Origin of the sequence: Mycobacteroides immunogenum (assembly GCF_001605725.1) — a bacterium.
Classification (GTDB): Bacteria; Actinomycetota; Actinomycetes; order Mycobacteriales; family Mycobacteriaceae; genus Mycobacterium; species Mycobacterium immunogenum.
In genome coordinates this window covers 1144823-1201802 of sequence record NZ_CP011530.1, presented here as the reverse complement: position 1 = coordinate 1201802, position 56980 = coordinate 1144823, and the positions used below count along the sequence as shown (strand labels likewise).

The 56980-nt window shown below is 63.4% G+C and carries 57 protein-coding genes, 1 tRNA gene and 1 other annotated feature (2 of these 59 cut by a window edge); of the genes, 26 read left to right on the top strand and 32 right to left on the bottom strand.

Annotated elements, in window-relative coordinates; translation table 11 throughout:
• Positions 1-817, bottom strand: partial view of a resuscitation-promoting factor gene (locus tag ABG82_RS05980; RefSeq protein WP_043080176.1) — the 5' portion only. It extends 311 nt beyond the left edge of the window; 817 of the gene's 1128 nt are visible here — the first part of the coding sequence; its start codon is at positions 815-817; the stop codon falls past the left edge of the window.
• Between the two features lie 83 nt (positions 818-900).
• On the bottom strand, positions 901-1776 hold the full coding sequence (locus ABG82_RS05975) for a TatD family hydrolase (RefSeq protein WP_043080175.1): 876 nt from the start codon (positions 1774-1776) through the stop codon (positions 901-903).
• Positions 1777-1807: 31 nt separating this feature from the next.
• Here ABG82_RS05975 and metG point away from each other — a divergent pair, with 31 nt between their 5' ends.
• From metG to ABG82_RS05950, 5 genes are all read left to right on the top strand, one after another.
• Positions 1808-3379 (top strand): methionine--tRNA ligase, encoded by a 1572-nt coding sequence (gene metG, locus ABG82_RS05970; RefSeq protein WP_043080174.1) that lies wholly within the window; start codon positions 1808-1810, stop codon positions 3377-3379.
• Between the two features lie 90 nt (positions 3380-3469).
• Positions 3470-4627, top strand: a complete 1158-nt coding sequence (locus ABG82_RS05965) for an NAD(P)/FAD-dependent oxidoreductase (protein WP_043080173.1) — start codon at positions 3470-3472, stop codon at positions 4625-4627.
• Positions 4628-4629: 2 nt separating this feature from the next.
• A complete protein-coding gene (locus ABG82_RS05960; RefSeq protein ID WP_043080172.1) occupies positions 4630-5535 on the top strand; it encodes an RNA polymerase sigma-70 factor in 906 nt (301 codons plus the stop codon).
• A 40-nt stretch (positions 5536-5575) separates the two neighbouring features.
• The gene (locus ABG82_RS05955; protein ID WP_043080171.1) at positions 5576-6394 is read left to right on the top strand and encodes a GNAT family N-acetyltransferase; all 819 of its coding nucleotides are present in this window, start codon (positions 5576-5578) and stop codon (positions 6392-6394) included.
• A gap of 4 nt (positions 6395-6398) precedes the next feature.
• Entirely contained in the window at positions 6399-7664 is a 1266-nt protein-coding gene (locus ABG82_RS05950; protein WP_043080170.1) for an aminodeoxychorismate synthase component I, read from the top strand.
• On the opposite strand, the gene rsmI is transcribed toward ABG82_RS05950, so the two are convergent.
• The gene (gene rsmI / locus ABG82_RS05945) at positions 7648-8484 is read right to left on the bottom strand and encodes a 16S rRNA (cytidine(1402)-2'-O)-methyltransferase (protein ID WP_043080169.1); all 837 of its coding nucleotides are present in this window, start codon (positions 8482-8484) and stop codon (positions 7648-7650) included. The genes ABG82_RS05950 and rsmI overlap by 17 nt on opposite strands.
• Positions 8485-8568: 84 nt before the next feature.
• On the opposite strand from rsmI, the gene ABG82_RS05940 reads away from it, so the two are divergent.
• Positions 8569-10110 (top strand): dolichyl-phosphate-mannose--protein mannosyltransferase, encoded by a 1542-nt coding sequence (locus tag ABG82_RS05940; protein ID WP_043080168.1) that lies wholly within the window; start codon positions 8569-8571, stop codon positions 10108-10110.
• Here the strand turns inward: ABG82_RS05940 and arcA are convergent.
• The gene (arcA, locus tag ABG82_RS05935) at positions 10107-11321 is read right to left on the bottom strand and encodes an arginine deiminase (protein WP_043080167.1); all 1215 of its coding nucleotides are present in this window, start codon (positions 11319-11321) and stop codon (positions 10107-10109) included. The genes ABG82_RS05940 and arcA overlap by 4 nt on opposite strands.
• Positions 11322-11374: 53 nt before the next feature.
• Here arcA and ABG82_RS05930 point away from each other — a divergent pair, with 53 nt between their 5' ends.
• Positions 11375-11977 (top strand): alpha-ketoglutarate-dependent dioxygenase AlkB family protein, encoded by a 603-nt coding sequence (locus ABG82_RS05930; RefSeq protein WP_043080166.1) that lies wholly within the window; start codon positions 11375-11377, stop codon positions 11975-11977.
• On the opposite strand, the gene ABG82_RS05925 is transcribed toward ABG82_RS05930, so the two are convergent.
• Positions 11974-12669, bottom strand: a complete 696-nt coding sequence (locus ABG82_RS05925) for a DUF5642 family protein (protein ID WP_043080165.1) — start codon at positions 12667-12669, stop codon at positions 11974-11976. The two genes, ABG82_RS05930 and ABG82_RS05925, sit on opposite strands and share 4 nt — an antisense overlap.
• Positions 12670-12765: 96 nt before the next feature.
• Between ABG82_RS05925 and ABG82_RS05920 the strand changes: the two genes are divergently transcribed.
• A complete protein-coding gene (locus tag ABG82_RS05920; RefSeq protein ID WP_043080164.1) occupies positions 12766-13089 on the top strand; it encodes a hypothetical protein in 324 nt (107 codons plus the stop codon).
• A 270-nt stretch (positions 13090-13359) separates the two neighbouring features.
• Positions 13360-13671, top strand: coding sequence for a hypothetical protein (locus tag ABG82_RS05915; protein WP_043080163.1), 312 nt, complete (start codon positions 13360-13362; stop codon positions 13669-13671).
• Positions 13672-13747: 76 nt separating this feature from the next.
• Here the strand turns inward: ABG82_RS05915 and ABG82_RS05910 are convergent, their stop codons facing one another.
• Positions 13748-14263 (bottom strand): helix-turn-helix domain-containing protein, encoded by a 516-nt coding sequence (locus tag ABG82_RS05910; protein WP_043080162.1) that lies wholly within the window; start codon positions 14261-14263, stop codon positions 13748-13750.
• A 56-nt stretch (positions 14264-14319) separates the two neighbouring features.
• Here ABG82_RS05910 and ABG82_RS05905 point away from each other — a divergent pair, with 56 nt between their 5' ends.
• Positions 14320-15516, top strand: coding sequence for a benzoate/H(+) symporter BenE family transporter (locus ABG82_RS05905; RefSeq protein ID WP_043080161.1), 1197 nt, complete (start codon positions 14320-14322; stop codon positions 15514-15516).
• A 40-nt stretch (positions 15517-15556) separates the two neighbouring features.
• Here ABG82_RS05905 and ABG82_RS05900 read toward each other — a convergent pair whose 3' ends face one another.
• Complete coding sequence (locus tag ABG82_RS05900; RefSeq protein ID WP_043080189.1) at positions 15557-16168, bottom strand: sensor domain-containing protein; 612 nt, start codon at positions 16166-16168, stop codon at positions 15557-15559.
• A gap of 74 nt (positions 16169-16242) precedes the next feature.
• Positions 16243-16962 carry an MBL fold metallo-hydrolase gene (locus ABG82_RS05895; RefSeq protein ID WP_043080160.1) on the bottom strand — a complete coding sequence of 240 codons (720 nt, stop codon included), beginning with the start codon at positions 16960-16962 and terminating at the stop codon, positions 16243-16245.
• 106 nt (positions 16963-17068) lie between these two features.
• On the opposite strand from ABG82_RS05895, the gene ABG82_RS05890 reads away from it, so the two are divergent.
• Complete coding sequence (locus tag ABG82_RS05890) at positions 17069-17458, top strand: PPOX class F420-dependent oxidoreductase (protein WP_043080159.1); 390 nt, start codon at positions 17069-17071, stop codon at positions 17456-17458.
• Between the two features lie 6 nt (positions 17459-17464).
• Here ABG82_RS05890 and ABG82_RS05885 read toward each other — a convergent pair whose 3' ends face one another.
• Positions 17465-18154, bottom strand: coding sequence for a type 1 glutamine amidotransferase domain-containing protein (locus tag ABG82_RS05885; protein WP_043080158.1), 690 nt, complete (start codon positions 18152-18154; stop codon positions 17465-17467).
• A gap of 112 nt (positions 18155-18266) precedes the next feature.
• On the opposite strand from ABG82_RS05885, the gene ABG82_RS05880 reads away from it, so the two are divergent.
• On the top strand, positions 18267-19259 hold the full coding sequence (locus tag ABG82_RS05880) for an NAD(P)H-quinone oxidoreductase (protein WP_043080157.1): 993 nt from the start codon (positions 18267-18269) through the stop codon (positions 19257-19259).
• On the opposite strand, the gene ABG82_RS05875 is transcribed toward ABG82_RS05880, so the two are convergent.
• On the bottom strand, positions 19240-20034 hold the full coding sequence (locus ABG82_RS05875) for a sulfite exporter TauE/SafE family protein (RefSeq protein ID WP_043080188.1): 795 nt from the start codon (positions 20032-20034) through the stop codon (positions 19240-19242). The two genes, ABG82_RS05880 and ABG82_RS05875, sit on opposite strands and share 20 nt — an antisense overlap.
• An 88-nt stretch (positions 20035-20122) precedes the next feature.
• Between ABG82_RS05875 and ABG82_RS05870 the strand changes: the two genes are divergently transcribed.
• Together ABG82_RS05870 and ABG82_RS05865 are read left to right on the top strand one after the other, a co-directional pair.
• A complete protein-coding gene (locus ABG82_RS05870; protein ID WP_043080156.1) occupies positions 20123-20878 on the top strand; it encodes an AraC family transcriptional regulator in 756 nt (251 codons plus the stop codon).
• 32 nt (positions 20879-20910) lie between these two features.
• Positions 20911-21135, top strand: a complete 225-nt coding sequence (locus ABG82_RS05865) for a hypothetical protein (RefSeq protein ID WP_043080155.1) — start codon at positions 20911-20913, stop codon at positions 21133-21135.
• A gap of 583 nt (positions 21136-21718) precedes the next feature.
• Here ABG82_RS05865 and ABG82_RS05855 read toward each other — a convergent pair.
• Positions 21719-23071, bottom strand: coding sequence for an SMODS domain-containing nucleotidyltransferase (locus ABG82_RS05855; RefSeq protein ID WP_052511131.1), 1353 nt, complete (start codon positions 23069-23071; stop codon positions 21719-21721).
• Positions 23068-24075, bottom strand: coding sequence for a CBASS cGAMP-activated phospholipase (locus tag ABG82_RS05850; protein WP_043080153.1), 1008 nt, complete (start codon positions 24073-24075; stop codon positions 23068-23070). The genes ABG82_RS05855 and ABG82_RS05850 overlap by 4 nt, the downstream gene beginning before the upstream one ends.
• A 610-nt stretch (positions 24076-24685) precedes the next feature.
• On the opposite strand from ABG82_RS05850, the gene ABG82_RS05845 reads away from it, so the two are divergent.
• A complete protein-coding gene (locus ABG82_RS05845) occupies positions 24686-25300 on the top strand; it encodes a hypothetical protein (RefSeq protein WP_052511129.1) in 615 nt (204 codons plus the stop codon).
• Between the two features lie 718 nt (positions 25301-26018).
• Here ABG82_RS05845 and ABG82_RS27535 read toward each other — a convergent pair.
• The gene (locus ABG82_RS27535) at positions 26019-28196 is read right to left on the bottom strand and encodes a hypothetical protein (protein WP_078343510.1); all 2178 of its coding nucleotides are present in this window, start codon (positions 28194-28196) and stop codon (positions 26019-26021) included.
• A gap of 321 nt (positions 28197-28517) precedes the next feature.
• Here ABG82_RS27535 and ABG82_RS05835 point away from each other — a divergent pair.
• Positions 28518-29782, top strand: a protein-coding gene (locus ABG82_RS05835; RefSeq protein WP_234708113.1) for an IS3 family transposase whose coding sequence is annotated in 2 segments (ribosomal slippage) — positions 28518-28830 and positions 28830-29782 — 1266 coding nt in all. Because the reading frame shifts where the segments join, the coding sequence is not laid out codon by codon here.
• Positions 28820-28951, top strand: a sequence feature (AL1L pseudoknot). It overlaps the preceding gene by 132 nt.
• 505 nt (positions 29783-30287) lie before the next feature.
• On the opposite strand, the gene ABG82_RS05830 is transcribed toward ABG82_RS05835, so the two are convergent.
• The 5 genes from ABG82_RS05830 to ABG82_RS28880 all read right to left on the bottom strand — a co-directional run bounded on the left by ABG82_RS05830 (position 30288) and on the right by ABG82_RS28880 (position 34654).
• Positions 30288-30551: a hypothetical protein gene (locus ABG82_RS05830; protein WP_043080152.1), complete on the bottom strand. Its 264-nt coding sequence runs from the start codon at positions 30549-30551 to the stop codon at positions 30288-30290.
• On the bottom strand, positions 30548-32548 hold the full coding sequence (locus tag ABG82_RS28885) for a hypothetical protein (RefSeq protein ID WP_052511128.1): 2001 nt from the start codon (positions 32546-32548) through the stop codon (positions 30548-30550). The genes ABG82_RS05830 and ABG82_RS28885 overlap by 4 nt, the downstream gene beginning before the upstream one ends.
• A 5-nt stretch (positions 32549-32553) precedes the next feature.
• Positions 32554-32865, bottom strand: a complete 312-nt coding sequence (locus tag ABG82_RS05820; RefSeq protein WP_043080151.1) for a WXG100 family type VII secretion target — start codon at positions 32863-32865, stop codon at positions 32554-32556.
• A 77-nt stretch (positions 32866-32942) separates the two neighbouring features.
• Positions 32943-33443 (bottom strand): hypothetical protein, encoded by a 501-nt coding sequence (locus ABG82_RS05815; RefSeq protein ID WP_043080150.1) that lies wholly within the window; start codon positions 33441-33443, stop codon positions 32943-32945.
• A complete protein-coding gene (locus tag ABG82_RS28880; RefSeq protein ID WP_054492155.1) occupies positions 33428-34654 on the bottom strand; it encodes a hypothetical protein in 1227 nt (408 codons plus the stop codon). Before ABG82_RS28880 ends, ABG82_RS05815 begins: the two co-directional genes overlap by 16 nt.
• A gap of 302 nt (positions 34655-34956) precedes the next feature.
• Here ABG82_RS28880 and ABG82_RS05805 point away from each other — a divergent pair, with 302 nt between their 5' ends.
• Positions 34957-35706, top strand: coding sequence for a tyrosine-type recombinase/integrase (locus ABG82_RS05805; protein WP_234714710.1), 750 nt, complete (start codon positions 34957-34959; stop codon positions 35704-35706).
• A gap of 36 nt (positions 35707-35742) precedes the next feature.
• Here ABG82_RS05805 and ABG82_RS05800 read toward each other — a convergent pair.
• Both ABG82_RS05800 and sepX read right to left on the bottom strand, forming a co-directional pair.
• Positions 35743-35818 (bottom strand) — tRNA-Ala (locus ABG82_RS05800).
• A gap of 49 nt (positions 35819-35867) precedes the next feature.
• A complete protein-coding gene (gene sepX / locus ABG82_RS05795; RefSeq protein WP_043078740.1) occupies positions 35868-36881 on the bottom strand; it encodes a divisome protein SepX/GlpR in 1014 nt (337 codons plus the stop codon).
• Positions 36882-37150: 269 nt separating this feature from the next.
• Between sepX and ABG82_RS05790 the strand changes: the two genes are divergently transcribed.
• Complete coding sequence (locus ABG82_RS05790) at positions 37151-38056, top strand: DUF559 domain-containing protein (protein WP_043078741.1); 906 nt, start codon at positions 37151-37153, stop codon at positions 38054-38056.
• Positions 38057-38078: 22 nt separating this feature from the next.
• Here ABG82_RS05790 and ABG82_RS05785 read toward each other — a convergent pair whose 3' ends face one another.
• Genes ABG82_RS05785 through ABG82_RS05775 form a run of 3 tightly spaced genes read right to left on the bottom strand, consistent with a single transcriptional unit; the run spans position 38079 to position 40977 of the window.
• Entirely contained in the window at positions 38079-38732 is a 654-nt protein-coding gene (locus ABG82_RS05785) for a GNAT family N-acetyltransferase (protein ID WP_043078742.1), read from the bottom strand.
• Positions 38729-40036, bottom strand: a complete 1308-nt coding sequence (glp, locus tag ABG82_RS05780; RefSeq protein ID WP_043078743.1) for a molybdotransferase-like divisome protein Glp — start codon at positions 40034-40036, stop codon at positions 38729-38731. The genes ABG82_RS05785 and glp overlap by 4 nt, the downstream gene beginning before the upstream one ends.
• Before the next feature lie 11 nt (positions 40037-40047).
• Positions 40048-40977, bottom strand: a complete 930-nt coding sequence (locus ABG82_RS05775; protein WP_043078744.1) for a UTP--glucose-1-phosphate uridylyltransferase — start codon at positions 40975-40977, stop codon at positions 40048-40050.
• 59 nt (positions 40978-41036) lie between these two features.
• Between ABG82_RS05775 and ABG82_RS05770 the strand changes: the two genes are divergently transcribed.
• From ABG82_RS05770 to mscL, 4 genes are all read left to right on the top strand, one after another.
• Positions 41037-41642: a 5-formyltetrahydrofolate cyclo-ligase gene (locus tag ABG82_RS05770; protein ID WP_179948712.1), complete on the top strand. Its 606-nt coding sequence runs from the start codon at positions 41037-41039 to the stop codon at positions 41640-41642.
• Between the two features lie 59 nt (positions 41643-41701).
• Positions 41702-42034 (top strand): FmdB family zinc ribbon protein, encoded by a 333-nt coding sequence (locus ABG82_RS05765; RefSeq protein WP_043078746.1) that lies wholly within the window; start codon positions 41702-41704, stop codon positions 42032-42034.
• A 64-nt stretch (positions 42035-42098) separates the two neighbouring features.
• Positions 42099-42773: an SAF domain-containing protein gene (locus ABG82_RS05760; RefSeq protein ID WP_043078747.1), complete on the top strand. Its 675-nt coding sequence runs from the start codon at positions 42099-42101 to the stop codon at positions 42771-42773.
• A 9-nt stretch (positions 42774-42782) separates the two neighbouring features.
• On the top strand, positions 42783-43178 hold the full coding sequence (gene mscL, locus ABG82_RS05755) for a large-conductance mechanosensitive channel protein MscL (RefSeq protein ID WP_043078748.1): 396 nt from the start codon (positions 42783-42785) through the stop codon (positions 43176-43178).
• 24 nt (positions 43179-43202) lie between these two features.
• On the opposite strand, the gene ABG82_RS05750 is transcribed toward mscL, so the two are convergent.
• The 9 genes from ABG82_RS05750 to rpmF form a co-directional block, all read right to left on the bottom strand.
• Entirely contained in the window at positions 43203-43871 is a 669-nt protein-coding gene (locus ABG82_RS05750; protein ID WP_054173098.1) for an MspA family porin, read from the bottom strand.
• Between the two features lie 199 nt (positions 43872-44070).
• The gene (locus tag ABG82_RS05745; protein ID WP_407661876.1) at positions 44071-44676 is read right to left on the bottom strand and encodes an MspA family porin; all 606 of its coding nucleotides are present in this window, start codon (positions 44674-44676) and stop codon (positions 44071-44073) included.
• A 162-nt stretch (positions 44677-44838) separates the two neighbouring features.
• Complete coding sequence (locus ABG82_RS05740; RefSeq protein ID WP_054173100.1) at positions 44839-45510, bottom strand: MspA family porin; 672 nt, start codon at positions 45508-45510, stop codon at positions 44839-44841.
• A 304-nt stretch (positions 45511-45814) separates the two neighbouring features.
• Positions 45815-46018 (bottom strand): hypothetical protein, encoded by a 204-nt coding sequence (locus ABG82_RS29210; protein ID WP_078343512.1) that lies wholly within the window; start codon positions 46016-46018, stop codon positions 45815-45817.
• 4 nt (positions 46019-46022) lie between these two features.
• Positions 46023-46520, bottom strand: a complete 498-nt coding sequence (locus ABG82_RS05735) for a MogA/MoaB family molybdenum cofactor biosynthesis protein (RefSeq protein ID WP_162269188.1) — start codon at positions 46518-46520, stop codon at positions 46023-46025.
• Positions 46521-46555: 35 nt separating this feature from the next.
• Positions 46556-47872 (bottom strand): S1C family serine protease, encoded by a 1317-nt coding sequence (locus tag ABG82_RS05730; protein WP_043078752.1) that lies wholly within the window; start codon positions 47870-47872, stop codon positions 46556-46558.
• 41 nt (positions 47873-47913) lie between these two features.
• A complete protein-coding gene (locus tag ABG82_RS05725) occupies positions 47914-49449 on the bottom strand; it encodes a HAMP domain-containing sensor histidine kinase (RefSeq protein WP_043078753.1) in 1536 nt (511 codons plus the stop codon).
• A gap of 32 nt (positions 49450-49481) precedes the next feature.
• On the bottom strand, positions 49482-50168 hold the full coding sequence (locus tag ABG82_RS05720; protein WP_043078754.1) for a response regulator transcription factor: 687 nt from the start codon (positions 50166-50168) through the stop codon (positions 49482-49484).
• Positions 50169-50235: 67 nt separating this feature from the next.
• Entirely contained in the window at positions 50236-50409 is a 174-nt protein-coding gene (gene rpmF / locus ABG82_RS05715) for a 50S ribosomal protein L32 (RefSeq protein WP_005063395.1), read from the bottom strand.
• Between the two features lie 312 nt (positions 50410-50721).
• Between rpmF and ABG82_RS05710 the strand changes: the two genes are divergently transcribed.
• The 4 genes in view from ABG82_RS05710 to ABG82_RS05695 are tightly spaced (at most 13 nt apart) and all read left to right on the top strand, a layout consistent with a single transcriptional unit that may run on beyond the window.
• The gene (locus ABG82_RS05710; RefSeq protein ID WP_043078755.1) at positions 50722-52428 is read left to right on the top strand and encodes an acyclic terpene utilization AtuA family protein; all 1707 of its coding nucleotides are present in this window, start codon (positions 50722-50724) and stop codon (positions 52426-52428) included.
• Between the two features lie 5 nt (positions 52429-52433).
• Positions 52434-53582 carry an acyl-CoA dehydrogenase family protein gene (locus ABG82_RS05705; RefSeq protein ID WP_043078756.1) on the top strand — a complete coding sequence of 383 codons (1149 nt, stop codon included), beginning with the start codon at positions 52434-52436 and terminating at the stop codon, positions 53580-53582.
• Positions 53579-55174, top strand: a complete 1596-nt coding sequence (locus ABG82_RS05700; protein ID WP_043078757.1) for an acyl-CoA carboxylase subunit beta — start codon at positions 53579-53581, stop codon at positions 55172-55174. The genes ABG82_RS05705 and ABG82_RS05700 overlap by 4 nt, the downstream gene beginning before the upstream one ends.
• 13 nt (positions 55175-55187) lie before the next feature.
• Positions 55188-56980, top strand: partial view of an acetyl/propionyl/methylcrotonyl-CoA carboxylase subunit alpha gene (locus tag ABG82_RS05695; RefSeq protein WP_043078758.1) — the 5' portion only. 229 nt of this gene lie beyond the right edge of the window; 1793 of the gene's 2022 nt are visible here — the first part of the coding sequence; the start codon lies at positions 55188-55190; its stop codon lies beyond the right edge, outside the window.

Sequence of the window (56980 nt, the reverse complement as noted above, 5' to 3'; positions counted from 1 at the left end):
GGGTGAGGACGTTGTTGGACACCGGCATGCGGCCGGTCTCGCGGCCGTTGACCGAGAGCACCGAGTACACGATGTCCTGAGTGCCGGGGGCGCCCGGATCCTGGACCACCGAGCGGCTCATGTTCATCTCGGGGTCTTCGATCTTCTGCGGGGTCGGCGCGAGCGGAGCCTGCTCGGTCACCCGGCTGACGCGGATACGCGTCACGGTGATCGGCATATCCGCGGTCACCGGAGTGCTCGGTGCGGGATCGACCGTGTCGAACTGCTGCAGCGGGTTACCCGTGGCTTCCAGTAGCGCGCCCACCGTGGGGGCGGCGATGCGTGGGGTGCTGATGGCTCCACCGTCGTTGAGTTGGACGGTCTTGGCGCTCACCACGGCCAGCGACATGCCTTCCAGCGGGAGGCGGCTGCCGCGGGTGGCGGCGGTCGGCGCGGTGTCGGTCATCGACAACTGCGACAGCGCATCGTTCACGGTGCTGGCAGTGGTCCACACCTGCTGGGTGCCCTGCCCGTCCACCGAGATGTCCAGCGGACGCGAACGCTTCAACATGATGGTGTCGCCGTCGCGCACCGAATCGTGCTTGGCGGGGGCGACATCATCGCGATCGGACAATGCGTATCCGTAGTCGGCGAGAACCTCGGACACCTGGGACTTGACGGTCGTGACCGTCATGGCGTTTCCGTCGACGTTGAGAGTCAGAGTCTTGTGCGCAGCGATGGCGTAGCCGCCGCCCGCGCCGATCACCACCAGCAGGGCGGCCACAAGGGCGCGTAGCAAGGGCGATCGCGTTGCGTTGAGCTTCGTCAGTGCATTCACGAGTAGGGGTTTCCTGCGTTCGTTTCGGAGCCTCGATACCGGATTTCGGACAACGAAATTCGGCTGATAATCATCCTCATTGATCACGACACGGTAACGAAAGCATCGCGTGGGGGCAACTCATCAACGATCTTGAACACCGTGATCGCGGTCGCAGATGAGGCCCTCGCTAACCTGTCGGCTGTTCGCCCAGTTATTTCTGCCAGGGCCCGGACGGTGTACGGCAGGCAGTACGGCTCATTGGGCGCACCACGGTATGGATGCGGCGTCAGATAGGGCGCATCGGTCTCTACCAGCAGTTGTTCGTCGGGAATGAGCGCGGCGGCCTCCTGTAGAGCGCGGGCGTTCTTGAAGCTGACCGTCCCCGACAAACTCAGGATCCAGCCCTCAGCGACGCATTTTTTCGCCATCTCGGCATCCGACGAGAAGCAATGGAAGATAACCGAGGCCGGCGCGCCCTCCGCCTTGAGTACGTCGAGCACTTCGGCGTCGGCATCACGGTTGTGAATCATCAGCGGTTTGCCCGTCCGCTTCGCGAGCTCGATATGCCAAGCAAACGCCTCACGCTGAACCGATGGCTCCGCGCAGCCCTCCAAACGGCCCGGCCAGTAGAGGTCCAACCCGGTCTCCCCAATGGCCACCACCCGGGGATGTGCGGCTAGCTTCTCCAATTCGGCACGCGCATCCTGCGTGAGGTCGCCCGCGCGAGTGGGGTGCAGCGCCACCGCGGCATAGACGCGCGGGTCGGCGTCCGCGGCCGATACCGCCCAGCGGGCCGAATCCAGGTCGTCGGCGACCGTGACCACTCGTCCGACACCGACGGACTCCGCGTGATCGACCATGGCGCGCACATCCGCTGCCGTGACGGCGCCGCAGGCATCCAGATGGGTGTGGGCGTCGATGAGGGGCGTCAACGGCTCGGGGTCGGGCGGGGCTTGCCTCTTATTGCCGGGCGTCATCAGAACACCAGTCTATAAAGTTGCTCCCACCATGCCTGAATCATTGGATCCGTTCTACATCACCACCGCCATCGCGTACCCGAACGGCGAACCGCACATCGGACACGCATATGAGTACGTCGCGACCGATTCCGTCGCCCGGTTCAAACGACTGGACGGCTTCGACGTGCGCTATCTCACGGGCACCGACGAGCACGGCCTGAAGGTGGCGCAGACGGCCGCCGCGGCCGGAATCCCGACGGCAGAGCTCGCCCGACGCAACTCCGATGTGTTCGAGGCACTGCAGCGCACGCTCAACATCTCGTTCGACCGATTCATCCGCACCACCGATCCGGATCATTACGAGGCCTCGAAGGCGATCTGGCGCAGGATGGCCGACAACGGCGACATCTACCTGGACACCTACTCCGGCTGGTACTCGGTGCGCGACGAGGCGTATTACACCGACGCGGAGACCACGGTCGCCCCCGATGGCACCCGCACCGCCACCGCGACGGGCACGCCGGTCGACTGGACCGAGGAGCATTCCTACTTCTTCAGGCTCTCGGCGTACCAGGACAAGCTGCTGGCGCACTACGCGGCACATCCCGAATTCATCGGTCCCGATGTGCGGCGCAACGAGGTGGTCAGCTTCGTCTCCGGCGGGCTGCGCGACCTATCCATCTCGCGCACCACCTTCGACTGGGGTGTGCCGGTACCCGATAACCCCGAACACGTCATGTACGTGTGGGTGGACGCGCTCACCAACTACCTGACCGGAGTCGGCTACCCCGATACCGATTCGGAGCTGTTCGGGCGCTACTGGCCGGCCCACGTCCACATGATCGGCAAGGACATCATCCGGTTCCACACCGTGTACTGGCCCGCCTTCCTGATGTCGGCCGGAATTGAACTGCCCAAGCGGGTTTTCGCGCACGGCTTCCTGACCAACAAGGGCGAGAAGATGAGCAAGTCGATCGGCAATGTCGTCGACCCCATCAACCTGGTCAATACCTTTGGTCTGGACCAGGTGCGCTACTTCCTGTTGCGCGAGGTGCCGTTCGGCCAAGACGGCAGCTACACCGAAGAAGGACTAATCAACCGGATCAACGCCGACCTGGCCAACGAATTGGGCAACCTGGCGCAGCGCTCACTGTCGATGGTGGCCAAGAATCTCGGCGGAGTCGTGCCGCAACCGGGCGAATTCGCCGCGGAAGACCTGGAGCTGCTGGACGCTGCCGACAAGCTCTTGGAGCAGGCCCGCGAGCATTTCGAGGTGCCCGCCATGCATCTGGCGCTGGAGGCGATCTGGCAGGTGCTGGGCGCCAGTAACCGGTATTTCTCCGCGCAGGAGCCGTGGGTGTTGGCCAAGAGCCTCCAGGCGGACGGCGCCGCAGCCGATCAGCAGCGATTCGGCACCGTGCTGTACACCACGCTTGAGGTGGTCCGGATTGTCGCGCTGTTGGTGCAGCCGGTGATGCCCGAGTCGGCCGCCAAGCTCCTCGATCTGCTGGGCCAGTCCGAAGACCAGCGGGACTTCGCCGCCATCGGGACACGGCTGAAGCCCGGCGTCAGCCTGCCCGCACCGACGGGCGTGTTCCCGAAGTATCAGGTGCCCAAGTAGGCCACCGAGTGTGAGCCCGGTCACGGTCTGTCACAGATTTCGTCGCCCCGGTGTCTTAAGGGCATCAGCGACTGAAAGGAAGTCACCGAAATGACCGAGAACACGCACGTGATCGTGATCGGCGGGGGTTACGCGGGAACCCTGGCGGCCAACCAATTGCTCGCCAACGAGAACCTGACCGTGACCCTCGTGAACCCGCGGCCGCACTTCGTGGAGCGCATCCGCCTGCATCAGCTGGTGGCCGGGAACGCACCCGCGACCGCCGAGTACAAGAAGCTGCTCAACCCCTCCATCCGGCTCGTCGTCGACACGGTCACCCACATCGACGCCGGCGCCCAGAAGCTGGAACTGGCCTCGGGCGCGGTGCTGCCCTACGACTATCTCGTCTACGCCGTGGGCAGCACCACAACAACCCCCGACATCCCCGGCGTGGCCGAACACGCGCTGTCCATCAACGAATTCGAACACGCCCAGCAGGTACGTGCCCGGTACGAGCAGCTGACGCCGCAGGCGCCCATCGTGATCGTGGGTGCGGGGCTGACCGGTGTGGAGCTGGCCGGGGAACTCGCCGAAGCCGGGCGCACCGTCAGCCTGGTGTGCGGCGCACAGCTGCTGCCCTCCCTCGGCGAGCCGGCCCAGCGGGCGGCGGCCAAGCAACTGGCCAAGCTCGGCGTCGAGGTGCTGGCTCCGGCCACCGTGGTTCGGGTCGATGAGGACACGGTGACGCTGTCCGACGGCCGGGTGCTGAACAGCGCACTGACGGTGTGGACGGCGGGGTTCGGCGTGCCGCGGCTGGCCGCCGAGAGCGGGCTGAGCACGGACGCGCTGGGCCGGTTACTCACCGACGAGACCCTGGTGAGCGTCGATAGCCCGCGCATCATCGCCGCGGGCGACGCCGCCAGCCCGTCGGGGGTTCCGCTGCGGATGAGCTGCCAAGCTGCCGGGCCGCTGGCCGCCCGGGCCGTCAAGACGGTGCTCGCGCTGGTCCAGGGCCTGCAACCCGAGGCGCGCACGCAGATCTTCACCGGACAGAACGTGAGCATCGGCAGGCGCGCCGCCGTCATCCAGGTGGGCCACACCGACGACACCCCCCGCAAGTTGTACGTGGGTGGACGCACGGGCGCGGCCATCAAGGAGATGGTCTGCAACGGAACGCTTTCCATCCTGGCCACCGCGGCCAAGCACCCCAGCTGGTACTACTGGCCGCAGGGCGGCAAGCGCGCCGAGGCCCTCGCGGCGCGGGCATAGCGGTGTCCGGTACCGCTCACGCCGAGCTGTTCACCCACCTGCGCCCGCTGCTGTTCACCATCGCGTACGAAATGCTGGGTTCCGCAACGGAAGCCGACGACGTACTGCAGGAGAGCTATCTGCGGTGGGCGCAGGTGGATTTGGCCACGGTGACCGACATCAAGGCCTATCTGGCGCAGATCGTCAGCCGGCAAGCACTGAATACCCTGCGCGCCAATAGCCGTCGCCGTGAGGAGTACGTGGGGCCATGGTTGCCCGAGCCGGTGCGCATTGCCTACGACGACGGCGAGAAGGACGCCTCGACCGACGTGGTGCTGGCCGAATCGGTCTCCATGGCCATGCTCGTGGTGCTGGAAACCCTGGCACCGGACGAGCGGGCGGTGTTTGTCATGCGCGAGGTCTTCGGCTTCGAGTACGGCGAAATCGCTTCCACAGTAGGCAAGTCCGAGGCGGCGGTGCGCCAGATGGCGCACCGCGCCCGCGAACATGTGCAATCGCGGCGGCGCCGGTTCACACCCACCGACCAACAGGCCGAAGAACTCACCACCAAGTTCCTGCTCGCGGCGGCCGGTGGCGATGTCGAGGCGCTGGTGGAGATGCTCGCCCCCGACGCGGTGTGGACATCCGACGGCGGCGGCAAGGTCAGCGCGGCACGACGACCGGTGTACGGCGCCGACAGGGTGGCCCGGGTGGCCATCGGGCTATCGCGGGCCGCCGCCGAGTTCCCGGATGTGCGGATGGAATTCAGCACCTTCAACAGCACACCGGCATTGCTGATCTACACCGAAGGGCGCCTCGATGTCGTGCTCGCGGTCTCCATCGCGGACGGCAAGGTGGCACACATCTTTGCCATCCGGAACCCCGACAAACTGGCCACCGCCGAAATCACGCGCCACATCAGCAGATAACCAGTAGCGGCCCCTCGGGTTATCGGACACAATCACGCCCGTGTTCTGCGATATCGACACGGCCGCGCGCATCGAGCGCGCCGAAGCCGACACCATGGCCGCCGGCACCGCGCGATCCGGCGACGGTCTGGTGATCCCACTGGCAGGAGGTGTCGCGTCATACGCCGGGCCCGGCTCCCCCATGAACAAGATCGCGGGACTCGGGTTCGGCGGTATCCCAAGCGAATCCGAGCTCGACGCGGTCGAGGGCGAATTCGCCGCCCGCGACACCCCAGTGCAGGCCGAGGTCGCCAGCCTGGCCGATCCGGCACTCTGCGAGCTGCTGACCGCGCGGGGCTATCTGCTGGTGTCGTTCGAGGACGTGCTCGGACTCGCGCTGGTAGGCGTTTCCGCCCCCGTCGTCGCGGATGGCATCTCGGTTCGTCACAGCGGGGTAGACGAGCTGGCGACATGGCTTGACGTGGTGGTCGACGGGTTCGCGGTACCGGACGACCAGGGGGTGCCATCCCATGAATCGTTTCCGCGGGAGGTGCTTTCCCAGGCGATCGGCGCACTGTCGACCGTGCCGGGCGAACGGCGGTACATCGCGCTGCGCGACGGCGCCGTCGCCGGTGGCGCGAGCATGCGTCTGCTCGACGGAGTGGCCCAGCTCAACGGCGCGGCGACCGCGGCACCGCATCGCCGCCATGGCATCCAGACGGCCCTGCTGACCACGCGCCTGCACGAAGCCGCCCGGGACGGTGCGGATCTGGCGGTGGTCACCACCCAGCCCGGTTCGAAATCTCAGCAGAACACCCAGCGTCAAGGCTTCTCACTGCTGTACACCCGCGCGATTCTGGTGAAGGGTCTGCGAAACTAGATCAATGCGTGTTCAGCAGCTCGGCGATCTCGGCGACCCGCCAGCCGTGCTGCGATCGCTGGCCGTCACCGCGCGTGAGATGGGGCGGCCGGCCCCCGCCGCGCTCACCGGTTCGTGGTACGGCTCACGCGCGATCATCGCACCGTCGCTGCCCACCCGCCCAGTCCTGCCGCGACAAGCGTTCAACGACAAGCTCTCTCAGGTCGGCCCCGTTCCTCCCGGCGCTGTGGGCGGTGGATGGATCGGTTATCTGGGGTATCCGGACCGCGCCGCTGCCGGCCGATCTCAACGCCTTCCGGCCGCGGCAGGCGGTTGGACCAATATGGTGCTGCGCCTCGATGAAGACGAATGCTGGTGGTACGAAAGCCTTTCAGATCAAGAATGTCCAGAGTGGATTCTGCATGCCGTCGTCCATACACGTGATCCCGAGCCATGGTTCATCGACTGGACGCCCCCTGATCGCGCACACCACCGCGGTGCCGTCGGCCGCTGCCTGGAAGCCATCGCCGCGGGTGAGGTGTACCAGGCTTGCGTGTGCACGCAGTTCCGCGGCGCCCTGACGGGCGAATCACTGGACTTCTTCGCCGATGCCGTGACCCGAACCTCGCCGGCTCGCGCCGCCTACCTATCCGGCATGTGGGGTGCGATCGCCTCATTGTCTCCCGAATTATTCTTGCGGCGCAACGGAACCGACGTCTACTCCAGTCCCATCAAAGGAACTATCGCGGCGACCGAGGATCCCGCCGCGCTGTTGACCTCCATCAAGGACGTCGCCGAGAACGTGATGATCACCGACCTGGTGCGCAACGACCTGGGACGCATCGCCGATACCGGAACGGTCACCGTCCCCGAGCTGCTGGCAGTTCATCCGGCGCCGGGCGTCTGGCACCTGGTGTCGACCGTTGCCGCCAAGGTGCCCGCGGAAGCCACCGCCCGCGACCTGCTGGCCGCCACCTTCCCACCGGCGTCGGTGACCGGGACACCGAAAACCCGTGCACGCCAACTTCTCCGACAGTGGGAATCGGATCACCGCGGGGTGTACTGCGGCACCGTCGGGATGCTGTCCCCCGCGGCCGGTCTGGAACTCAACGTCGCGATTCGCACCGTTGAGATCGCACCGGATCGCGGTGTGGTGCTGGGAGTCGGTGGCGGCATCACCGCCGACTCCGACGCCGACGCCGAATGGCAGGAGTGCCTACACAAGGCCGCCGCCACCGTCGATCTCACCGCGATCGCTCCACTCCGCCGCGGGCTCAAGCCCGCGCTTTGACCACCGCGTCATAGAGGTCGCGCCGTGACAGCGTCGCACCGGACTCGCCGATGGCCGTCGCACACGACTCACGCAGCCCCATGCCGTCGTCCATCAGCTCCTCGACCCGGGCCACCAAGGTTTCGATCTCGGGGACGGCAGGGCGGCCGCCGTCGAGTACCACGGTGATCTCGCCGAGCACCTCATTGCTCTCGGCCCAGGCCACCAACTCGCGCAGCGTGCCCCGCAGCACCTCCTCGTGAGTCTTGGTCAGCTCACGACAGACCGCGGCGCGACGCTCCGGACCCAGCACCTGAACCGCGTCGACCAGCGTCTCGGCGAGCCGCCGCGGCGATTCGAAGAACACACACGTACGGGGCTCAGCCACCAGCTCGGCGAGCCATCGGCGCCGCGGGCCCTGCTTGCGCGGCGCGAACCCCTCGAAACAGAAGCGATCCACCGGCAGCCCCGAAACAGCCAGCGCCGTCGTCACCGCCGACGGCCCGGGCAAGCATTTGACCGGTATCCCCTGTTTCACGCACGCGGCCACCAGGCGGTAGCCCGGATCACTGATCGACGGCATCCCCGCATCAGTCACCACCAGCACGTCGTAGCCGGCCTCCAGATCGGCCAGCAGCGGCTCGATACGGCTGGCCTCGTTCTGGTCGTAAAAACTGATGATCTGGCCGCTGATCTGCACGTCCAGCGACTTCGCGAGAGCCCGGACTCGCCGGGTGTCCTCGGCCGCCACCACCGATGTCTTAGCCAGCGCCTCCCGCAATCGGGGCGAGGCATCGCCGGGTTCTCCGAGCGGTGTGGCCGCCAGCAGCAAGTACCCCATCCCGCAAGACTAAATCCCCCGTCGCTGCCGCTGCCGCCCGCCGCACCACGCTGCCGGTCGCGGGCCTCCCCTACGATCGTGCGTGTGACCGCGCCCGCAACCCTGCCGACCCCGGCAGCCGAGTCGGATCTCCAGTCCCCCGGGCCCCGGATACCGCCCGCGGACTTCGGGCCGACCGACCGCCTCCGGGGCTGGGTGATGACCGCCGTCATCACGGTGATTGCGGCACTGACCCGGTTCATCAATCTCGGTGCCCTGACCGATCGCGGCACCCCCGTGTTCGACGAGAAGCACTACGTGCCGCAGGGCTGGCAGGTCGTCACCAACAACGGCGTCGAGGACAACCCCGGCTACGGGCTCGTGGTCCATCCACCCGTCGGCAAACAGATGATCGCCCTCGGCGAATGGCTCTTCGGATACGACCCCTTCGGCTGGCGGTTCGCCGCCGCGCTCTCCGGCACCATCCTGGTGTTGCTGGTCGCCCGGATCGCCCGCCGGATCAGCCGGTCCACCATGGTGGGCGCCATCGCCGGCGTGCTGTTGATCGCGGACGGGGTCAGCTTCGTCACTGCCCGCACCGCGCTGCTGGACGTGTACCAGGTGCTTTTCGTGGTCGCCGCCTTCGGTGCGCTCATCGTCGATAGGGACCAAGTTCGGGAACGGCTCTACCACGCGTATCTCGAGGGCCGCATCGGTGACACCCCGTGGGGTCCGCGCCTGGGCATCCGGTGGTGGCGCTTCGGTGCCGGCATCCTGCTCGGATTGGCTTGCGGCACTAAATGGTCGGGTCTGTACTTCATCGCATTCTTCGGTGTGCTGTGCATTGCCTTCGACATCGCGGCGCGTCGTGCCTACGGCGTGCAGCGCCCCTGGGCCGGTACCGCGGTGCGCGATCTGGGGCCCGCCTTGTATGCGCTGCTGGTCATTCCGTTCTTCATTTACCTGGCCTCGTACTGGTCCTGGTTCGCCTCCGAGACGGGCATCAATCGGCATGCTGAGGGCCGGCAGATCGGCGTCGGCGGATGGATGCCCGATGCCCTGCGCTCGCTCTGGTACTACACCCACAGCGTGTACACGTTCCATTCGACGCTGACCAATTCCAACGGAAATCACCATCCCTGGGAATCAAAACCGTGGACCTGGCCGATGTCGCTGCGGCCGCTGCTCTACGCCATCGAGGACAAGAACATCCCCGGATGCGGCGCCAATTCCTGTGTGCGCGCGGTGTTGTTGGTAGGTACACCGGCCATCTGGTGGCTGGCGGTGCCGGTGCTGCTGTGGGCCACGTGGGCGACGGTGGTACGGCGTGACTGGCGGTACGCGGCGGCACTGGTCGGTTACTGCTCGGGGTGGCTGCCCTGGTTCATCAACATCGACCGGCAGATGTACTTCTTCTATGCCGCGCCGATGGTGCCGTTCCTGGTGATGATGATCGCGTTCATCATCGGCGACTTCCTGCGCAGACCGACGGCCAACCCCGAGCGAAAGACGTTGCGCATGTTCCTCGCGACGTTCTATGTGGCGCTGGTGGTCACCAACTTCGCCTGGCTGTACCCGATCCTCACCGGAGCCGCGATCTCGCCGTTCATGTGGAACATGGAGATGTGGCTGCCCAGCTGGCGCTAGAGCAGATCGCGCGACACCGGGCAGGACATACACCGGGGCCCGCCCCGGCCGGTACCCAGTTCCGAGGCCGAGATCGCGAGCACCTCTACACCCGAAGCTTCCAGGCGCGCATTGGTTTCCACGTTGCGCTCGTAGGCGACGACGACACCGGGCGCCACCGCCAGCGTGTTGTTGCCGTCGTCCCACTGCTCTCGCTCGGCGGTCACCGGGTCCAGCCCGGTATCGATGACACGTAGCTTCCCGATGCCCATCGCGTCCGCCGCGGCCTCGACGAACGGCTCGGAACCCGAAATGCTGACGCCGCCGTCGGTGCGCCGGATGGTGAACGCCGACAGCGAATCTTGGATCGCCGGATACATCACGACGGCGTCGGTGTCGACCATGGTGCAGACGGTGTCCAGATGCATCGACGCGCGCTCCTGCGCGATGGGCACCGCGAGCACGGTGTGGGCCAGGCCGTCGTCGAATAGACTGCGCGCCAGGGCTTCCGCACCGGCAGGAGTGGTGCGCTCCCCTACCCCAACGGCCACCACACCGGGGCCCAGCAGCAGCACGTCGCCACCCTCCACCGGTGCCGAATGCGACTCATAGGCGCGCCGCACCCCAAGGAATCTCGGATGATGCGCGTAGATCAGGTCGGTCAACGACGTCTCGCGCACCCGCGCCGGCAGCGCCAGCGAGGTGATCGCGAACTTGCACCCGATCCAGAACGACGAGTCGCGGGTGAACAGCAGGTTCGGCAGCGGCTCGATGACGAAGTCCGACCCGTGATGCATGGTCCGCACCAGCGACGGCTGGGCCACCGTGCCACCCACCGGCAGCTCGTCGAACGTCATGCCACACATCAGCACGTATGCCAGATCGGCAGCGTCCAGTGACCGCAAGTATTCCGAAAGATCCTGTGCCAGTGCATAACCGAGCCTGCGCGCGTTGACAGCCGCCGAGATACCCTGCACCCGGGCCGCGCCGCTGGCGAGGGCCTCGCGCAACAAATCAGAGAGCAGCAGCACTTCGACACCACGTGAACGCAGCACCTCAGCAAAGGCGTCGTGCTCCTCTTGGGCGCGCGCCACCCAGGGCAGGCCGTCGAACAGCAGCTGATCGTTGTTGCGCGGAGTCAACCGCTTGAGCTCGTCGCCGGGCCGGTGCAACACGACCACCCGCAGCCGCCCCACCTCCGAATTCGCACCCAGTACCGGGACATCCGTCATGAGAAGACGTTAGCTTGCCATGCAATCGAACATGTGTGCGATACCATGGGGGTGTGACACACGCGGTTCAAGCATCATTGTTCGGCGCACCGCAGGTCCCGCGCCGCGAGTTGGCCGGCGGCGCTTGGCTTGAGGTGCACCACGAATGGCTCGGACGTGCGGACAATCTCATGGGCCAGCTATTGACCCAGGTGCCCTGGCGTGCCGAGCGCCGCCGCATGTACGACCGCACGCTGGACGTACCCCGGCTGGTCAGCTTTCACGACCTGACCGCGGGCCCACCGCCACATCCGGTGCTGGAGACGATCTGCGACCGACTCAACGGCGAGTACACCGGCGAACTCGGCGAACCATTCACCACGGTCGGCCTGTGTCAGTACCGCGACGGCACCGACAGTGTCGCCTGGCACGGCGACACCGTAGGCCGCGGCCTGCGCGAGGACACCATGGTCGCGATCGTAAGCATTGGCGCCACACGCACTTTCGCCCTGCGACCACGCCTCGGCGGCGAATCGATCCGCATCAGCGTCGGCCACGGCGACCTGTTAGTGATGGGCGGCTCATGCCAACGAACCTGGGAGCACGCCATTCCGAAGACGTCCAAACCGGTGGGGCCACGAATCAGCCTGCAGTACCGGCCTCGCGATGTGCGTTAAGTGCGCACCGCCGCGACAGCCTTGACCAGAAGATCCGCGGCACGCTTGCCGTCGGGCAGTGCGGGCGGGACATTTCCGACCGCGATCGGGCTGACCGTCACCACCACCATGTAGCGGCCCAGGTATGCCGAATAGTTCAGCACTTCCTGGCCTATCGCCCTGCCCGACGTACCGCTGAGCACATCGCGTTTCATGCCCAGGGTGCGCGCGCCGTCAATGGCAGGCGCGTCGATCACCTCGGTCTGCCCCGCAATCCCATTGCCACGAAAACCAACCTTCTTGCAGTCCGCGGATACCGCCGGATCGAAGGGGACCTCCTGCGAGGTCTCGACGGCAACGGCCACGTACTGATTCCCGGCACCTGTCGCGGTCAACGCCGCCATGTTTCCCTTGAGCCCGCCGGGCACGGCGCTGCCGCCGCTGTACTTGGCACAGCCCGGGGGGTCTACCGTCACCCCCGGAGGCAAAGGGGCCGGCGAGAGCAGCTTGGGATCCATTCCCGCCGGCTCCATGCTCTTCACCGTGAAATCGGGCCCGAACTCGCTCTTCAGCGCGGCGATGTTTCCGATCTTGATGTTGTGATTGACGGGATTCTGGACGGATCGGCCACACCCGGCCACCAACACGGCAACGAGCGCAAGCGCACAGGTGGCCCAGATTCCCCAGCTCTTGACGGTCACCGGCTTCAACACCCGGCCACTGTATCGATTCGGAACGAAAAATCGATGGCACCTATAGGGAACAATGTCTGTGTGGCCCAGAGTTAAAGACTGTGAGGACGGTGTGAGATGAAGACGGCGGTTAGGTTGCGTCAGCTGTGCGCGACGGCAGTGGGCGTCGGCGCTCTGATGGCCCTTACCCCCGCGACGGCGCTCGCCGATGACGCGCAATCGGTCATCAACCAGTATCAGTCCCAGGGTTACCAGGTCATCATCGACCGCAGCGGCAACGGGCCCACCAACAAGTGCACCGTCTCCAACATCCGCAACGGGCAGGACGTCTACCGCACCGAGTATCAGCGGACCTGGATGCCCAGCGGAAAATGGCTACTGATGCCGGTGCGGGTGCTGGATCACCGCCTGGTCTACATCTCCCTTAACTGCAACGTCTAGTTAGCCTTACCTAACTACATTTGCCAGTTCGCTGAAGTCTGCCCGGCCGGGACGATCGCACCCATCGCGACCTAAGAGCGGACGCAGGCGAGTCTATGAATTTGGTGTCAATTCTCACGACTGGGAATCAATCTGAGTATTACCGCGTTGGACAGGACAGATTCACGGACGTTGATGATTTGGCGAGTCGGGGATCGGGCCTTGGTGTGGTATTCGGGAACATTCCGGTAACAGCGAGGCCACGAGGAGTGAGGAGAGAGGAGTGAAATCGTGAAGAAGTTGTTATTTGCAGGTATTGCCGCAGCTGGCGTCATTGGGGCGTCGCTGGGATCGGCAAGTGTCGCGCTCGCCGGACCGTCGGGATCGGGCGATGCCAACGCTGTCATCAATGACCTCAAGTCCAACGGGTACCGGGTGATCGTCTCGAAGACGGGCGCCGCCGACCTGAGCAAGTGCACCGTTGAATCGGTCACCCAGGAGTCGCCGGTGAGCAATGTGCAGCCGGCCCGGGACGTGCGCAACAACCCCACCACGGTGCCGACAATCGACCGCAAGGTCGCGCATGTCGCACTGAGCTGCTGAAACCAGCAGAATCTCACGATGGCCCGGGCTACCAGCCCGGGCCATCGTCGTCTGTGGGCACGCGCGTGGCCTGCCGTCAGCGCGGCGTGGTGATCACCACCACCGCCTCCGCGGCACCGTCGATGGCCGCGAAGCGATGACGCCGATCGCTGAGCCAGGTTGCCGTTGCTCCCACCTCAACCAAGGTCTCCTCACCCACGGGTCCCGCGAGCACCTTGCCGTCCACCACCGTGAAGTGCTCGCGCACGCCCGCGCCATGCGACGGCGAGACATGCTCTGCACCAGAAGGGAATTCCAGCCGAAAAACCTCGACAGTGAGCTGGGGCAGGCGCCGCGCCGACAACAGCACCGTGCGCATTCCGCCGCGTGCCGCCGAATGTGTGCCCGGATGCTCGCCGACCAGCGCGGTAAGCGGCACGTCGAGGGGCTCGCAGAGCGCATACAGGGTCTCGACCGTGGGATTGCGCGCACCCGACTCGATCTCGGATATCGATCCCTTACCCACCCCGGCCCGGCGGGCCAGTTCCGAAAGGCTCAGGCCCCGCTCGTTTCGTAACTCCCGCAGCCGGCGGCCGATATCTTTCGCGTCCACCCTCCCATGCTACGTTCCGTAAACAGAACGTTCCGTATTCAGAACGAAGGACGTGTATGGAGCAGAGCGTCTCGACGGCCGTGCCGATCAGCGCGGGTGTGGTCTGCGCATTGGTCGGCTTCACCTCGTCTTTCGCGGTGGTGCTCGCGGGCCTACGAGCAGCCGGCGCGAATCCCGCACAGGCGGCATCGGGCCTGCTGGCGTTGAGCGTGGCAATGGGATCGGCGTCCATGCTGCTGTCGTGGCGATACCGGATGCCGATCACCAGCGCGTGGTCGACGCCAGGGGCAGCGCTGCTAATCACCACCGGTTCCGTGGCCGGCGGTTGGCCGGCCGCCGTCGGGGCCTTCGCGGTCAGCGCGATATTGCTACTGGCGACAGGACTCTGGCCCGCACTCGCACGCCTGGTCACCCGAATCCCCAATCCCGTCGCACAGGCGATGCTCGCCGGGGTGTTACTCCCCTTGTGCATCGCGCCCGTTACCGCACTGGCGCACAATCCCGGCGCGATCGCACCGGTACTGGTGGCGTGGGTAGTGGTGCTTGTCCTTCGCCCCCGGTGGGCGGTGCCTGCTGCGTTCGCTACCGCACTCGTGGTGATCGCGGTGGCCCTCGTCCGAGATCACAGCGCGCCCATGCCTTCCGCGTGGATCCCCCACGTGCAGTTCACGGCACCGAACCTCACCATGCAGGCTCTCACCGGTATCGCGCTGCCCCTGTACATCGTGACCATGGCGGCGCAGAACATCCCGGGTGTCGCGGTGATGGCGGGGTTCGGCTATCAGGTCCCTTGGCGCCCCACGCTGACCGTGACGGGAATCGGTTCACTGCTGGCCTCGCCGTTCGGCGGACACGCCGTCAACCTGGCCGCGATCAGCGCGGCACTGGCCGCCGCACCGGACGCCGACCCGAATCCGCGGCGCCGCTGGATCGCCGGCTTCACAACGGGGGCAACGTATTGCGGACTCGGCCTGCTCTCTACCGGGCTGACCGCGGCGGTGCTCGCCGCGCCAGCCGGCATTGTGCAAGCCGTGGCGGGCGTGGCGCTGCTGAGCGCTTTCGCCGGCGCCTGCGCCGGTGCCATGTCCACGGAGTCGGCGCGGCTACCCGCAACATTGACTCTGGTCGTGGCGGCATCGGGGACCACGGTGGCCGGCGTCGGTGCGGCGTTCTGGGCGCTGGTGATAGGTGTTGTCGCGCATCGGTTACTCAATCCGGGTTCCGTCCGCGAAGCGGTGAGCGCCGGGGACTGACGCGTATCTACAGCAGCCCCGGCACGATGGCCCGGCGGTTCTAAGCAGGGTCGATGATGTTTGTCTTCAGCTGGTTGGCGACCTGACCGGCGACCTCGGCATTGTCGGCCGCACCCGAGGATGTCACCCCGTACACCACGTTGCCCGTGGTGTAGACGCGCGTCGCCCCGGTGTTATCGGACCACGAGAGCGTGATCGCGCTACGCATACCGAATGAGTACGCACCGGCCGACTGCGCCTTGCACTTGTTGAATGCCTCTGTCAGCCGCTGGAATTCGGCTTGCGCGGCGGGCTTGTCCGGAAAAATCGCGACGGTCTCATGCAGCGTCTGGCGGGCGTCGCTCGTACTGGCGACGTTGAGCTGGCGGAATGCCTGCCAACCATCGCCCAGATCACCCTGCGCCGTCGCGTGCAACGTGCCACACGGGTCCGCGGGATTGATGGCCGGCCCATAGACCGGCGCGGTATCGGTATGTGTCGTGTCTGCCGTCGGGAAACCCAACGACTTGACCTCATCGAGCCCCGCGAACAGCGAATCCGCCGCAGCGGCATCGATTTTCAATTCGGTGAGCTCAGGTGCGGGCGGTTTTTCCGCGGCGGGACTCACCGGCTGCGAGCAGCCTGCCACGACGGCACTAGCGAGAAGGCCCAACCCGGCCCACCATCTCCGCGTCACCTTAGAAGTGTGGACGGTCAACCTGGGAACACGCTGGAAAGTGGGACAGATCACGTGCCGAATGGATCGATGGCCGCAGCGATGCGCATACCGGCGTTCCGCAAGACAGCCTCACCGTGGCCGAAACCGGCGATCGTGGCGCCGGTGGCAGCGAGCCCACTCAGCGAGTTCATGGCGGCCACGCGATCGATATTGAAGACACCGAGGATGACCTGCCCGTTGAACTCGGCGACCGCGTCACCGGTCAACACCGCCTCGGCTGCGGGCAGGTACAGCGCGATGCTCCCCGGCGTGTGGCCGGGCACCGCGATGACTTGTGCGCCGCCCGCGAACCCCAGGACGTCGCCGTCCCCGACCATGCGGTCCACGCGACAGACCGGTCCGTGCGGCGGCTCCACGAACTCCGGGCGCAAGGCCCGTTCGCCGGGCGTCAATTCGGGCACCGGCCCGTAGCATTCGCCGCTGATAAAGGCCGAGTCGGGTACTCCGGCAATTACCTCGGCCCCCGACCAGGCGGCGATCTCGGCGGCCGACCCCACGTGGTCCTCGTGAAAGTGCGTGAGCACGATCCGCGTGACGTCCGCGCGACTGCTACCGAGACGACGCAGTGCCTGTTCGATCAGCTTGGCACTATCGGGCCAGCCGGTGTCGATGAGCGTCACGCCGTCCGGCCCCTGCCACAGATAGCAGTTCAACAGATACGCCCGTTCACCCGGGATACGCAGGCGGAACAAGGATGCGGTGAGCTGCTGCAGATCTGGAGATGGCACGTCAATCACGCTACGTGCCGGACATGCCCATCCCCCACCACCGCTATGCGGCCGGTCGTCCCGTACGCCAGAATCGGAGAGTAAGTAAAAAGCAAGGGAGACAACGATGACCGATTGGGATGTGGTCGGCCGAGCCAACTACGTGTCATTCACGAGCTACCGTAAGGACGGGACTGCGGTGTCCATTCCGGTGTGGATCGCTCCCGACTCCGGCAAGCTCTACTTCTTCTCGGAGGTCGGCGCCTACAAGGTCAAGCGCGTCCGCCGGAATCCTGCGGTGACCTTGCAGCCGTGCGACGTGCGCGGGAGGCTCACCGCAGGCTCGCCGGTGGTCGAGGGTACTGCCCGCGTTCTCGAGTTCGCCGACAGCTCACGGGTGCGCAAGATCCTCAACCGCAAGTATTGGTTGCTGGGACCGTTGAGTGAATTCGGGGTCTGGGTGACCCGTCGGCAACGGGCATCCGTCGCCATCGAAATCTCCCCCGCGGGGCAGTAGCCAGCGTCAGACGCCCAATACCGAGACGACCTTCTTTGCCGTCGCCTTGGCAGATCCGGGGTTTTGGCCCGTCACCAGCCGCCCATCGGCCACGACATACGGAGCGAAGGGGATCAGGCCCTTCTGGTAGCGCGCGCCGCGCCTCTTCATCTCCTCTTCGACGTTGTAGGGCACCAGCTTGTCCACCCGGGCCAGCACTTCTTCAGACCAGGAGAATCCGGTGAGCTTGCGCCCTGCGACCAGCAGTGATCCGTCGGACAGCGTGGTGTTGAGCAGCCCCGCGTAGCCGTGGCATACCGACGATACGATTCCCCCGCGCTCAAAGATCTCACGCGAGATACGCTGCAGCCCTTCGTTATCGGGGAAGTCGTACATTACCGCGTGGCCTCCGGTGAAGTAGATCGCGTCGAAATCCGCGGAGTCGATCTCATCGGGTGATGCGGTCGTGGCCAGCAACGCCATCTTGGCGTCGTCGGCCTTCCAGGCCTTGGCACTCTTGTCGTAATTCGGAAACTTGAGCGAACGCGGCTCCAGCGGCGAAAGTCCGCCATGCGGGCTGACGATCCTTTGTTCATAACCCGCCTCGGCGAAGACGTGATAAGCATGCGTCAGCTCCGAGAGCCACAACCCCGTCAGCTCCGACGGGTCCTCATAGTGCGCGACGTTGGTGACGACGTTGAGGATGCGCATGGTCATACCCTCAGCATTCCGCCAATGGATGCTTTACGCCATCGTTCGGAGCGATGCGCTCTGCTCGTCACCTCATATAGCGGATGATGAGAGCAATCGACGCGAGGAGACAATCCGCATGTACGCGATAACGCTCAACGGTTTTGGTGATCCCGAAGTCATGGAGTGGGCTCAGGTGCCCGACCTGCCCTCGCCGGGCCCCGGCGAGGTGGCCATCGATGTGGTGGCGGCGGGAGTGAACCGGGCCGATGTGATGCAACGCCTCGGCCTGTATCCCCCGCCACCCGGCGCCAGCGAGATCCCGGGCCTGGAGGTCTCCGGTTATATTGCCGAAGTTGGTGCCGGAGTTCGTGACTGGACACCAGGTGATGCGGTATGCGCACTGATGGCCGGCGGTGGATACGCCGAACGTGTGAACGTCGCCGCCACTCAGGTGCTGCCCGTCCCCCAGGGCGTCAGCGTCACCGCGGCGGCAGCGCTGCCGGAAACCGCCGCTACGGTGTGGTCGAACGTGGTGATGACGGGCGGCCTGCGCGGCGGACAGACACTGCTGATACACGGCGGCGGCAGCGGAATAGGCACGCATGCAATACAAGTAGGCCGCGCACTGGGCGCGAATGTGGCCGTGACGGCGGGTACCCAATTCAAGTTGGACCGGTGTCGCGAGCTGGGTGCGCAGACCCTGATCAACTATCGCGAGCAGGATTTCCCGGCAGTGGTCAACGCCGAATACTCCGGGGCCAACGTTATTCTCGACATCATGGGCGGCAGTTACCTACCCAAGAATGTGGAGGCCCTCGCCGAAAACGGCCACCTGACAATCATCGGATTACAGGGCGGGGCCGCCGCCGAGCTGAATCTGGGTGCGCTGCTGTTCAAACGGGGATCGGTGCATGCGACAAACCTGCGCCGCAGGCCTGAGCAGGGGCCAGGCTCCAAGGCCGAGATCATCGCCGAACTACGCCAGCGTCTGTGGCCATTGATCGCCGAGGGAGCGGTGGTGCCGGTCGTCTCCGCCGAAATCCCGGTTACCGATGCCGCCACGGCGCACCGGCTGCTGGACTCATCCGAGACTGTCGGCAAGGTCCTGCTCACCGTGCGCCAGCCGTGAGCATCGCCAGCGCCGAAACGACGAGCAGTCCGACATAGGCCCAGGCGTGCACGCTATCGGGCAGCCGGGGTGGGCGCCGTCGCAACCACATCACCAGCGGCAGCGCCCCGGCCAACAGTGCCGCCGCGGAGCGAAAATCCACCGCGCCGACGAAGTACGGCTGACCCGCCACCACCGCCGACGTACCGGTCAAAAAGACCGCCAGGGCCGGCGCGCTGATGGCCAAGGTCAACGGATTCGCAAGTGCGGTAGCCACACTCATGGGCTGGCCACCCCGGCGTAACAACGGAACCGTCATCACGCTGCCGCCCACGCCCAGAAAAGAGGCAGTCGCACCGATGGGCAGGCCCAATCCCGCGGGGATGGCGAATTCGCGCGGAGACACGTCGGTCGTGGAGGGTCGGCGCAGAAACCCGGGCCGCAGCAACACATCCGCGATCGTGATCACCAGATAGATCACGAAACCCCATGTGGTGAGCCGTGGCGACGCGAGCCGCGCCAGCCCCGCGCCGAGCGCGCCACCGCAACCGAGCAAGACCACAAGTAGCGCGCTACTCCGCAAGTGGGCCAATATGGCCCGCGACGTCGCCGCGGTGGCGGTGGCCGCACTGACCACCATGACCACCGCGGAGGTCGCAACGGCCACCTCCGCCGCTGCCGCGCCCAGCGCTCCGTCCACCCAGACGATCACCGGCACGGTCACGAAGCCGCCGCCGAAGCCGAACAACACCGTGGTGAGGCCGGTGAGAATTCCGATCAGCACCAATACGAGCACGCCCACGGGACCATTCCATCCGGCATGCAGCGCGTAGACAATCGAAAGCCAGCTCGATACATTCGATTTTCGGCCATATCCTGACGGGATGCGGAATGTACCGCTCGCCGACATCGACCATCTGCCCAGCGCCGTGCTGCCGATCAGCACCGACTACGCCGATGGGCAGCTACTCGACTGGCATGAGCATCGCCGCGCGCAATTCCTCTACGGAACTACCGGCACCATGATCGTGGACACCGATGACGGGACCTGGACGGTACCCACCCGCCGCGCGGTGATGATCCCCGCGCGTACCCGTCATCGGGTGCGCATGCTGGAGGTGCGCACCGGCAGCCTCTACATCGAGCCGTCGGCCGTCCCGTGGTGGCCGGCCTCATGCGTGGTCGTCGATGTCAACTCCCTGATGCACGAACTACTCACTGCCGCAGCAGATTTAGATATCGAAAACGACCAGTCGGGCCGCAGCGCCGCACTCACGGCGCTATTGCTCCACGAGCTGGCGTCGTTCACCGCGCTGCCACTGCACGTCGAGATGCCACGATCTGCTGATCTCGCCGAGCTGTGCCGCGCCTATCTCGAGGCACCGGATGTGTCGGTGTCCAACACCCAGTGGGCGCAACAGCTGAATACGAGCGAGCGCTCGCTGACTCGCCGCTTTCGGGACGAGGTAGCGATGAGCCCGGCCGCATGGCGCGTCCGCGCGCGGCTGTTGGCGGCGGTGCCGCTGCTGCGCCATCACTCGGTGACCCAGGTTGCCGCCCGGCTGGGATATGCCACGCCTGCCGCCTTCTCCTACGCGTTCGGCCGGGCGTTCGGCATCGCCCCGTCAACCATCAGCTGAATACCTCGGCGCTTGACGATACTGTGGGGCGTATGACGACAACGTTCGTCGGGATAGCGGCGATCGTGGCGATGACCTTCATAGGTATCGGCATGAATGCTGGGCTCTTCAACACCAGAAGAGCACGTCAGGCGATTCCGCCACTGGTGGCGCGGGCGGCTGCCCCTGTGTATGCGCTGAACCGCCGTATCGGCAACCCCGGCCGCACCAACAAGACACCCGATGAGTCCGAGTCGACGGAAGAACCACAGAAATGAAAATCCCCCGGGCTAAGCCGGGGGATCCCTTGGTGGGCCTCCTGAGACACTACTCAAGTAAGGCGATCCCCATAGATAGGCTTGTTGACCTGCGGAAACGCTTTACCCATATCGACGCGCGTCCAGTTCGACGTTCTAGATCCCCTAGGCGACGCTTCAGGCTCACTTCCGTCTTGGCGCCGAACAGGTGAATGAGCTGGTGGCTGCCTATGAATCGGGCATCTCATCCAACCAACTCGTCATCGACTACGGCATCGCCAAAGGCACAGTCCTGAAGCTCCTTCGAGCCAACAACGCCACCATGCGCCGCCAAGGACTCAACGCCGCGGCCACTAAGCAGGCGGCAGCCCGTACCGAGATGGCAAATCGCTTGTCACGATCGGAACGAAGTTTGGCGTCAACCCGACGACAGTGCGTAGCGCGCTCATGAAGCAGAACGTTGCCTTACGCGATCCTCATGGTCGAGGTCGAAATGCCGACTAACACGACAAGGATATGGGACATACTGGCTTACGGCGACGATACGTACCGTAATAATAACGCAAAATCCATTGCAGGACAATCGATTTGGGACACTCGATCTCTACTTAATCGTGACGCCCTGGCGATCCATCGCAACGCAGATACCATCCTTGACTATGTAGCACTCGACGTAGTGTTGCCCACGGAATGCAGTTGGCTCCCGCAATGTACGAGAACCGCTATCGCGCACTACTTGCCCCCTAATGCAATTAGCATTTATTGCCTCTTCACCCGTATTGCGAACTTTCCAGTATACACTGTACGGAGTAGGGACATCAATCCTCGCGATCCTGAAGTTGATCGTGCGGCCAAGCCCAACCACGTTGCCGTGTTTGCGCAATTCGAAATGCCGGAAGCCGTCTTTCTTCTCGACGACTGCACCGATTCTGACCGTGTACGTAGGATTGAGTACTGTCGGTATCTTCCAGCGGCTTTCCAATGTCTCTTCTGTGTTACTTATCCCTGCGCGACCGATGTGCGCGTTCTTGCTGGTGGTGACTGCTGCGGTGTCATACGTGCCAAACAGTGGGCCAAAAACTTCGCGCCACTTGGTCTTGCTGAGTTCGAGATCTATCTCATCATAGGCAGCGACCACTCTGCCGTAATAGAAGGCGATCTTGTCTCGGAAGTTCGAATACTGGTTCTGGTCGATACGGTGATTGAAACTCTCGGTCGGACAGCTTGGGTCACTGATCAGCGGCAGAGTCGGGTTCGCTTGCAGATAGTCGTTGAGGTCTTTCAGAATGTTCTTTAGCGCGGTTGGTACATCCTTGTAGTAGTCGGCATCGTTCATGACGAGTACATCGTTAATACGTTCCCCGACGAGAATATTCAGAATGACTGACCGCACAGTGAAGGTGTTCTTGTAGTCACGGACGAACTTCAGTAGCCGGATGATCTTGATGAGACGGCCACCGGTGATCTTGTTCTTCTCATCGAGCCACTCGTTGAAGCCTTCTGGATTGGTCAGCTCGTAGGTGTCTGCGACTCGGTTGGTGATGAAGTGCTCATTGTGGCGTTCCAGATAAGGAACGACGTCGATGTGAAATTCGTTGGCATAGTCGACTTTTACGCATCGGTCGTGTCGACTGACCATGTCACGGTAGGTGCTCGAAGCACGGAAAACGGTGTAGAGCTCTTGGACATAGTCCTTGGCTTCCCAACCGTCAACCTCGTCCATGCTGAGAAGGACGTCAGCATCGAACTCATCATTGACTTGGACGGGGTTGATGATGGTGCGATGTGCGTATGACCCCTGCGGGATGAGTTCCAAGTAGTTCTCGGCAATGATGTCATTCCCACTTGAGAGATAGTTCCCGACAGCAGTCACTCGGCTGTCAAGTTGGGCAATGCGACCATCGCTGAGATTCACTTTGTTGACCAGGAAAGCGTCGAAGTGCTTGATCAATTTCATTGCGCAGCCTCCTGACCCAGCTTGCGATATGGTATGAACGGCTCTGGTGGCGGCCCGGAGAAGAATTTTTCATGGATTAACGGCAGCTGAGTGCGTGCTTCTGATGCTCCCAAAGCTCGCAGTGATTCGATGTCCCGTGCACGGTCCAGCTTGAAGCGGTCACTGCCCACAACGGGCGAAACCCGATAGACGTTGTCATGTCCAAGTAGCAGCTGCGCGGTTCCAAGCGAGGCCGACGATTGACCTGCCATGATGACGTCGATGAGGCGGGTAGCCCAGTAGTTCAGGCCAAGGCGCGATTTGCGGTACGCCGCCACGCTGAGCGGGGACTCTGTGCAACCGACACTGAGCAGGCGAACATCGCCTTTCTGCCAGTCGAGAACGCCAAGAGCTTCCACGGATGCGGTTCCCATCGGATTGTTGGCCCACATACCGCCGTCAATCAGAGGGATACCAACCTCGGATCGATGTGTTGGAAAATAGGTTGGCGCTGCTGCCGTGGCCAGCGCAACGTCGATGACACGCTCGGTGTAATCACGCTCGAACCGTGGGTGATGTGCTGTCTTCTTGACGTGGACTTGGCCGGTTTCAAGATCGAGAGACGGAATGACCAAACGAGTCTTACTTTCTCCAAGTAGTCTGTCGCCGAATACGTCAACAAGTGCGCTCCTCAACGGCTGCGGATCATATTTAGCCGCACCCAGCCACTTGAACAGGCCGATGGTTCTATTACCTCGAAAGATCTCGGGGCCACGCTGCTGATAGAACTCTAGAATTTCCTTTGCCGAAAGTCCCAGACCGAGCCCGAGAGCAATGATGCCGCCAGTGGATGTGCCAACGATCAAGTCGAAATGTTCCACCAGAGGACGATCAAGCTTTTCTTCTATATCAGCTAGAAAGGCAGCAGGAAAAACTCCTTTGATGCCGCCGCCGTCGATACTGAGTATCCGCCGCGTAGGTAGTGTTGAAGCTATTTCATTCTGCAGTTTTTCACTATCTGTCATTCGCCGAGTTCCCTCCTTCGGGAACAAAGATTAAATTTTTGATGTGCTCCACCCTATTCTTACATCTCCGGAGCTAACCACTTGATATTTCTGCATCCATTTATAACATTATCGGCATTCTATTGACAATACTTCAATTTGAGTATTATCAATATGGATTGCGAAGGGGTCAGAAAATAGCCATCATCGGTACATAAAAACAGAGTAAAACTACTGTTCTGAGAGTCATAGAAACGTATACCAATAGCCAACGACCCTAACGAGATTAAAACTCCTTTACAGAGGTCAGCGTGTGCGACGTGAGCATATGTTGTGCCACCGACATATACAGGCAGGCATGGCAGACGGTCAGGGTACTGCCGCCCTGACCTCGGTAAATAAGCCCTGGAGACGAAACCACACGACGGGGTCTGAACAGTGCCGGGACGCTCTCGAACTCTTGAGACGCCCCGACGGCTGATTGGCTGACTCATCGGTGGACCGGCTCCGAGTTCAACCTAGACGATCAGAACTACTGGTAGCAGGCTCGAGCGGCACGGGGGGTGCCTCCCCAAACCTTCCGTGACGGATTCGCACAAGCGGACCAGTCGTGGTGGCACGATTGGTACCCATGATGGGTCCGTTTTTCATCCCCGACATATTCATCGAACTTTCAGGCCTATTGGAAGCTGCGTGGCTATGGATATCCAGTACGTCTCCAGAGGCCTGGTCTGCACTAGCTGCTTGGGCAACCACAGGTGTCGCGGCTGTCGCGGCCATCTTTGCGCTGCGTCAAGTGCGAGAGGCCCGACAAACTCGGGAGTCCCAAGCTCAGCCGAACATCGCAGTTTTCACTGAAGAGAATGAAACGGATTGGCAGCTCTTCGAACTGCGAGTCAAGAACTACGGGCCAACTGGCGCCTATCACATCGCAGTGAAGTTTGAGGATGTATTAGAGGTCGCACCGTGGCAAAACCCACAGACTGACGAATGGGTGACCACATTGCTCGTTCCGCCTGAGATCGCATTCCTTGCGCCGGGCCAACAATGGCTGACGCATTGGGATGATGCGACAGATCGCGAGGAACACAATCGAAGTGCGCGTAGCGAAGGCCGCCCAGAGCTGAAGTCGATGTATCGGGGTCGTGTCGAGTTTGAAGATCGGGCCGGACGAAAGTACTGCAACCCCATCCTCATTGACTGCGACATGTACAGAAATACGGTGAGAGTTCGTGACCAGAGGTGATCACCGAACTGGTTCAGGCCCACTGCGGGATGAGATTGGCACACCCGATGCCGAGGACGCTGAGCTAAGACGCGTGCGGAATATATAACGGGGACAATAGGTTACATCAAGTTACCCGTTGTTGCTGTCGCACTGATAACGCTGATCATCTTCGTTATCCTTGCACCGGGTATAGTTCCGGGAGGGATATACCCCTCGAGCATACTAACTCTCATTGGCGCCTCCCTTGGCGCTATTTCAATGATGATCGCCGTAGCCGTATGCAACGAAATACTTCTGCCGTTTATCATGAAAAGCAATGCCACGTGGCTTCCGCCACTTATACTTCTGATCGAATTATTGATACTTCGCCTTCTCCTGTCTACGAGACGCTTCAACGCTCGCATGGGGAATTCCGACAGTTAAAAGCCCTTCATGCGACGTATGTCCTCGCACTGAAGAGGACGGTTCCGTTCTAGCTCATCCTTCTTGCTCAACCGCCAACCAGTCCTTAAGGCTGATACCGAAGGCCTGGGCCCGACACAGTTCAGCGTTGCACTGCCTGCCAGAATCGCAAGTACGTCATAGACGGTCCACATACAATTAGGCAGCCTGAGCGGGTAAGGAAATAGTCGGGGGAATTATGTAGGTGCACCAGCGAACTCTCTTGCCAAAACGACGTATGCTCCAAGCGGGCTCGTATTATCGCTGGGACTATCGACGTGCTCAACGCAGCCAACTAACTGCTCAGACCCCCGTTCCATTCTCGATAAAGTTCAGTGATTTCATCGTCGCTGTAGCGCATGGCACCTATTACGCCCATCATCAGGGTCGCCCACGATCGGTATTCGTGCGCGCGGGGAGTTAGCAATAATGCTACCGTGTATGGGTCGCGGATATTCGGCCGTGTGTATTCCTCGAGCAATTCGTGATGCCATAGTTTGGTTCGGATAGCGAACATTTCATGAGCGTTCGATGCGCGACTGACAACAAAGCACAGTTGGAAACTAGAATTCGGGAACAAATATCTCCGGCAATGAAAACTTCCTCCATTCGACCATGATTCTTCCAGCAAGGTTATCAGTAACCGGCCTGTATGTGACCGTTCCTCGGCAGGCAGACCGTCCAGAAGGTTCAAAATGACCAGTCTATCCTGGTCGGCGCCGATAGAAAATTCGCCGCACGCAATATCTTCTAGTATTTGCCTGAACATTCGCGCACCGCGCATGTCAATCGTTGCGGCAGGTTGTATCGGTAGCCAGACCGGATCTAATTCAGTGATAACCCTTGTGGGACTGGTTCGCTGCTCGCGAACAAGCGCACGCCCTGCTTGCCGGTAGTAATAATTAACGTGAGAGCCAGGTAGAACTCCGGCTGAGCTGATGGCATGTAGGTAATGGATTACTGTGGTCGTGGAACACAGCTGTTCGAACAAAAACTCCCACTCTTCCCGGAACAGCGCCACGATTGGTAATCCACGAACTTCTTGATCGAAACTATCCATCACGGGCGGATTACTGTGATCAACGACTACCACCCCGATCCAAGTGATCTCGTTGCCGTCCACATGGATTTTGCGCCCACGGTCGTTTGTCAATTCCCTCGCGCGTTCACGTAATTCGCGTACAGAGCCCACAGCTTGACTAGCAGCTTGCGCTATTAACCCTGCTGTCCGATCCGCTTCACGCTCGGATTCAGACTCAGGCCTCTTAGACTTGACTTGTACTGCTAGTCCATATTTCCCTGAAATCAGCGCGGAATCATTTATTTCCCGCGTAGCTTGCCCACCCTTATGGTAATCATGAGGCCGGTATACAAAATCGACAAGCCCCCATCTGGCACTGTGCCGTACCGCCACTTCGGCAGCGGTGCCACGATCCTTATCGTCAGAATATCCCAGAGGAATCGGAGCTGGAATCATACGTCCGAGTACCTCGCCGTCAGACTCCATCAAAATCCAGTGCTGATCGTCAATCATACATTGAATAGTGCCGGACTCAGATCTCCTCAAAGCCTCTCTGGCTTCAGAATTCGTAGCAATCGATTTCCAGTTGTGGTGCTCAAAGGGAAGCCAGTGACCACCGATCGGATTCGTTGCGATCGTTCTAAGGTCGCGTATTATTCGCATGCAAATCTGCACTAAATCGTAGACTCGTGATTTAATGCAGTCTTGCTCATCATCTGGCCATGGCGTTGCGTTGAATGTGATATTGAAACTTATATTCAGTTCTTGCAGATCAAACCGTGCGACGCCGTCCGATTTCAGAGTTCCTATTCGGTCGCGAGTGTGACGTTCAGGTCTATTGCTGCGCTTTTTCTTCTGCATCCCAGCCACCGACTCTGGGTGAAAAGTTGCTATCTCTGGCTTTGTTTCATGCTTGTCGGAGATGACTTCAATTCGATGGACCCAGGGCACCAGTACCGGCCAGCCGGTCGGCACTGAATCTAGCGCCACTATCTGGTTTAGAAATTCGCGTACCTCACTGACATCTGGGCGCGGAACTGATTCTGGCCAGTGATCTAGCTGATCAGGCCAACAGGAATGGGCGGCCTCGATCACGTCGATAAACTCATCTCCAGTCACAAATTCCATCTGTTTGATGCGAGATGCCTCGCCAAGAAACGCACCAGTGAGGCATCGCTTAGTAGCAGTGGCCGCTTCCCTCAATGCCGCAACCAGTGCCAATATAAACGAGCGCGCGATATTCTCTACTTCGACAAAGTGGCTGCCAAATCGATTTGCGAATATTGAGTGAACGACTCCGGCGTCTTCAAGAGTAAAAAGGTCTTGAGAAGTGAAGGCGGACGTGGCCTCTATTAGCTCCTTACCTTGCCGCCACGCGAATTCGACCGAAGCCCAAGCTGCGGCGAACTCTACACCGATCTCGATCTCGCTCGGCTTGTCAAATTGGATCATGGTATTTCTCTCCGATGTCGTTATAGTATTTATAGTAACTACTCAACGAACGCGCCAACCGAACCGCCATACCACCCCGGCGCCAAAATTCGGACACCTCAGGGCTAAGCGCACGCCCACTCGGAAATCCCCCAGAGGTTCTCCGGCTTGGTCATATCGAGGAGTCTAGGTATGCGGGCGAGGGGCATCAACTGAATTTACCCACCCATTTCAGTGATTGAACATGATCTTGTGATCGGTGGGTGCGAATTGAAAGAACGTGACCATTGAAGCGCAGTGGTTCCGGTGGAGACTCCCGACCTTGGAAACGAGGATGGAGTCATGCCGAGTAAACAGGCTCCGCCGGGGAAGCCGACCACGCGTAGGTACAGCCCGGAGGAGAAGGCCGCTGCGGTGCGGATGCTACGCACGTTGCGGGCGGAGTTGGGTACCGAGCACGGGACGGTGTATCGGGTGGCCCGTCAACTCGACTACGGGGTGGAGTCGGTGCGTTCGTGGGTGCGCCAAGCTGACATCGACGAGGGGTACGAGCCCGGCCTGGCGACCATAGAATCGGCGCGGGTCAAAGAGCTTGAGCAGGAGATACGAGAACTCAAGCGGGCCAACGAGATTTTGAAGCGAGCAGCCAGTTTTTTCGGCGCGGAGCTCGACCGCCAACACAAGAAATAGTCGCGTTCATCGACACCAACCGCAAGGAATTCGGGGTCGAGCCCATCTGCACCATCTTGCGATCGGCAGGCGTGCGGGTGGCCCCGAGCACCTACTACGCGGCCAAAACCCGGCCCCCATCGGCGCGGGTGTGCCGCGACGCAGCGAGAGGAACTGCCCTCAAACAGTTGTGGCCGGACAACTACCGCGTCTACGGGGCACGCAAGCTGTGGAAAGCCGCCCGCCGCGCTGGTCATGACGTCGGGCGCGATCAGGTGGCCCGGCACATGCGGGCCGCCCGGATGGTCGGAGCGCGCCGGGGCAAACGGATACGCACCACCAAACCCGACCCGAAAGCAGCGCGGCATCTTGATCTGGTCCGGCGCGACTTCACCGCGACGGCGCCGAATGCGCTGGGGCTCACCGACCTGACATTCGTACCGACCTGGGCCGGTGTGGCCTACGTGTGCTTCATCGCCGACGCGTACTCCCGGATGATCGTCGGCTGGCGCGTCGCCCCGCACATGCGCACCACCATGGTCCTCGATGCCATCGAGATGGCCCGCTGGTCACGAGGAAACACGTTGCCGGGCTTACGATATCACTCCGACGCCGGATATCAGTTCACGTCCATCCGCTATGGCGAACGCCTCGCTGAGATCGGCGCGACCCCCTCCATCGGCACGGTCGAGGACAGTATTGATAACGCCCTCGCCGAGACGGTGAACGGCTACTACAAAGCCGAACTGATCTACGGACCCACCCGCCCCGGACCATGGAAAACCGTCGAGGATGTCGAGCTAGCCACCCTGGGCTGGGTCTACTGGCACAACACCAGTCGCCTACAGGGCTACCTCGACGACCTACCGCCGACAGAGTTCGAAGCCGCGTTCTACGCTACCAATCGGAACCACCAACCCTTGGTCGAAATCCAATAGCACAAGCCTCCACCGGAACCAGTGCGCTTCAACCACCTGAGCCCACCATTTGACGACTTCCACCAAGCCAAAGCCACCTGGAACACCACCAAACCAGCCACCCTGACCGACTATCTCAAAGCCCATCCCCCACAAACACAAAACGGCTCTCACCAAGGGAATCGCCTTCGGATAACCCCGAACCCACGCTCACCGGCATTGCTTCGGTCTCCGGTTTGAGTACGGCTTCTATGGTGGAGCTAGGGAGAATCGAACTCCCGACCTTCTCGATGCGAACGAACCATCTTGGGCGTTTGTCGAAACTAACCGCGTTGGCGACGGTCGATATGCACAGGTCAAAGCGTTGACAGCGTTGAGTCGAATTGAGCGCAGCTGAAGCTACTGCGGACGGACTGCGGACGAAGCCGACTGGGGCGCGATCAGTCAGTTTTTGAAGATCAACACGAGGTATCGCCGAGTCTTGAATACTCGTGACGATCGCCTCGTTTATTAGAGCTGCGTCCACCTATACCGGCGTGCCACGGTTGGTGCCTGGCTTCTGAATCAACAGGTCGTCATGTTCATGCCGACGGCATGCTTCGACGAACGGGATCGCGGCGGACTTGTTTCCCAAGAACAACTTGTACTGTTCGGTGTCGATCGCGTAATACTCTTCGTAGTCAACGAGTCCGTTGCTGACCGGTATGGAGATGTAGTAACGGCCCGAATCAGTCTCCAGGCCAATCGAGTACCGATCCTCTTTGGAGAAATAGACATCTTCAAATCTCATTGATGCCCACCTCCATTCGGTATCTCGGTGACGTTGTACCCACCACTCGGTATGCGCCCTCCGTCAATAATAGCTTCGGAAGCTCCGTCGGGGAGCTTTCCCCCAGGGATCCACTGCTCGTTTGCGCCAGCTTCGTTTCCCGAAGGCATGCGGAGTTCGTACTTGCCTGGATCTGGGACATCCACTCGGACAAGCTTATTAGAGTCAAGGTAGCCATCTGGCAAGCCCAATGCCTTTTCCATCAGTCGTGGATTGCCCTGGGTCGAACCGATTAGCGAATCAGCCTCGCCTTTAGGCATCACGAAAGACGTGCCGTCCCGCTGCGCTATCCCGTACTTATCGAGGTTGCTTTCTGGCATGAACCTGGAAGCCCCGTCGCTGAATTGAGAGAGATGGTGGTCGATGTATTCGCGCGGTAAGTAATCGGAAGGATCTGGGCGACTCCCCTTTTCAAGGGATAGAACGTGATCGCGGACTTCGGCCGAGAGCTGCCCGGACGAGTCGAGTGCACTGTGCCCTGACCAGCCGTCAACGGTGGGTGCGTGAGGTGTGGGATGGTCGCCGTGAACGGTGTGATCCACGGCTGAGCCTGGGTGGTCCACCAGAGGGCCGGGATGTGTTGCGCCACCGGGGGTATCGACGGGGGGTCCAGACAAGTCGTGTGTGAGTGCGCGTCCTTCTGCGCCGGTCAGGTCGCCAAGTAGGCCGCGTGCTCCGGCTGCGGCTTCTCCGCCGATAGCTCCGCTGGCGAGGCCTTCGGTGCCTAGGATGATGTTTTTGCCGATGGACTCGCCGGGGTGGTTGTAGAAGTCCTGGGCTTCTTGGATGCCCATTTTGGGTGCTGCCAGAGGATCGGTCATCAGCTCGTGGACCTGCTTGGCTGCGCCCAGGCCAACGTCTTTCCATGTATCGGCAACACCAGGTGCGCCCGGACCGGCTTGCCCGGTAAGGATCTTGCCCTGCTCGATCTGGCCGCCAACGGTTTTGGTGGCCGAGTCGTTGGCGCGGCCGATGATGTCGTTGAACTGATCACCGGCAGAGTTGTGCAGCGGCACCTGTCCGGGTGTACGCATCTGCTCGGCCTCGGTCATGAAACGCGGGGCCTGCGCCGCCTTCACGGCGTCGTTGACTCGCTGTTCGATCTGATCGGCAGGGACCTTCGCGTTGATCAGGTTTTGGCGGGTGATGTCTTTGAACGCCGGAACATCACGGTCAGCCAATGTTGGGGCGAGCTTGGCTGGAGCGGTTTTGTCGATATTGCCCACACCCGGCAGCGCCCCCACCCCGCCCAGCTTGCTCGGATCAACACTCTTATCCCCCACCGGCACAGTGTTTTTCGGATACCACTCCTTGTACTTGGCTTCCGTGTCGACACCGGTAGCGGCAGCGGCCTTGGTCGCGCCAGGATCACCATCAGGATTGAGCCCAGCAACATTCTGCAGCGCTCCCAGTTGGCCGTTTGGCTTGATGGCTGAGCCCGGTGCCAGCGGCAGCGCCTGGGCAGCAGCACCGGACGGGTCCGGAAGGCTCTGGGCGGCTTTGACAGCGGCCTCAAGGTCAGTATTCGCGGCCTCCCCGGCTGCCCGGATCTGCCGCAGGGTGTTGGTCAGGTAGTCCAGCTCGTTTTTGTCGTACTTACCGTTGGGCGGAGTGACTTCACCGGTGTCGTAGTTGATCGTGAATTTGCCGCTGGTGGCATCGTTTTCGATCTTCTTGAGCAGCTGTTGTACGCCCTCGAATTCATCGGCGGCACGCCGTATCTTGGCTGCCGCGCCCTGCTGGGCCTGGGCGTGCCCCTCGAGGTACTTGCCGTGCGCGTCGATCTCATGGTGAGCAGCATCCCCGGAGACGCCTTTCCAGCCATCACCCATGATCGGCAGCTGCTCGACACCGCGCTTCATGTCCCGGTTCGCGCTGGCCATGGCATCGAGCCCGTCCGCGACATCGCGGAACGCCTGAACCTTGGCGCGCTTGATATCGGCCAACGACAGCGACACGAGGGTTACGCCTGGGCCTGCGGGCGGCTGCCCAGAATGTTCACGGCATTCTGTTCTTCCATCCCAGCGAAGGCGTACCCGATCTGATCGAACGCATCGCGGTAATGGGTGGCTTCATTCTCGACGTGCTTGGAGTGGCCCTGCCACTGCGTCGACTCACTGCTCAGCGCCGAGGCCGCACCGCCGACCCAACCGGACATGGCCGCGCTGATCGCCGCGTGCGCCTTGGTGTGCGCGGCACGGTGCGCAGCCATCAGCCGATCCATCTCATCGGCTGAGCGGTGCAACAGTTCAGGACTGACATGCAATGGCCCCACAGCAACACCCCCCGGACAGCTAGCTACTACGCGCACAGTACCGCGCGGCTCGGTAGCTGTATAGCGGGCCGGGGTCGTCAGGGTGCTTCGTAGCGTCCCACTGATTCGATGCGCCAGCCTTCGTCCTTGCGGATCAAATCGAAGCGGGCGTTCTCCCCGGGCAGCACCATGCCTGTGATCTGGCGAGCAAATTGGGTGCGTACGCGGGCGACTAGTCGCCGATCGCCTCTGGCGATGACCTCGTATTCCTTGATTTTGACATCGCCGTATGAGTTTTTGAACGAGCGAAGGATCTTCGCGTGGGGTTCGGTCCAGCGTCCGGTTTTGTTGGCGTCACCGGGCATGTCGATGGTTTCGAGTTCTAGGCGGGCGGTGCCAGTGCTGACAGCGAGCAGCCGGGATAGATCGTCGGCGTTGATGGCGTCGATGTACTCGGTAACAACAGCCTTGGCTGCCGCATCGTCGTTCTGATCTTCGCCGCTCACGCCCCAATGGTAGATCCCGGCAACGATCAGCGCGCCGACGAACATCGCCGCGAACGCGGCCAGCAGACTGCGCTGCTTTACTCCGGTACGCATTCGTCGTTCACCCACTTCCCTCTAACGAACTCGGCGACCTTGAAACCGATCGGGTACTTGCCTGCCTGGCCACCAATCGAACGGTTCAATGACCCGGTCATCGGGAATACCATCCGAACATCCATCACCATGCCCTGCCATGCAATGTCCGGGACGTGGCCCACATCTTTACCCCGGAACAATGCCTCATCGGCTTTCCGTGCATCTCGGACATCCTTGCGGCGTTGCGCCTCAAGGTCTTTGACTCCCTGGGTGGCTCGCCGGTAGACCTCGCCCTTGTTGTCCTGAACGAACAGGTTACTGCCGTCGACATACACGTCACGTTCATGGACCATGTCCGGCGGTATCGCGTCGGGACTAATGTCCTTGGGGTAGCAGACCTTAACCTGTCCACCGCAGCGTGGATCGCTGGTTCCGGTCGCGCATTCTTGGGTGTCCGTGGGCTCTTGGATCTCCGGGTTGGAGTCGTTCTCGTAGGACCATTCCGGGCCCGGATCAGGCTGGAGTGTGTGGCCGTACTTGTCCTTGTTACGAAGGTTGTTCAGCGCGCTGCAGCTGCCATCGGGGTTCTGGCCACCAAAGACGCACGAGTACTTCTTGACCTCCTCAGCGCGCCCGTCTAGGTCATCTTCCTTATTGCTCTGCGGTGGCCGTGGAGCCTGCGATGAGGGTGGGCTAGAGGGTTGCTGCGTTCCCGGAACTTGGGACGCGGGTTGATGCCCCTGCTGTGGCGACTGCTGTTGGGGTGGCTGATAATCCGGATTGGGCTTACCGGGGCCCTGCGTGTAGCCCGGCGCGGTCGAATAGTCGGGAATCTGAGTACCGTGAGCAGGCTGGTCCCAGCCCTGCTGCGGTTGTTGCGCCCCTTGCTGTCCCGCCTGCTGCGGCGCACCCTGCGCGCCCGTGTTGTAGATGCTGATACCAGAGTTCTGGTCCAACGGCGGCTGGTTGATACCGCCCTGGTAATCGGGCATCTGAGCGGGCATCTGCGGCGGTGAAAACTGGCTGCCATTCATGCCGCCGTTATTGCCGCCCGGACCCCCAGTGGGTCCACTGGGATCAGCCGCTGCGGTCTGCATCGTTGAGAAACCGGCGGCGGGGTACTCGTAGTCAGTAGCGACCTTCACGCCACCGGCGACAACCGCCAGCAGCGCCGCCGCCGCCAATCCCCGGCGCAAACCCGCAGGAAAGCGGCCTTTGGGCCCATCCATGCCCATTCAGCATCCCTCCGCAACGCCCGCCCGCCTCCAGTTAGGCGTAGCTAACGGAAGGATCGCACATCATCACCAGGCATGTCTAAGCGAGTGCTGTTTGCCAAGATCGACGGCGTATCGAGCGCTACCCCATTTCCAGCCCAAGCGTCCGAGGGAATGACACCGCCCACTGCAAACTCGCCCTAATCCCACCCTTGGTGGAAAATGTCGAATGTAGATCCGCCGAATGCCGCGAGGGGGCAATAAGGGGCTGGGAGGGGCTATCCCCCTGGGCGTGACAGAAGGCACTGTCGCAACTTGTGGCGACCGAGTCCTCAAATCCCCCGCGTAAAGGTCGGTGCCGTGCGGCAGTAGAGGATTCACGCATACCACGCAATCCGTGCGACGGGATCTCACTACCGAAGCGCGAACACGCTGACCGTGGATACCTCACGCATATCCAAGTCGCCGCCCTCGCAACCGCCGTTGATCGCAACCCCGAGGCTGTGCGGTTCCTGGCCTACACCGGCCTGCGATGGGGTGAGATGGCTGCACTACGGGTGCAGGACTTCGACATGCTGCGCCGCCGGGTCAACGTCTCTCGGTCAGTCACCGAATCCAGCGGACTGGATTGGGGCACTCCGAAGTCATGGGAGCGCCGCTCGGTTCCCTTCCCCGCTGTCCTTTCCGACGAACTTTCCGCGCTCATGGTCGGCAAGGGACGCGATGACCTGGTGTTCACAGACCTGCGTGGCGGGGTGCTGCGGAACTCCAATTACCGGGCGCGTGTCTTCGCGCCAGCGGTCGAGGAATGCCAGGAGATGGGCCAGACCTTCCCGACGATCACCCCGCACGATCTACGGCACACGGCGGCCAGCTTGGCGGTCAGTGCGGGCGCGAACGTGAAGGCGGTCCAGCGGATGCTGGGGCACGCAAAAGCGTCGATGACCCTGGATGTCTATGCGGACCTGTTCGACGCCGATTTAGACGCTGTAGCGGACAGTCTGGATGCGGCAATCCGATCTACTGCGGACGGACTGCGGACGAGCCCGGTTTCAAACATCCCCTAGAAAAACGAAAGACCAGGCATAGCCTGGTCTTTCCCTTGGTGGAGCTAGGGAGAATCGAACTCCCGACCTTCTCGATGCGAACGAGACGCGCTACCAACTGCGCTATAGCCCCAAGACGTTAAGACCTTACCAGCCGTCCCGCGTCTGACCGAATCGCGTACTTACTGACCGACCGCGTGCGGCATACGGTACTGCCGCGGCTCGTCGTAGTAATCCAGATGTTCGAAAACCGGGTCCTCATCATCGATTTCGAGGACGGCCGCACCCGGGCGGCGCAGGCGCTGCGGCACCACATCCAGCTCACGGTCCGCGACGTTCTCCACACCGACCACGCGAGCACGCTGGTAGCGCGCGGCACGGCGACGGCGCAACTGCTCCTCGATGCGGGTCTGACGACGCAGGTAGCCCAGGTAAAGCACCGCCGCCACACCGAGAGCGCCACAGGCCCACCACGCGGTGCTGGTCGCCGTAGCGGCCACCAAACCGGCGACGACCATCGCCGCCACCAGACCCATCAGTACCCGCTTGCGGAAGGCGAACTTGCGCGCGTTCTCCTTGGCCATGACCTCGGGATCAAACCGGCGGCGGCGCGACGAGCTGTACACCGGCGGAGCCTGGTGACGTTCCCGCGACGGCTCCGCCGCAATGGCGAGACCAGAGGTGTCATCGACGTATTCGTAAGTACCCGAATCTGTTTCGGCTGCGACCCGTGCGCTGGGCGCCTCCTCCAGATCCTCGAGTTCATCGGACAGCGCCGCCTCGCCGGCCGGTAGTGCGGTCGCGTCCTCGTCGATGACATCGACGTCGACGGGCTCGTCGGCCACAACCTTCTTCTCGGGGCGAACCTTGCGCACGGCCATGGCCTTGACGGCCTGGGCCGCGTCCTTGTCCTCCTCGGTGGGCGCGCTCGCGATCACGCCGGTCGACTCTTCTTCGTCCTCGTCGTCAAGTTCGTCGATGTCTTCACGACGGAAATCCGGATCGCTGCGGTGACCGGCGGCGGGGCCCGTGCGGCGCAGCAGCTTGGCGGCCTTCCCGTTCAGGACCCGCGTCGCGAGGGCGACATCGCTCGTGCGCTTGACCACGTCACGCTTGTTGATCAGCATCGGCACCAGGACGAACAGCCACAGCACGACCAGTCCGATCCACAACACCGATTGGGGGATGCTCGGCATCTCGGCCTGCTCCTTTCTGCGCGCGCTCCGTGCCTCTACGTCTAAGCCTCAGGTCAAGGCTAGGTTGGCGATCTGCGCACGTTACGAGGCGCGCCGATACCAATTACACACCTGTAATTCTACAGGGGCAAGCATCACAGGCCCCAATAGTCACACCAGTCTCAGCAATCTCTTGGCGACTCTGCGTCTCACCACGGTTTTCCACCCCAAAGCGTCGTGAGACGCAGACTCGGCCCGGGGTGTCGGAGCGCGCTGGGAGGCTGCAGGCCATGGGGGATATTTCGGCCTCGCCGCGCTGGCCATTCCGCTCCGCCGACGTACTGGCCACGGGCGCCATCTCAGAACGCCGACTACGCCGGCTGTACCGGCAGCTCTATCCGGGCGTGTTCGTGCCGCGCGACGCGCAGGTCACCGCGACCGAGCGGGCCATCGCCGCGTGGGAATGGTCACGGCGTCAAGGCGTTGTCGCCGGGCTGTCGGCATCGGCCTTGCACGGTGCGAAATGGATCGACGGCGATCTCCCCGCCGAGCTGGTGCACGGGAACTACCGCACACCCGCCGGGATATCGGTGCACCTGGACTCGTTGCTGGCCGGCGAGACCGTCGAGTTCGACGGCATGACGATCACGACGCCCGCGCGCACCGCATTCGATCTGGGGCGACGGCTGACGCTCGACCTCGCCGTAGAGCGAGTCGACGCCCTGATGAACGTCACCGGCCTCACCGCACCCGAGGTGCACGCCATCCTGGCCGCCCACCGGGGCGCACGAGGCACCACGCGGCTGCGCGAGGTGCTCGCTCTCGTCGACGCGGGCGCGGAGTCACCACAGGAAACCCGCACGCGGCTGCTGCTCGTCCGGAGCGGTTTCCCCAAACCCCAAACCCAGATTCGAGTCGTCGACAGATTCGGGGACTTCGTCGCGAGGGTAGACATGGGTTGGGAGAAACCGAAGGTCGGCATCGAGTTTGATGGCGCGCACCATTGGACGGACGCTCATCAGCGGTCACGGGATGTCGATCGTGCGGTCGCACTGGCGGATGAAGGCTGGACCATCATCCGGGTCACCTCCGAACTGCTCCGGCATCGCGCGGGCACCATTGTCAGCCGAGTCGACGCGGCCCTGCGCACCGCGAGTCTGCGTCTCGCGACGGTTTCGCGCCCCAAAGCGTCGTGAGACGCAGACTCGGCCGAAAAAGCTAGACCCAGCTGGCGTTGCCGGAACGCACCAGCGTCGCGGCGACCGACCCGCGCACCTCTTCGACCGTCATCGCGACCAGCAGATGGTCGCGCCAGGCGCCGTCGACGTCGAGGTAGCGCTTGAGCAGCCCCTCCTCGCGGAAGCCCACCTTGGACAGCACCGCGCGACTGGCTCCGTTCTCCGGCCGCACCGTCGCCTCCACCCGGTGCAGGGTGACGGGCCCAAAGCAGTGATCGAGCCCCAACGCCAGCGCCGCGGTCGCCACCCCCTGCCGGGTGACGGTGCTGACCACCCAGTACCCGATCCACGCCGAACGCAGGGCGCCGTGGGCGATGTTGCCGATCGTCAGTTGGCCGACGAACTGCCCGTTCAGCTCGATGGCGCAGGGAATCATCCGGCCCTTGCGCGCCTCGGCCCGCAATCCCGAACACAGCGCCGGCCACGACGACACCCCGTGACGCGCCATCCAGTCGACCTCGGAGGACGGCTCCCACGGCTGTAGATGCGATTGGTCGGCCAGCCGGGCCCGGCTCCACGCCATCCCGTCCCGCAGCCGGATGGGCCGCACCGACACCACCCCGGCGGGTACCCGCAACTTCCCAAGTTGCATTGGCCAGCCGGGATGCGCACTCTCCTGACGCCAGACGCTCATCCGCGCTGCGCCAGGAACGCGACCTCGACGATCTCCCCCGTGCGGACCTGTTCCACCTCGGCGGGCACGATCACGAGGCAATTCGCCTCGGCAAGCGTCGCGAGCAGATGCGAAGACGCACCGGGCGCACCGAGGATCTGCACCAGATACTCGCCGTTGTCCTGATCGCGCATCAGCTGCCCGCGCAGGAACCCCTTGCGTCCCGCAATGGAAGTAATGGGAGACACGGTGCGCGCCTGGATGATTCGGCGTTGCGACTGCCGACGGCCCAACGCCAGCCGGATCAGCGGCCGCACCATCACCTCGAAGACCACCAGGGCGCCAACCGGATTGGCCGGAAGCAAGAAGGTGGGCACCGCGTCCCGGCCCAGCTGGCCGAAGCCCTGCACCGATCCCGGGTGCATGGCGATGCGGCCGACCTCCATCTCGCCCAGCGCCGACAGCGCCTCACGAATACCCTCCGCGGCGGCGCCGCCGACGGCACCGGAGATGACGACGACCTCGGCCCGGTTCAGCTGACCCTCGACCACCTCGCGGAAAGCGGCAGGCTCGGCACTGACAATGCCCACCCGGTTGACGTCGGCGCCGGCGTCGCGGGCGGCGGCCGCCAGCGCGTAGGAGTTCACGTCGTACACCTGGCCGTTGCCCGGGGTGCGATCGACGTCGACAAGCTCGCCGCCGACACTGATCACCGACAGCCGGGGCCGCGGATGCACCAGCACCCGGTCCCGCCCGACCGCCGCCAGCAAGCCCACCTGCGCCGCGCCGATGATGGTGCCCGCGCGCACCGCGACATCGCCGGGTTGCACGTCGTCGCCCGCGCGCCGCACGTAATCACCCGAACGCACCGCGCGCAGCACCTTGACCCGGGACTCACCGCCCTCGGACCAGCGCAGCGGCAGCACCGCGTCCGCCAGGGTGGGCATGGGGGCGCCGGTCTGCACGCGCACCGCCTGCCGGGGTTGCAGCCGGGTCGGGGTGCGGTCCCCCACCCGGACCGTGCCGACGACCGGCAGCTCAACCGTTCCGATCTCGCCGGTGGATTCCTCTACATCGTCTTCGTCATCGGGGCTGCCGCCCTCACCCGGACTGATTACGCGCACCACACCGCCGGCGGCCTGCACATCGACACTGCGCACCGCGTATCCGTCGATGGCGGCCTGATCGAATCCCGGTAGCGGCCGGGCCGTCACCACTTCCTCGGCGCACAACAAACCCTGGGCTTCGGCGATCGCCACCCGAACCGGGCGCGGCGCGACCGCAGCCGCCGTCACTTTGGCCTGCTGCTCCTCGACCGAACGCACTGGCGCCTTTCTTACTCCGACTCCGGCAGCACGGACGATTCCCGGCCGAGCCGCTCGACCAGCCACTCCCGCAAGCCCGGACCGTAATCGTCGCGGTCCAACGCAAAGTCAACAGCAGCCTTGAGATAGCCGCCGGGATTTCCCAGGTCGTGTCGGGATCCGCGATGCACCACGACATGCACTGGGTGCCCCTCATCGATCAACAGCGCGATGGCATCGGTGAGCTGCAGCTCACCGCCGGCACCTCGCGGTATCCGCTTGAGGGCGTCGAAAATCGCGCGATCCAGTAGATAGCGCCCCGCCGCCGCATAGTTCGACGGCGCTTCGTCGGTCTTCGGCTTCTCGACCATGCCCTTGACCCGCAACACATTCGGGTTGGCGGCATCCGGAACGATCTCGACATCAAAGGCGCCGTAAGCGCTGATCTCACTGGGCTTGACCTCGATGGCGCACAACACCGAACCGCCGCGCTTGGCCCGCACCTTGGCCATGGTCTCCAACACGCCGCGGGGCCACACCAGGTCGTCGGGCAGCAGCACCGCCACGGCGTCCTCATCGTCATCGAGCACCGGCTCGACGCATCCGACGGCGTGCCCGAGCCCCAGCGGCTCGGCCTGCACCACCGATTGCACCTTGATCAGCGCGGGCGCCCGCCGCACCTTCTCCAGCATGGCGTGCTTGCCGCGCGCCTCCAGGGTGCCCTCGAGGACCAGGTCCTCAACGAAATGCGCGACCACCCCGTCCTTGCCTTCGGAGGTCACGATCACCAGGCGCTCGGCACCGGCTTCGGCGGCCTCCTCGGCCACCAGCTCGATTCCGGGTGTGTCGACTACCGGAAGCAGCTCCTTGGGCACGGTCTTGGTGGCCGGTAGGAACCGGGTGCCCAAGCCCGCCGCGGGGACCACGGCAGTGCGCGGGATGGACACGTCAGGGGCCGTCATAGCCACTCACCCTAACCACTGACTCCGGAATTCCGCTGGCAAGGCGGTACCGTCACGGAATCAGCACCTCTCAGAACATCAAGGACGCCCTGCGGCAACAGATTGTGCAGGCACGACGGGCGATATCGCGCGACGAGCGCGAAAAGCAAAACGCCGCGCTCGCCGCGCATGTCCTGACCGCGGTGTCCGGGCTTTCCGTGATCGCCGCCTATCTACCTGTGGGATCCGAACCCGGGTCGGTGCAGATGCTTGACGCCGTGGTGCACGGCGGTGTGCGGGTGCTACTGCCGGTCGCCCGCACCGACCAGGCAGGCACTCCAATGGCGCTGACGTGGGCGGAGTATCGCCCGGGAGAGCTGCTGGACGCCCCCTTCGGACTGCGGGAGCCCGCTCCACCGGTATTCGGTGCAAGCGCCCTCGCCGAGGCCGAGCTCGTCTTGGTACCGGCACTCGCGGTGGATAGACGGGGTAACCGGCTGGGTCGCGGCGCCGGGTTCTACGACCGCTCACTGGGGATCGTGGCGCCGACAACGGCCCTGATCACACCGCTGTACGTGGGCGAGATACGCGACGAGATCCCGGCGAGTCCCCATGATGTCCCGGTGACGCACGCCCTTACCGCCGACGGATTGGTCACACTCGGCACCGGGACGTGGCGGGCCTAGCACTCCAAGCGGTAGAGTGCTAGTGGCGTTTCATGGCTTGCCAGTTCCGGAGGACCCCCATGCCCACCTATTCCTATGCGTGTGCCGACTGTGGCGACAAGTTCGACATCGTGCAGTCGTTCACTGACGATGCGCTGACCGTGTGCCAGAAGTGCTCAGGCAAGCTGCGCAAGCTGTTCAACTCGGTGGGCATCGTGTTCAAGGGCAGCGGCTTCTACCGCACCGACAGCCGCTCGGGCAGCGTGGACGCCGCCCCCAAGAGCGAATCCAGCACCAAGAGCGAATCCAAGTCCTCCTCGGACTCGTCCAGCTCGTCCAGTACTTCGTCGAGCGGCTCGTCATCGAGCACATCGAGCTCGTCCACCGCCACCGCGTCCGCCGCCGCCAGCTGACGAGTTATCCACAGCGACAAATTCTCTGCTGACGAGAAGATGTCCGCCGCCCTAGCGTGAGGGCATGGCCCGCTCGCCCCTCGATCCCACCGTGCTGCAGCGCATATCGGCGGCACTTCGCCCGGATTGGGCTCGTACCGTGCTGGCGCGCAGAATCGCGGCAGCAATCCTGGTGCTCCTCGCGGCGGTGCTGGCGTTTCGCCCCGACCCGGGCAACGATCGCGCCGGGGTGGTGGTAGCCACCCGTGACCTGCCGCCCGGCACCATTCTGGCCGACGATGACGTGCGACTCGAAAAGCGTGCTAGCGCAATCCTTCCCGACGGTGCCAGCACCGATTTCGGTGCCATCGTCGGTGCGACACTCGCGGGACCGGTGCGCCGGGGTGAGATGCTCACCGATGTACGCGTGTTGGGTTCGAGGCTGGCGGAGTCAGCTGCGGGCAAGGACGCCCGCATTGTCCCGGTACCACTTGCCGACGCCGCCACCATCGACATGATCCGCACCGGAGATGTCGTCGACATCCTCACCGTGGCCGAACACCCAGCGGGCATGGTGAACGACTCTCCTCCCGAGCCGACAGTGCTAGCGACCGGCGCGGTGGTGGTGTTGGTGTCACCGAAACCCGCTACCAAAGGCGTTGGGACCGAAAGAGTGGTAATGGTCGCATTGCCGCCGCAGCAGGCAAATCGCGTCGCCGCAATCGCGCTAGTGCAGGCGGTAACGCTGACCTTCCGTTAAGGTCAGATCATGCTCAAGGGATTCAGAGATTTTCTGCTGCGTGGCAACGTCATTGACCTCGCAGTCGCGGTGGTCATCGGTGCGGCCTTCACTGCGCTGGTCACCAAGTTCAGCGACGCGATTATTCAGCCGTTGATCAATCGGATTGGTACGGGACCGGATTCGGATCACCCCGCGCTCAAGGTGAGTATCGGTGGCGGACAGTACCTGGACTTCAATGTCTTGGTCACCGCAACCATCAACTTCGTCCTGATCGCGGCGGTCGTCTACTTCCTGGTCGTGCTGCCGTACAACACGATCAAGGAGCGGTTGGCCAAGTCGGGCGAGGAGCCTGCCGCCCAGACCGAGGCGGAGCTGCTCGTCGAGATTCGCGACCTGCTCGCCGAGCAGAAGAAGGCGTCCTAAGCGCCTTCTTCTGCCGATCGGCAGTTACTTCATGTCCCAGGTTTCGCCGTACGTGGTGACACTGTCACCCGCCGAACTGATCAACCGGGCGTAGGGGCGCAGCAGCACACCACCGGCCGCACCGGTCACCGTGCCGTGCGCATTGGATACAGCAACCGCACCCTTAGGGCCCGAGATGGCCACCGAGAACGTGGCGACCTCCTGGATGCCGGGGCCGTTGCCCAAGTCCACGTTGATGCCAGCGCTGGGCAGCAGGTTCGTGGTCTGCACATACGACGCTTCCGGGCTACCACCGAAGGCGTTCGGAATACCGTAAAGAATCGAGGTATTCGGCGTCGTGTAGTTGAAGTTCAAACCCACACCCAGCGACCACGGGTAACCCACCTGATAACCCAGCTCCAGAGTGCCCTCGAACGCATCGGCGCCCGCCCCGGTCACCTCGTAGACGGCACGCCCCGAGTGGAACCACTCACGCGTGAGGCGGTTGCGGTCCAGCGGAAATACACCATTGAGAAAGGTGTCCCACTGCTGAATACGCAGCAACCGCCCCTTGCCATCAACCAGCGTCAGCTCATCGTCCAGGCCCGCGCTCGCGGTCCCCGACCCGATGATCGCCAACCCCGCTATCCCGACGACGAGTACCAAAGACGTGAGGGTTTTCCGCACCGTCTGCCGGATGCCAACCGTTCTCATTTAGCTCCCTCAATTCTCGGGCGAACAGATACCAGCGCAAATACCTATTTCGCCAAGACCACGTTGTTGCTCAGGCGCGCCCAACGTAACGGCCAAATCATCTCTGAGAGTTTCTCGAATGTTTCGGGCAGGCTAACTCACAGCAGATGTACAGATATGTGCAGTGTCCTATATATACGGGCCCATTCAGTAATGGCGACTACCGCATATCCCAGGTTTCGCCGTACGTGGTGACGCTGTCACCCGCGCTGCTGATCAGGCGCGCAAAAGGGCGCAGCAGCACGCCGCCGGCCGCACCGGTCACCGTGCCGTGCGCATTGGATACAGCAACCGCACCCTTAGGGCCCGAGATGGCCACCGAAAAGGTCGCGACCTCCTGGATGCCGGGGCCGTTGCCCAGGTCCACGTTGATGCCAGCGCTGGGCAGCAGGTTCGTGGTCTGCACATACGACGCCTCGGGGTTGCCGCCGAAGGCGTTCGGAATACCGTAAAGAATCGAAGCATTGGGCGTCGTGTAGTTGAAGTTCAAACCCACACCCAGCGACCACGGGTAACCCACCTGATAACCCAGCTCCAGGGTGCCCTCGAACGCATCGGCGCCCGCCCCGGTCACCTCGTAGACGGCACGCCCCGAGTGGAACCACTCACGCGTGAGGCGGTTGCGGTCCAGCGGAAACACACCATTGAGAAAGGTGTCCCACTGCTGAATACGCAGCAACCGCCCCTTGCCATCAACCAGCGTCAGCTCATCATCAAGACCCGCATGCGCCGTCGCGGTGGCGACCAAGGCAATCACCATGACCATTGATATGGCAATGAGGCATTCGAGCAGCCGACGCGCACCATTACGCATGGGCGATCCCCTTGAACAGCGCGATGGCGCATTGACGTACGTGAGGCCGTCAATCTAGCAGGAGAACGCACTATCTGGAAACGCGTGTTACCCAGATAGAAAGGGGGGATTGCGCTACTTCATGTCCCAGGTTTCGCCGTACGTGGTGACACTGTCACCCGCCGAACTGATCAACCGGGCGTAGGGGCGCAGCAGCACACCACCGGCCGCGCCGGTCACCGTGCCGTGCGCGTTGCTTACCGCGACGGCACCCTTGGGACCCGCGACTGCCACCGAGAACGTGGCGACCTCCTGGATGCCGGGGCCGTTGCCCAAGTCCACGTTGATGCCAGCGCTGGGCAGCAGGTTGGTGGTCTGAATGTAGGAAGCTTCGGGGCTACCACCGAAAGTGTTGGGAATACCGTAGAGAATCGAGGTATTCGGCGTCGTGTAGTTGAAGTTCAAACCCACGCCCAACGACCACGGGTAACCGACCTGGTAGCCGAGCTCCAGAGTGCCCTCAAACGCATCGGAACCCGCCCCGGTCACCTCATATACCGCGCGCCCCGAGTGGAACCACTCACGAGTGAGGCGGTTGCGGTCCAGCGGGAACACACCATTGAGGAAGGTGTCCCACTGCTGAATACGCAGCAAGCGACCCTTGCCGTCAACCAGCGTCAGTTCGTCATCGAGACCTGCATGCGCCGTCGCCGTCGTCGCAATGAGAGCAACAAGAGTCATGAGCAGAGCGCCGACCGCCAACACACTGCGGCGGGCCCAGCCCGATACCTTGCCCAACAGCTTCATTCTGTTCCTATCAGTCCCCTCATGGCGAACATGAGAATTTCCTTAGCGACGGACAGAAGGACGATATCGGCACGGTGACCACGCGGCAATCTGAACAACCATTCTGTTCGAACCCACTTCACCTCTGTGGGGGCGAGCCCGTGAGCGGGAAGTTAGCCAAACCTAGGACATCCGCAGGGTTAACGTTTGGGCGAGCAAGGATTTGCTGGAAAACAGCCGGAATTTTCGGGGAGAACCGCAACCCCGGATGGGTATACCAACTCTGCTACCTGCTTGATTCATCCATGAAATAGGCGCCGATACCCTAGCCGTGGTGCGGTGGGACGTTATCGCGCAACCACCGATCGTCCTCGTTTGCGCCACGTGAATCGTTCACGTCACGTTCATCTGGCCCCAGCGAAGGCACGGTCTGACCAAAGATTCGGTCGATGTCCGCATTGCTGGTACTTGTTCCCTCGCCGCCATTTTTGTGGCGAAGGTCACATTTCCGGCTACCCGGAGTCGACACCCGGTCAGATCTCCAGGCTAGATAGCTGCTCGATGATCTGAATCGCCATCGGCGTCACCGTCGCCATTCCGTCGCGCACGGCGGCACGGGTCCCGGCCACGTTGACCACCAGGGTGCTACCCGAAATGCCGGCGACACCACGGGACAGACCTGCTTCGGTAACGCCCGCAGCAAGCCCAGATGAGCGAATGGCCTCGGCAATACCCAGCAGTTCACGGTCAAGCAACGGCTGCGTTGCCTCGGGTGCGACGTCGCGCGGCGTCACTCCCGTGCCACCCACGGTTACCACCAGGTCCACGCCACCGATGACCGCAGTGTTCACCGCGTTCTGAATCTCCGTCAGATCACCCTCGACAACCACCACGCCGTCGACCACAAACCCGGCCTCCGAGAGCAGCTCAGTGACCAGCGGACCACTGGTGTCCTGATCTCCGTGGGCTGTCCTGTCGTTCACGATGACGACCAGAGATCGCCCCACCGGTCCTGCCTCAAGCTCCGCCATGGAAGCAACCGTAACCGCTCGCAGGGACATCTGAGTCATCGGGCGACCTCCCCCAGCGTCACATCGGCCGTCTTCTCCGGTCCGCCGTTGCCGTCGGTGTACGTCAACGTCACCTTGTCACCGGGCGCCTTGGAGCGCACCGCCGCTACGAGCCCGTCGGCACTGTTCACCGGGCGGCTGTCTACCTTGGTGACGATCGCACCGTTGGGCACCCCGGCCTTCTCGGCGGCGCCACCGGCAACCACCTCGACGATTCGGGCGCCCTGGACGTCCTTGTCATTGCCCACCCGGACTCCGAGCGAGGCGTGCGTGGCGTGGCCGGTGGCGATCAGCTGATCGGCAACGCGTTTGGCCTGGTCGACCGGAATCGCAAAGCCCAGGCCGATCGATCCGCCCTGTGTCTCACCACTGGAGTCGCCGCCCATGGTCGCGATCGCGGAGTTGATGCCCACCAGTTCGCCGTTCAGGTTGACCAGCGCGCCACCAGAGTTACCCGGATTGATCGCGGCATCGGTCTGAATCGCGTCCAACACGGTGTCCTGATTACCGGCCTGCCCCGCGGTGAACACCGGGCGGTTCAGCGAGCTGACGATGCCGGTGGTGACCGTGCCGTCAAGGCCCAACGGGGATCCGATCGCGACAACCGATTGGCCCACAACCAAATTCGCAGACGACCCGAGCGCGATCGGGGTAAGGCCCGAGGCCCCGGTGATGCGCACCACCGCGATGTCGGTGCCGGGATCGATTCCCACCACCGTGAAGGGCGAGGTCTTGCCACCGGCGATGGTGGCCGTGGTCTTGGCACCGGGGTCTCCGGCTGCCTGCACGACGTGCGCGTTGGTAAGCACCAAACCGTCGGCGGAAAGGATCACTCCGGAGCCCTCTTCGCTCGACCGGCCCATGACCGTCTCAAGCTTCACGACGCTCGGAAGTACCTTGGCCGCAACCTGTTCCACCGATCCCGCGGGCAGTGACGCAACCGGCTGGGCGGCCGGCGGGCGCCCCGGCGCGATGGGGGTCAGCCCGGTGCTGCTGCTGGTGACGACGGGCGCCTTGTGTTGACGTTCGGCGACAACGGCTCCCACCGTGCCACCCAGACCGCCGGAGACCAGGGCCAGGACGACGGCACCCACGACAAGCCCGCCGTTGCCCCGCCCCTTGGGCTCTGACGGACGCTGCGGCTGCTGGGCCGGACGCTGTTGATTGGGCTGCTGCGACGTGTAGGGGTATGCCTGCCCCTGATAATGATGATTGGACGCGGCGTGGTGATTCGGCGCTTGATGATGCCCATGTTGCCCCGCGAAAGGGCCGGACGGCCGGTAGGCCCAGCCGCCGTGGGGGTCGTTCGTCATAGCTGCTTCCTCACAAGTCCTTCTTAGGCGTTCGCGATCATCTAGCTTGGGTGCCACGCTGCCGGAACGGACTGAGAATCCACTGAGATCTCCCTCGCGTTCGGCACAGAGTTCCGGCGGCCTGCCGTATCGCCCATACTCGGCGGCACGATGGGTCCCGGCCTGCCCGGTAGGAGCACGTGCATCGAGGTCCCCGGCGCCGGTTCACCGTCGATCACGGCACCGGGATCAGTCTCCTCAACCTTAATGGCGCCACCATGTTTGAGCACTACTTGTTTAACGATGGCCAACCCCAAGCCGGAGCCCGGCATTCCCCGTGCCGGAGTGGCCCGGTAGAACCGCTCGAAGACCAGGTCACGCTCGGCGGGTGGGATTCCCGGACCGCGGTCGGAAATGACCAGCTCGGCGTGGGCGGCGTCGACCTGCGCGAGCCGCACCGACACCGTGGTGCCCGAGGGGCTCCATTTGGCGGCGTTGTCCAGCAGATTGAGAACCGCGCGTGACAGTCCCGCGGCGTCGCCGTAGACCTGCCAGGGCTGCATCACGACGTCGAACTCAATATCGTTGCGGCGGCGACGAACTCGCTCTAGCGTGCCCTCCACCACCTCGACCAAGTCGACCGGCTCGTGCACGATGTCGGCGCCGTCGCCACGCGCAAGATCAACCAAATCGCCCACCAGTGTGGACAATTCCTCGATCTGGGCGATCACATCTTGCTGCAGTGCCTGCATCTCTTCGTCGGGCAGGCGCGGAGCGCCGGGCTGCATGGCGGCCATCAGTAGCTCGGTGTTGGTACGCAGTGAGGTAAGCGGGGTGCGTAGCTCATGGCCCGCGTCCGTCACCAGGCGTGCCTGGCGGTCACGCGACTCGGCCAGGGCACGCAACATCGTGTTGAAACTGATGGTGAGCCGCGCCAGCTCATCGCTGCCGGTGACGGCGATGGGGCGTAGGTCATCGGTTCTGGCCACGCGCTCGGCGGCGTCGGTGAGCCGGGCCACCGGCCGCAGCCCGGTACCGGCCACCATGGCTCCGGCCGCAGCGGCCACCGCGACACCCACGCCGCCGACGATCAACAGCACCCAGCCCAGCCGCCGCAGCACCGTGTCGGTGGGGTCGAGCGATTTGGCCATGATCAGCGTGCTGCCGTTGTCGAGCCGAAGGGCAAGCACGCGTTGATGATTCACGGTACGCAGCGACTGCTCTAGGTCGCCGCGGGTGACCGCCTGCTCGGGAGTGCCGTAGGGAATGGTCTGGCCCTGCTGGGTTGCCGAGAAGGTGATGAGTCCCGGGAAGATCAGCTTGGCGTTGACGTCGGCCGAATACGCGGTGCCTTCGATGGCGCGGCGGGGATCCACCGACAGCAATCCGCTGCCGATGAGCAGATTGGCGCGATCGTTGAGCTGCTTATCGACGTCGCGATACAGCGCCGTCGATACCAGTAGGTAAGACGCGACGGCCATGAGCACCACGACCATCGCCACCATGGACATCGCGAGCAGCATCACGCGCCAGCGCAGCGATACCGATGAGCTGGTTGCCCGCAGTGGAGAGAATATTGCCGCGCTGGAGCCCCGCATCCGCCTCGGCATCCGTAGTGTCGCCATGGGGATTACGGAGGGGTCTCCCGCAACACGTAGCCGACACCGCGAACGGTGTGAATGAGCCGGAGCTCGCCTTCGGCCTCGGTCTTGCGTCGCAGATATCCGACATACACCTCAAGGGCATTGCCGGACGTCGGAAAGTCGAACCCCCACACCTCTTCCAGGATGCGGCTGCGGGTGAGCACCCGCCGGGGGTTGGCCATCAGCATTTCCAGCAGCGCGAATTCCGTACGCGTCAGGCTGATCGAACGCGTGCCCCGATGCACCTCACGGGTGATGGGGTCGAGCGTCAGGTCGCCGAAGCTGAGTGTGGCCGCGTCGGCAGATTCGTCGACTGTGGTGCGGCGCAGCAGCGCGCGCATCCGGGCCAAAAGCTCCTCCAGCGCGAAGGGCTTGGGTAGGTAGTCATCGGCGCCCGCGTCGAGCCCGGCCACCCGCTCCGAGACCGAATCACGGGCGGTGAGGACCAGGATCGGCAGATCGTCCCCCGTGCTGCGCAGACGACGACACACCTCGAGCCCGTCGAGCTTGGGCATCATCACGTCGAGCACCAACGCATCGGGACGATCGTTGGCGATGACGTTCAGCGCATCGACACCGTCCTCGGCCAGATCGACCGAGTAGCCATTGAAGGACAAGGACCGCCGCAACGACTCGCGCACCGCACGATCGTCGTCGACTACAAGAATTCGCACAGGGACCAGTGTTAACCGTGCGGCTGAGATATTACTGAGGAAGCCCGAGAATCGGCTCTCTCAGTGTTCAGCGACGGTCGAGGTCGATGAGCCCGAGGCGGGCAGCCTTCAGCAGACGACGGGGAACCTTGTGGTTCTGTCCGCCGACAGTGACATTGACCAGCTCAGTGGCGGTGGCCTTCCACTGCGAGCGCCGGCTACGGGTGTTCGAGCGGGACATTCTCCGCTTGGGGACGGCCATGGTCGCGCCCTCTCCTTATTTCTTAGGTTTCTGATTCATTCGCCCACGCCGCGCCAGCATGTTGGGCGCAGCGAGCGACAATCAGGACACGATAGCCGGTAGCGGGCATGAGCTGCAAATTTGCCCCGATCAATCCGCGCCGACACGCCGCATAGCGGCGGTTATGTATCGCATTTTCTCACCATAAGACGGCGTGTCGACGCTGCCGGGCGGCTCGGCCAACCACTTGGTTGGACCGCTAGATTGACGTTTTAGTGCGTGGGGTAATTTGGCAGCGCACGAGCAGTCGACGCCGACCTCGAGAGGACCACCGTGACTATTGCGCCGGTACGAATTGGGAACTGTTCAGGCTTCTACGGGGACCGAATATCGGCCATGCACGAGATGCTCACCGGAGGTGAGCTCGACTACCTGACCGGCGACTATCTCGCCGAGCTGACCATGCTCATCCTGGGCCGCGATCGCGCCAAGGCACCCGAGCGGGGCTACGCCAAGACTTTCCTGCGTCAACTCGAGCAGTGCCTCGGCCTGGCCCAGGACAAGGGTGTGCGGATCGTCGCCAACGCCGGCGGCCTGAATCCCGCGGGCCTGGCAGACGCCATCCGCGCGCTCTCCGAGAAGCTGGGTATCCCAACCAGCGTGGCGCATGTCGAGGGCGATGACCTGCTGCCCCGCGCCGCCGAACTCGGGCTCGGGGCGCCGCTGACCGCCAACGCCTACCTGGGCGCCTGGGGCATTGTGGAATGCCTCAACTCCGGGGCCAACGTCGTGGTCACCGGCCGGGTCACCGACGCCTCGGTCATCGTCGGCCCCGCCGCCGCACACTTCGGCTGGCGCCGTGACGACTACGACAAGCTGGCCGGTGCGGTCGCGGCTGGGCACATCATCGAGTGCGGCACCCAGGCCACCGGCGGCAACTACGCCTTCTTCACCGAGATCGCCGATCTCTCACATCCCGGGTTCCCGTTGGCCGAGGTGTACGAGGACGGATCCTCCGTGATCACCAAGCACGCCGGAACCGGCGGCGCCGTCAGCGTGGGCACGGTCACCGCACAGCTGCTCTACGAGGTCACCGGCGGCCGCTACGCCAATCCCGACGTGACCACCCGCCTGGATACCCTGCAGCTCGACACCGAGGGCCCGGACCGCGTGCGTGTCTCCGGCGTGACGGGCGAGGCACCGCCACCCGATCTGAAGGTGTCGCTGAACGCGCTGGGCGGCTTCCGCAATCAGATGACCTTCGTGCTGACCGGGCTGGACATCGATGCCAAGGCGGAGCTGACCCGCAAGCAGCTCGAGGCCGCGCTGTCCTCCCCACCCGAGGACATTCAGTGGACACTGGGGCGCACCGATCATCCGAACGCCGATACCGAACAGGCTGCCAGCGCGCTGCTACATGTCATGGTGCGCGACTCCGACCCCAACAAGGTGGGCCGGCAGTTCTCGAGTGCGGCGGTCGAACTGGCGCTGGCGAGTTACCCCGGCTTCCACGTCACCACACCACCCAAGGACGGCGAGCCGTACGGCGTGTTCACACCGGGATACGTCCCCGCCGACAAGGTTCCGCATGTGGCGGTGCTGGCCGACGGTACCCGCGTCGATATCGCCCAGGCGTCCCAGACCCAACCACTCGCCGACGCCCCCGCGGCGGCATTACCCGAACCGCTGCCCGCAGGCCCGGTACGGCGCGCGCCACTGGGCACGCTCGCGGGCGCCCGCAGCGGCGACAAGGGCGGTAGCGCCAATGTCGGCGTCTGGGTGCGTACCGACGAGGAATATCGTTGGCTCGCACATGCTTTGACCGTCGACGCATTGCGCGAGTTGCTCCCGGAAGTCGAGCACCTCGAGGTCGCGCGGTACCTATTGCCCAAGCTGCGGGCCGTGAACTTCGTGATCCAGGACATCCTCGGCAAGGGCGTGGCTTACCAGGCCCGGTTCGACCCCCAGGCCAAGGGCATTGGCGAATGGCTGCGTTCCCGTGAGATCGACATCCCCGAATCCCTATTGGAAGGAAAGTAACCACCGTGAATTCCTGGAACACCCCGGAGCGCAAGGCGCTTCGGGAGACGGTGCGTGACTTCGCCGAACGCGAGATCCTGCCGAATGTCACCGAATGGGAACGTGAGGGTCTACTCCCCCGCGAATTGCACCGCAAGGCAGGCGATTTGGGCCTTCTCGGCCCCGGCTCCCCCGAGGAGGTCGGCGGCGGGGGCGGCGATGCCATCGACCCCGTGATCGTGTGCGAGGAACTGCACTACGCGGGCGTGCCCGGTGGCGTGTTCGCCTCCCTGTTCACCTGTGGAATCTCCACGCCGCACATGATCGCCTCCGGCGATCAGCGGCTCATCGACACCTACGTGAAGCCGACCCTGGCCGGCGACCTGATCGGCTCACTGGCCATCACCGAACCCGGCGGTGGGTCCGATGTCGGACACCTGACCACATCGGCGAAGCGGGATGGCGATCACTACATCGTCAACGGCGCCAAGACCTTCATCACCTCCGGCGTGCGCGCAGACTATGTGGTGACTGCTGTACGCACTGGAGGCGCGGGCGCGGCCGGTGTCTCCCTGCTGCTGATCGACAAGGAAACACCGGGATTTGAGGTAACCCGCAAGCTCGACAAGATGGGCTGGCGTTCCTCGGACACCGCCGAGCTGTCCTTCACCGATGTGCGCGTGCCCGCCGAGAACCTGGTGGGAGCGGAGAACACCGGATTCGCGCAGATCGCCGGCGCATTCGTCTCGGAGCGCATCGGTCTTGCCGCCCAGGCCTACGCGAGCGCGCAGCGCTGCCTGGACCTGACGGTCCAATGGTGCCGCAATCGGGAGACGTTCGGCCGCCCGCTCATTTCCCGCCAATCGGTGCAGAACACCCTCGCCGAGATGGCGCGCCGGGTCGATGTCGCGCGGGTGTACACACACGTGCTGGTCGACCGGGCCAACGCGGGTGAGACCAATCTGATCGCCGAGGTGTGCTTCGCCAAGAACACCGCCGTCGAAGCCGGCGAATGGGTGGCCAACCAGGGCGTCCAACTATTCGGAGGCATGGGCTACATGTCCGAGAGCGAAATCGAACGGCAGTATCGCGACATGCGCATCATCGGAATCGGTGGTGGCACCACCGAAATCCTGACCTCGTTGGCAGCCAAGCTGCTGGGGTTCCAGTCATGACCATCCTGCGCACCGCCGTCAACACCAATTCGCCCGAATACGCCGCCGCAGCCGAGGCCATGGAGACCAAGCTGGCCGAGGTCAATGCCGAGACCGCCAAGGCCCTGGCCGGCGGCGGTGACAAATACGTTGCCCGGCACCATGAACGCGGGAAGCTGCTGGCACGCGAGCGCATCGAGCTCCTGATCGACCCCGACTCCCCATTCCTGGAGCTGTGCCCACTCGCCGCCTGGGGCAGCGATTTCACCGTCGGCGCCTCCCTGGTCACCGGTATCGGGGTGGTCGAAGGTGTCGAATGCATGATCGTGGCCAACGACCCCACCGTGAAGGGTGGCACCAGCAACCCGTGGACGTTGCGTAAGGTGCTGCGGGCCAACGACATTGCTTTCAAGAATCGCTTGCCGGTGATTTCTCTGGTGGAATCCGGCGGCGCCGACCTGCCCACCCAGAAGGAAGTGTTCGTACCCGGCGGACAGATGTTCCGCGATCTCACTCGCCTCTCGGCCGCCGGCATCCCGACCATCGCCCTGGTGTTCGGCAACTCAACGGCCGGTGGCGCGTACATCCCCGGCATGTCCGACCACGTCGTGATGATCAAGGAACGCTCCAAGGTGTTCTTGGCGGGTCCCCCGCTGGTCAAGATGGCGACCGGCGAGGAGTCCGACGACGAGTCGCTGGGCGGCGCCGAAATGCACTCTCGTGTCTCGGGATTGGGTGACTACCTGGCCGTGGACGAGCAGGACGCGGTGCGGCTGGGCCGCCAGATCGTTTCGCGCCTGAACTGGGTCAAGAAGGGGCCGAAGCCCGCCGCGGTGGTCGAGCCGATCGCCGATCAGGAAGAGCTCATCGGCATCGTCCCCGGCGATCTGCGCATCCCCTTCGATCCGCGCGAGGTCATCGCGCGGATCGTCGATGGCTCTGAATTCGACGAATTCAAAGAGCAATACGGCTCGTCACTGGTTACCGGGTGGGCGCGCCTGCACGGGTATCCGATCGGCATCCTGGCCAATGCGCGGGGCGTTCTGTTCAGCGAAGAGGCGCAAAAGGCCACCCAATTCATCCAGTTGGCCAACCAGACCAACACGCCACTGTTGTTCGTACACAACACCACCGGGTACATGGTGGGCAAGGAGTACGAAGAGGGCGGCATGATCAAACACGGATCGATGATGATCAACGCCGTGTCGAACTCGACGGTGCCGCACCTGTCACTCATCGTCGGCGCCTCCTATGGCGCGGGCCACTACGGCATGTGCGGGCGCGCGTACGACCCCCGATTCCTCTTCGCGTGGCCCAGCGCCAAGTCCGCCGTGATGGGCGGCACCCAGCTGGCAGGCGTCATCTCCATCGTCAGCCGCGCCGCCGCCGCAGCGCGCGGCCAGGCTGTCAATGAGGAAGCCGACGCCGCCATGAAAGCAGCCATCGAGGCACAGATTGAAGCCGAGTCGCTGCCGATGTTCATGTCCGGCCGTCTGTACGACGACGGGGTGATCGATCCCCGCGATACCCGGGCAGTTCTGGGTATGTGCTTGTCCGCCATTGCCAATGGACCAATCGAGGGGACGTCGAACTTCGGCGTCTTCCGGATGTGAGGTTAGGAATCCAATGACTGTCACCTCCGTTTTGGTGGCCAATCGCGGCGAGATCGCGCGCCGCGTCTTCGCCACCTGCCGCAAACTGGGGCTGGGTACCGTCGCCGTCTATTCGGATGCCGACGCCGACAGCCCGCACGTATCCGAGGCCGATGCCGCGGTTCACCTGCCCGGAACCTCCAGCGCCGAAACCTACCTGCGCGGCGAGCTCATCATCGCCGCGGCCAAGGCCACCGGCGCCGACGCGATCCATCCCGGCTACGGATTCCTCTCGGAGAATGCCGAATTCGCCCGTGCGGTGTCCGATGCCGGCCTCACCTGGATCGGGCCACCGGTTGCCGCCATCGAGTCGATGGGTTCGAAGATCGAATCCAAGAAGCTCATGGATGCTGCGGGCGTACCGGTGCTGGGACAACTCGACCCGGAGACCGTGACCGCCGCGCAGCTCCCGGTACTGGTCAAGGCCTCCGCAGGCGGCGGCGGCCGCGGCATGCGGATCGTTTCCGAGCTCGACAAGCTGCCCGGTGAAATCGCTGCGGCACAACGGGAAGCACAGTCGGCGTTCGGCGATCCGACCGTCTTCTGTGAGCGGTACCTGGGTACCGGGCGGCACATCGAGGTACAGGTGATGGCCGACTCCCACGGCACGGTGTGGGCCGTGGGCGAGCGCGAATGCTCCATCCAGCGCCGCCATCAGAAGGTCATCGAGGAGGCACCGTCCCCCCTGGTGACCCGTATCGACGGTATGCGGGAGCGCCTCTTCGAGGCGTCGCGCACCGCCGCGGCGGCCATCGGATACGTCGGCGCCGGAACCATGGAGTTCCTTGCCACCGAGGACGGCGAATTCTTCTTCCTGGAGATGAACACCCGCCTACAGGTGGAGCATCCGGTCACCGAATGCACCACCGGTCTGGACCTGGTGGCCCTGCAGATCCAGGTGGCAGATGGCGGCGAGCTTCCCGCCGAGTCACCGGCCATTCAGGGCCATTCGATCGAGGCGCGCCTGTACGCGGAGAACCCCGCGGCCGGATGGCAGCCACAGAGTGGCACGATACGCCGCTTCGAGATACCAGGCGCCACCGCGGAATTCCATCTCCCGGGACACCCGGGACGTAACGGCGTCCGCCTGGACTCGACGATCGTCGACGGCAGTGTGGTGTCGGTGCATTACGACCCGATGCTCGCCAAGGTCATCACGGTGGCGCCGACCCGCACCGAGGCGGCACGGCTGCTGGCCTCGACATTGGAACGCGCCCGCATACATGGGCTGACCACCAACCGCGACCTATTGGTCAATGTGTTGCGCCATCCGGCGTTCCTCGACGGCGACACCGATACCTCCTTCTTGGACAAGCACGGCCTGGACACGCTGGCCAAGCCACTGGCCGACGTGGCAGCGCACCAGTATTCGGCCCTCGCCGCCGCGCTTGCCGATGCCGCGGCGAACCGGGTCTCGGCGGTGGCCTGCGCCGCCGTCCCGAGCGGGTGGCGCAACCTGCGCGGTCCGTCTTCGGGTTTCCAGACCAAGGAATTCACGGCGGGTGAGAGCACCGTCAGCGTCAGGTACCGGCTCACCCGCACCGGCCTGGAGCTCGACAGCGCATCGGGCACTACCTGGCCCGCTATCGAACTGGTCTCGGCGACACCGGAACACGTGGTGCTTGTCATCGATGGTGTGCGCCGCGGCTTTGATATCGCGAGCTATGGGGATTCCGTCGACGTCGATTCACCGCTGGGTCCGGTGGCGTTGGCCGTGGTACCCCGATTCACCGACCCCAGTACCGAGGTCGCGGCGGGATCGCTCAT

Bases quoted from the DNA above. Each gene is read 5' to 3' on its own strand.
- ABG82_RS05740 (WP_054173100.1), bottom strand. From the start codon at position 45,510: ATGAAGCTGTTGGGCAAGGTATCGGGCTGGGCCCGCCGCAGTGTGTTG.
- ABG82_RS05885 (WP_043080158.1), bottom strand. From the start codon at position 18,154: ATGACCATGCGCATCCTCAACGTCGTCACCAACGTCGCGCACTATGAG.
- ABG82_RS05865 (WP_043080155.1), top strand. From the start codon at position 20,911: ATGACGACAACGTTCGTCGGGATAGCGGCGATCGTGGCGATGACCTTC.
- arcA (WP_043080167.1), bottom strand. From the start codon at position 11,321: ATGACGGATGTCCCGGTACTGGGTGCGAATTCGGAGGTGGGGCGGCTG.
- metG (WP_043080174.1), top strand. From the start codon at position 1,808: ATGCCTGAATCATTGGATCCGTTCTACATCACCACCGCCATCGCGTAC.
- ABG82_RS05735 (WP_162269188.1), bottom strand. From the start codon at position 46,520: ATGGCGGAGCTTGAGGCAGGACCGGTGGGGCGATCTCTGGTCGTCATC.
- ABG82_RS05890 (WP_043080159.1), top strand. From the start codon at position 17,069: ATGACCGATTGGGATGTGGTCGGCCGAGCCAACTACGTGTCATTCACG.
- ABG82_RS05880 (WP_043080157.1), top strand. From the start codon at position 18,267: ATGTACGCGATAACGCTCAACGGTTTTGGTGATCCCGAAGTCATGGAG.
- ABG82_RS05745 (WP_407661876.1), bottom strand. From the start codon at position 44,676: ATGGTCATGGTGATTGCCTTGGTCGCCACCGCGACGGCGCATGCGGGT.
- ABG82_RS05725 (WP_043078753.1), bottom strand. From the start codon at position 49,449: ATGCGGGGCTCCAGCGCGGCAATATTCTCTCCACTGCGGGCAACCAGC.
- ABG82_RS05700 (WP_043078757.1), top strand. From the start codon at position 53,579: ATGACCATCCTGCGCACCGCCGTCAACACCAATTCGCCCGAATACGCC.
- sepX (WP_043078740.1), bottom strand. From the start codon at position 36,881: ATGCCGAGCATCCCCCAATCGGTGTTGTGGATCGGACTGGTCGTGCTG.
- mscL (WP_043078748.1), top strand. From the start codon at position 42,783: ATGCTCAAGGGATTCAGAGATTTTCTGCTGCGTGGCAACGTCATTGAC.
- ABG82_RS05785 (WP_043078742.1), bottom strand. From the start codon at position 38,732: ATGAGCGTCTGGCGTCAGGAGAGTGCGCATCCCGGCTGGCCAATGCAA.
- ABG82_RS05815 (WP_043080150.1), bottom strand. From the start codon at position 33,443: ATGCGTACCGGAGTAAAGCAGCGCAGTCTGCTGGCCGCGTTCGCGGCG.
- ABG82_RS05975 (WP_043080175.1), bottom strand. From the start codon at position 1,776: ATGACGCCCGGCAATAAGAGGCAAGCCCCGCCCGACCCCGAGCCGTTG.
- ABG82_RS27535 (WP_078343510.1), bottom strand. From the start codon at position 28,196: ATGATCCAATTTGACAAGCCGAGCGAGATCGAGATCGGTGTAGAGTTC.
- ABG82_RS05790 (WP_043078741.1), top strand. From the start codon at position 37,151: ATGGGGGATATTTCGGCCTCGCCGCGCTGGCCATTCCGCTCCGCCGAC.
- ABG82_RS05870 (WP_043080156.1), top strand. From the start codon at position 20,123: ATGCGGAATGTACCGCTCGCCGACATCGACCATCTGCCCAGCGCCGTG.
- ABG82_RS05730 (WP_043078752.1), bottom strand. From the start codon at position 47,872: ATGACGAACGACCCCCACGGCGGCTGGGCCTACCGGCCGTCCGGCCCT.
- rpmF (WP_005063395.1), bottom strand. From the start codon at position 50,409: ATGGCCGTCCCCAAGCGGAGAATGTCCCGCTCGAACACCCGTAGCCGG.
- ABG82_RS05950 (WP_043080170.1), top strand. From the start codon at position 6,399: ATGCGTGTTCAGCAGCTCGGCGATCTCGGCGACCCGCCAGCCGTGCTG.
- ABG82_RS05760 (WP_043078747.1), top strand. From the start codon at position 42,099: ATGGCCCGCTCGCCCCTCGATCCCACCGTGCTGCAGCGCATATCGGCG.
- ABG82_RS28880 (WP_054492155.1), bottom strand. From the start codon at position 34,654: ATGGATGGGCCCAAAGGCCGCTTTCCTGCGGGTTTGCGCCGGGGATTG.
- ABG82_RS05830 (WP_043080152.1), bottom strand. From the start codon at position 30,551: ATGAGATTTGAAGATGTCTATTTCTCCAAAGAGGATCGGTACTCGATT.
- ABG82_RS05845 (WP_052511129.1), top strand. From the start codon at position 24,686: ATGATGGGTCCGTTTTTCATCCCCGACATATTCATCGAACTTTCAGGC.
- ABG82_RS05850 (WP_043080153.1), bottom strand. From the start codon at position 24,075: ATGACAGATAGTGAAAAACTGCAGAATGAAATAGCTTCAACACTACCT.
- rsmI (WP_043080169.1), bottom strand. From the start codon at position 8,484: ATGGGGTACTTGCTGCTGGCGGCCACACCGCTCGGAGAACCCGGCGAT.
- ABG82_RS05905 (WP_043080161.1), top strand. From the start codon at position 14,320: ATGGAGCAGAGCGTCTCGACGGCCGTGCCGATCAGCGCGGGTGTGGTC.
- ABG82_RS05750 (WP_054173098.1), bottom strand. From the start codon at position 43,871: ATGAGAACGGTTGGCATCCGGCAGACGGTGCGGAAAACCCTCACGTCT.
- ABG82_RS05920 (WP_043080164.1), top strand. From the start codon at position 12,766: ATGAAGACGGCGGTTAGGTTGCGTCAGCTGTGCGCGACGGCAGTGGGC.
- ABG82_RS05855 (WP_052511131.1), bottom strand. From the start codon at position 23,071: ATGAAATTGATCAAGCACTTCGACGCTTTCCTGGTCAACAAAGTGAAT.
- ABG82_RS05965 (WP_043080173.1), top strand. From the start codon at position 3,470: ATGACCGAGAACACGCACGTGATCGTGATCGGCGGGGGTTACGCGGGA.
- ABG82_RS05775 (WP_043078744.1), bottom strand. From the start codon at position 40,977: ATGACGGCCCCTGACGTGTCCATCCCGCGCACTGCCGTGGTCCCCGCG.
- ABG82_RS05765 (WP_043078746.1), top strand. From the start codon at position 41,702: ATGCCCACCTATTCCTATGCGTGTGCCGACTGTGGCGACAAGTTCGAC.